The sequence below is a fragment of the Methylopila jiangsuensis genome (assembly GCF_027922305.1).
GTDB classification, from domain to species: Bacteria; Pseudomonadota; Alphaproteobacteria; order Rhizobiales; family Methylopilaceae; genus Methylopila; species Methylopila jiangsuensis.
The window spans coordinates 56,298-98,126 of sequence record NZ_BSFK01000004.1 but is presented as its reverse complement, the minus strand read 5'-3'; the positions used below and the strand labels follow the sequence as shown (position 1 = coordinate 98,126).

Annotated in this window: 36 protein-coding genes, 1 tRNA gene and 3 pseudogenes (1 of these 40 cut by a window edge); 23 read left to right on the top strand and 17 right to left on the bottom strand. The window is 67.9% G+C overall.

Going from position 1 to position 41,829, the window contains the following annotated elements; all coding sequences use genetic code 11:
• Both PKE85_RS01575 and PKE85_RS01570 read left to right on the top strand, forming a co-directional pair.
• A pseudogene (locus PKE85_RS01575) lies at nt 1-180 on the top strand (IS5/IS1182 family transposase); the annotation flags it as partial.
• 169 nt (nt 181-349) lie between these two features.
• Nucleotides 350-426, top strand: a tRNA-Arg gene (locus PKE85_RS01570).
• A gap of 502 nt (nt 427-928) precedes the next feature.
• Here the strand turns inward: PKE85_RS01570 and PKE85_RS01565 are convergent.
• The 3 genes and pseudogenes from PKE85_RS01565 to PKE85_RS01555 all read right to left on the bottom strand — a co-directional run.
• Nucleotides 929-1,129: pseudogene (locus tag PKE85_RS01565) on the bottom strand (recombinase zinc ribbon domain-containing protein); the annotation flags it as partial.
• Nucleotides 1,130-1,177: 48 nt separating this feature from the next.
• The gene (locus PKE85_RS01560) at nt 1,178-1,933 is read right to left on the bottom strand and encodes a recombinase family protein (RefSeq protein WP_271203038.1); all 756 of its coding nucleotides are present in this window, start codon (nt 1,931-1,933) and stop codon (nt 1,178-1,180) included.
• Nucleotides 1,930-2,274, bottom strand: coding sequence for a hypothetical protein (locus PKE85_RS01555; protein ID WP_271203037.1), 345 nt, complete (start codon nt 2,272-2,274; stop codon nt 1,930-1,932). The genes PKE85_RS01560 and PKE85_RS01555 overlap by 4 nt, the downstream gene beginning before the upstream one ends.
• 221 nt (nt 2,275-2,495) lie before the next feature.
• On the opposite strand from PKE85_RS01555, the gene PKE85_RS01550 reads away from it, so the two are divergent.
• Nucleotides 2,496-2,855 (top strand): hypothetical protein, encoded by a 360-nt coding sequence (locus tag PKE85_RS01550; protein ID WP_271203036.1) that lies wholly within the window; start codon nt 2,496-2,498, stop codon nt 2,853-2,855.
• Here the strand turns inward: PKE85_RS01550 and PKE85_RS01545 are convergent.
• From PKE85_RS01545 to urtA, 9 genes and pseudogenes are all read right to left on the bottom strand, one after another.
• Nucleotides 2,840-3,786, bottom strand: a pseudogene (locus PKE85_RS01545) (IS630 family transposase). The gene PKE85_RS01550 and the pseudogene PKE85_RS01545 sit on opposite strands and share 16 nt — an antisense overlap.
• 643 nt (nt 3,787-4,429) lie before the next feature.
• On the bottom strand, nt 4,430-5,248 hold the full coding sequence (locus tag PKE85_RS01540) for a TorF family putative porin (protein WP_271203035.1): 819 nt from the start codon (nt 5,246-5,248) through the stop codon (nt 4,430-4,432).
• A 217-nt stretch (nt 5,249-5,465) separates the two neighbouring features.
• Complete coding sequence (locus PKE85_RS01535) at nt 5,466-5,819, bottom strand: FmdB family zinc ribbon protein (protein WP_271203034.1); 354 nt, start codon at nt 5,817-5,819, stop codon at nt 5,466-5,468.
• 72 nt (nt 5,820-5,891) lie between these two features.
• Complete coding sequence (gene fmdA / locus PKE85_RS01530) at nt 5,892-7,130, bottom strand: formamidase (RefSeq protein WP_271203033.1); 1,239 nt, start codon at nt 7,128-7,130, stop codon at nt 5,892-5,894.
• Between the two features lie 86 nt (nt 7,131-7,216).
• The gene (gene urtE / locus PKE85_RS01525; protein WP_271203032.1) at nt 7,217-7,906 is read right to left on the bottom strand and encodes an urea ABC transporter ATP-binding subunit UrtE; all 690 of its coding nucleotides are present in this window, start codon (nt 7,904-7,906) and stop codon (nt 7,217-7,219) included.
• Between the two features lie 213 nt (nt 7,907-8,119).
• Nucleotides 8,120-8,878, bottom strand: a complete 759-nt coding sequence (gene urtD / locus PKE85_RS01520) for an urea ABC transporter ATP-binding protein UrtD (protein ID WP_271203031.1) — start codon at nt 8,876-8,878, stop codon at nt 8,120-8,122.
• A 7-nt stretch (nt 8,879-8,885) separates the two neighbouring features.
• A complete protein-coding gene (gene urtC, locus PKE85_RS01515; RefSeq protein ID WP_271203030.1) occupies nt 8,886-10,037 on the bottom strand; it encodes an urea ABC transporter permease subunit UrtC in 1,152 nt (383 codons plus the stop codon).
• A 12-nt stretch (nt 10,038-10,049) separates the two neighbouring features.
• Nucleotides 10,050-10,976: an urea ABC transporter permease subunit UrtB gene (urtB, locus tag PKE85_RS01510; protein ID WP_271203029.1), complete on the bottom strand. Its 927-nt coding sequence runs from the start codon at nt 10,974-10,976 to the stop codon at nt 10,050-10,052.
• 94 nt (nt 10,977-11,070) lie between these two features.
• A complete protein-coding gene (gene urtA / locus PKE85_RS01505) occupies nt 11,071-12,330 on the bottom strand; it encodes an urea ABC transporter substrate-binding protein (protein WP_271203028.1) in 1,260 nt (419 codons plus the stop codon).
• Between the two features lie 281 nt (nt 12,331-12,611).
• Here urtA and PKE85_RS01500 point away from each other — a divergent pair, with 281 nt between their 5' ends.
• The 12 genes from PKE85_RS01500 (at nt 12,612) to PKE85_RS01445 (ending at nt 26,152) form a co-directional block, all read left to right on the top strand.
• Nucleotides 12,612-15,989, top strand: coding sequence for a hybrid sensor histidine kinase/response regulator (locus PKE85_RS01500; RefSeq protein WP_271203027.1), 3,378 nt, complete (start codon nt 12,612-12,614; stop codon nt 15,987-15,989).
• Nucleotides 15,982-16,896: a response regulator transcription factor gene (locus PKE85_RS01495; protein ID WP_271203026.1), complete on the top strand. Its 915-nt coding sequence runs from the start codon at nt 15,982-15,984 to the stop codon at nt 16,894-16,896. The genes PKE85_RS01500 and PKE85_RS01495 overlap by 8 nt, the downstream gene beginning before the upstream one ends.
• A gap of 26 nt (nt 16,897-16,922) precedes the next feature.
• A complete protein-coding gene (locus PKE85_RS01490) occupies nt 16,923-17,765 on the top strand; it encodes an MOSC domain-containing protein (RefSeq protein WP_271203025.1) in 843 nt (280 codons plus the stop codon).
• Nucleotides 17,766-17,852: 87 nt separating this feature from the next.
• Nucleotides 17,853-19,019, top strand: coding sequence for a transporter substrate-binding domain-containing protein (locus tag PKE85_RS01485; protein ID WP_271203024.1), 1,167 nt, complete (start codon nt 17,853-17,855; stop codon nt 19,017-19,019).
• Nucleotides 19,020-19,032: 13 nt separating this feature from the next.
• Entirely contained in the window at nt 19,033-19,641 is a 609-nt protein-coding gene (locus PKE85_RS01480; RefSeq protein WP_271203023.1) for an ANTAR domain-containing response regulator, read from the top strand.
• A gap of 312 nt (nt 19,642-19,953) precedes the next feature.
• Complete coding sequence (locus PKE85_RS01475; protein WP_271203022.1) at nt 19,954-20,991, top strand: aliphatic amidase; 1,038 nt, start codon at nt 19,954-19,956, stop codon at nt 20,989-20,991.
• Between the two features lie 56 nt (nt 20,992-21,047).
• A complete protein-coding gene (ureE, locus tag PKE85_RS01470) occupies nt 21,048-21,512 on the top strand; it encodes an urease accessory protein UreE (RefSeq protein ID WP_271203021.1) in 465 nt (154 codons plus the stop codon).
• Nucleotides 21,509-22,174, top strand: coding sequence for an urease accessory protein UreF (locus PKE85_RS01465; protein WP_271203020.1), 666 nt, complete (start codon nt 21,509-21,511; stop codon nt 22,172-22,174). Before ureE ends, PKE85_RS01465 begins: the two co-directional genes overlap by 4 nt.
• A 16-nt stretch (nt 22,175-22,190) precedes the next feature.
• Nucleotides 22,191-22,883: an urease subunit gamma gene (locus PKE85_RS01460; RefSeq protein ID WP_271203019.1), complete on the top strand. Its 693-nt coding sequence runs from the start codon at nt 22,191-22,193 to the stop codon at nt 22,881-22,883.
• Between the two features lie 13 nt (nt 22,884-22,896).
• On the top strand, nt 22,897-24,609 hold the full coding sequence (ureC, locus tag PKE85_RS01455) for an urease subunit alpha (protein ID WP_271203018.1): 1,713 nt from the start codon (nt 22,897-22,899) through the stop codon (nt 24,607-24,609).
• Between the two features lie 11 nt (nt 24,610-24,620).
• Entirely contained in the window at nt 24,621-25,298 is a 678-nt protein-coding gene (gene ureG / locus PKE85_RS01450) for an urease accessory protein UreG (protein ID WP_271203017.1), read from the top strand.
• Nucleotides 25,295-26,152 carry an urease accessory protein UreD gene (locus PKE85_RS01445; protein ID WP_271203016.1) on the top strand — a complete coding sequence of 286 codons (858 nt, stop codon included), beginning with the start codon at nt 25,295-25,297 and terminating at the stop codon, nt 26,150-26,152. Before ureG ends, PKE85_RS01445 begins: the two co-directional genes overlap by 4 nt.
• A 176-nt stretch (nt 26,153-26,328) precedes the next feature.
• On the opposite strand, the gene PKE85_RS01440 is transcribed toward PKE85_RS01445, so the two are convergent.
• The 5 genes from PKE85_RS01440 to PKE85_RS01420 all read right to left on the bottom strand — a co-directional run bounded on the left by PKE85_RS01440 (nt 26,329) and on the right by PKE85_RS01420 (nt 33,151).
• Entirely contained in the window at nt 26,329-28,611 is a 2,283-nt protein-coding gene (locus tag PKE85_RS01440) for a nitric oxide reductase activation protein NorD (RefSeq protein ID WP_271203015.1), read from the bottom strand.
• A complete protein-coding gene (locus PKE85_RS01435) occupies nt 28,608-29,441 on the bottom strand; it encodes a CbbQ/NirQ/NorQ/GpvN family protein (RefSeq protein ID WP_271203014.1) in 834 nt (277 codons plus the stop codon). The genes PKE85_RS01440 and PKE85_RS01435 overlap by 4 nt, the downstream gene beginning before the upstream one ends.
• A gap of 186 nt (nt 29,442-29,627) precedes the next feature.
• Nucleotides 29,628-30,893, bottom strand: a complete 1,266-nt coding sequence (locus PKE85_RS01430) for an ABC transporter substrate-binding protein (RefSeq protein WP_271203013.1) — start codon at nt 30,891-30,893, stop codon at nt 29,628-29,630.
• Nucleotides 30,894-30,921: 28 nt separating this feature from the next.
• Nucleotides 30,922-32,460, bottom strand: coding sequence for a hybrid sensor histidine kinase/response regulator (locus tag PKE85_RS01425; RefSeq protein ID WP_271203012.1), 1,539 nt, complete (start codon nt 32,458-32,460; stop codon nt 30,922-30,924).
• Nucleotides 32,453-33,151: a LuxR C-terminal-related transcriptional regulator gene (locus tag PKE85_RS01420; protein ID WP_271203011.1), complete on the bottom strand. Its 699-nt coding sequence runs from the start codon at nt 33,149-33,151 to the stop codon at nt 32,453-32,455. Before PKE85_RS01420 ends, PKE85_RS01425 begins: the two co-directional genes overlap by 8 nt.
• A gap of 513 nt (nt 33,152-33,664) precedes the next feature.
• Between PKE85_RS01420 and PKE85_RS01415 the strand changes: the two genes are divergently transcribed.
• The 8 genes from PKE85_RS01415 to PKE85_RS01380 form a co-directional block, all read left to right on the top strand.
• Complete coding sequence (locus tag PKE85_RS01415; protein WP_271203010.1) at nt 33,665-34,969, top strand: transporter substrate-binding domain-containing protein; 1,305 nt, start codon at nt 33,665-33,667, stop codon at nt 34,967-34,969.
• A gap of 114 nt (nt 34,970-35,083) precedes the next feature.
• Nucleotides 35,084-35,959 (top strand): urea ABC transporter permease subunit UrtB, encoded by an 876-nt coding sequence (gene urtB, locus PKE85_RS01410; protein WP_271203009.1) that lies wholly within the window; start codon nt 35,084-35,086, stop codon nt 35,957-35,959.
• Nucleotides 35,960-36,005: 46 nt separating this feature from the next.
• Nucleotides 36,006-37,109 carry an urea ABC transporter permease subunit UrtC gene (urtC, locus tag PKE85_RS01405; protein ID WP_271203008.1) on the top strand — a complete coding sequence of 368 codons (1,104 nt, stop codon included), beginning with the start codon at nt 36,006-36,008 and terminating at the stop codon, nt 37,107-37,109.
• 10 nt (nt 37,110-37,119) lie between these two features.
• Nucleotides 37,120-37,866 carry an urea ABC transporter ATP-binding protein UrtD gene (gene urtD, locus PKE85_RS01400; RefSeq protein ID WP_271203007.1) on the top strand — a complete coding sequence of 249 codons (747 nt, stop codon included), beginning with the start codon at nt 37,120-37,122 and terminating at the stop codon, nt 37,864-37,866.
• Nucleotides 37,863-38,567, top strand: a complete 705-nt coding sequence (gene urtE / locus PKE85_RS01395; RefSeq protein ID WP_271203006.1) for an urea ABC transporter ATP-binding subunit UrtE — start codon at nt 37,863-37,865, stop codon at nt 38,565-38,567. The genes urtD (PKE85_RS01400) and urtE (PKE85_RS01395) overlap by 4 nt, the downstream gene beginning before the upstream one ends.
• Before the next feature lie 187 nt (nt 38,568-38,754).
• Nucleotides 38,755-39,195: a N,N-dimethylformamidase alpha subunit family protein gene (locus PKE85_RS01390; protein ID WP_271203005.1), complete on the top strand. Its 441-nt coding sequence runs from the start codon at nt 38,755-38,757 to the stop codon at nt 39,193-39,195.
• A 137-nt stretch (nt 39,196-39,332) separates the two neighbouring features.
• Nucleotides 39,333-41,723, top strand: coding sequence for a N,N-dimethylformamidase beta subunit family domain-containing protein (locus PKE85_RS01385; RefSeq protein ID WP_271203004.1), 2,391 nt, complete (start codon nt 39,333-39,335; stop codon nt 41,721-41,723).
• Between the two features lie 74 nt (nt 41,724-41,797).
• On the top strand, nt 41,798-41,829 hold the beginning of the coding sequence (locus PKE85_RS01380; RefSeq protein ID WP_271203003.1) for a Rieske (2Fe-2S) protein. It continues 1,063 nt past the right edge of the window; only the first 32 of its 1,095 coding nucleotides appear in the window; it begins with the start codon at nt 41,798-41,800; the stop codon falls past the right edge of the window.

Here is a 41,829-nt window from a genome sequence, read left to right as displayed (position 1 = left end):
AGCCGCAAACAGCCGCTCGACTATGACAAGGCGCTCCATCGGACGCGCCACAAGATCGAGAACCTATTCGCCAAGCTCAAAGACTGGCGGCGCATCGCAACCCGTGACGACAGATCCGCCCACACGTTCTTCTCTGCAATCTGCATCGCGGCAGCCGTCGTGTTCTATCTCAATCAATGAGTCCTGAGCCTAATATTTCTGTTCCTGAAAGGAGAGTGACGCGCCTGACACGATTCGAACGTGTGACCTTCGCTGCTCTGGGCCAGGGCTTCGAAGCGTGCTCAAAGCCGCCGCATCCGATTGCGTCCGCCGCCGCGATCGGCTAGGTTCCGCCCGCTCAAGCGCGCAGGCACCCGTAGCTCAGCTGGATAGAGCGTCGCCCTCCGAAGGCGAAGGTCACACGTTCGAATCGTGTCGGGTGCGCCATCTCTAAATCAGCACCGGAAAGCTGGGTTAAGACCTTGAACGGCAAGGTCAAATCCGTCGTTCGAAATCCTTCGCCGCGCCGATAGGCCAGACGCCGCGCAAAGGCGAGCCGGAGCACCAGCCGCTTGTCCTCCAGTCGCTCGGAATTCCAGAGATTCCAAGGGCTTGCGAGGAAGCCGAGCGCCGTTCGAACTGTCTGCTCGTAGGGACGGGCCGGACGCCCACCGGAAGCGATCTTTTCACGGATCGCCACTTTCTCTTCCTCAAGGCTGCGCACGCGATCCTCATAGGCTGCGATGACGCTGGGAACGCTCGCTTCAACGATGCGGTCCAGAAGCGCCGCCACCTGCCGCTCGACGGTAATCAGCTTCGCCGACAGCGCTTTGGCCTGCGCCTGACCGTTGGCCATCTGGTGGTCCCAGATCGTCCTGAGCATCTTCGTCGCGACCGTGAACAGCGCCTCGCTCGGCGTCAGCCTGCGCAGGATCGATTCGAACTCGCCCTCGATCGTCTCGCGGCGGATCGATTTGCGGTAGCTCGCGCATCCGCGTTTCGGACAGAGATAGTATGGGAACCGGCTGTGCGAGCCCTTCGACCAGCAGGCGGTCAGTGGCGATCCGCAATCCGCGCAAATCACATGCCCGCGAAGTGGAAAGTCCTCATTGAGGTTCGGACGGCGCGGCGCGTAGAAACCGCCGCGCAATCTGTCCTGTATGCGCTGATAGGTCTGGAAGCTGATCAGCGGCTGATGCTAGCCGGGGCGTAGATCGACGCCCCATTTTGGCGCTTCCACGTAGCCTGCATAGACAGGCTGATTCAGCAGAACGGCGACGCGCTGATGGCGGACGACGCCCGTGCTGTCCTTCGGGAACAGCGGACTGTCCTGAAGGAAACGCATCACCGCCGCCTGATTGTCGAACCGTCCGGAGGCGAAGCCTTCCAGAGCGTCCCGCACGATGGACGCGGCAGGCTCGTCCGGCACGAGGATTTTGCCGCGGCCTGACGCCTTCTCGTAGCGATACCCGACCGGAGGCTGGAACACCCAGAACCCGTTCTGGATGCGCGCCTTCATCCGGCTCTTGGTCTGTTCGGCGTTGTGCTGGCGCTGGTACTGCGAGACGGAAGCGACGACGTTCTCGACCAGCAGCGACGAGGAGTCCGATTTGAACTCCATGACGGGCGAGAGCATCACAGCGCCCATCTTCACGATCTCGGCGCGCAGCAGCAGATAGCCCAGAAGATCGCGGCCAAGGCGGTTGGCGTGATCGACGATCAGCACCGCGCCACGGTGCTTGCGCAGATACGCTTTCGCCTTTTCAAGGCCGGGACGGTCGGAGCGCTCGCCGGTCAGGACGTCGGTGAACACCTCGTCGATTTCCAGCCCCTTCATGCGCGCGAACTCGCGGCAGGTGCGTTCCTGACTCTGAAGGCCGTCCCCGCGCTGAATCTGCTTGGGGTCGGACACCCTGCAATACGCAATTACCTTCTGTGTTCGGTCTTTCGTCATGCGGGGCGCTCCTTCCGTCTGTCGTGGCCGTTCGTCTCCGTCGCTCTTGAGAACGATAATTTTACATCATCGACGCTGTTGTTTTCGTGCGGATCAACACCTTCGAAAATCCGCCCACAGATATCCGCGCGGGCCACGTCGAAGCCCATCTCGACGAAGGCTTTCATGATGTCCCAGAGGGTCTGGAGCAGCGCGATCTTCTCGCCTTCCGACAGATCGAGCTTTTCGAGGTCCGGCAGATATGCGTCCGCATCCATCTCCAGCGACGGAAGCGTGGCGCTGCCGCCCCATTCAGCATCGTGCCCGCACTTCGGGAGGCTGTATTGATCGTTGTGTTTCACGCCGAACCTCCTTGTCTTATCGTGGCGGGAAAAGAGCCGCCATCTTACAGAACGTTTATAGAACAGTAAAGGAATTTCGTCCTATTATACCGTGATCCAAATGGTTGCTCTACGTCCGGCGGCAACGGTTTATACAAGCAGAATGACCGCTGGCTCGTGCCGCACGGCAGCCAAGCCATTGTAGATTCAGATGTTTTATAAACGCGGGAGCACTCGTAAAAATGCCAGAGCGCGCGCCCGCGAACCGCTTCTACCACTCGGCCAAAATCAGTGAGGCGCAGTTCAGACGCGTGCTGTGGAGCTTCGTGATTGATGAGCCGCTGGCGCAGGCGTCACGGCGCACGGGGCTCAGCGCCAACAGCCTCAGCGGTATCTATGCCAAGCTCCGCGTGTTTTTCACGGAGCTAGGCGTTTTCCGTGACATCTACGAAGGCGGCGATCCCAGGGATGGAACGCCCAAGGGCGAGGACTTCGAAGGGTTTGAATACCGCCTGATCCCGTTCCACTTCGCCCGAGTCAACGCCAAGCGCCGGACCAAATCGACGTCGATTAGAGCGGAATCCGCTCATTCTGGATCATAGCCGGCGGCTCTGAAGAAGCCGTGGGCGTCTTTCGGCGTGACGAGGTGTGCGATGCTGGCGATGGCGGCCCAGAGGCCGTCGACGGATCGCTAGGCCGCCTTTCGGAGCAGCGCCTTGAGCTTCGAGAACGCGTTCTCGATCGGATTGAAGTCGGGGCTGTAAGGCGGGAGGTAGAGCAGTTCCGCCCCGGCGGCCTTGATCGCCGCCCGGACGCCTGCTCCCTTATGGCTGCCGAGATTGTCCATGACCACGACGTCGCCGGGCTTCAGTTCGGGAACGAGGACCTGGTCGACATAGGCCTGGAAGCTGCGGCCGTTGATCGGGCCGTCGAGAGCCATCGGGGCGACCATCCCGGAGAGCCGCAGTCCTGCGACGAAGGTCGTCGTCTTCCAGTGACCATGCGGGACCGCGGCGCGCAGGCGCTCGCCCCGCGGCGCCCGGCCGCGCGTCCTCGCCATGTTGGTCGACGCCCATGTCTCGTCGATGAAGACGAGCCGTTCCGGATCAAGATCGGGCTGAGCTCCGAACCATTCCCGCCGCCGCCTCAGGACGTCCGGCCGCTCCTGCTCTTCAGCGTGCGCGGTCTTTTTTTGACAGTGATCCCGCGCCGATCGAGGAACCGCCACAACCCGCCATAACCGACGATCGCCCCGCGCTTGGCGAGCGCAGCCCGCAGTTCCTGGAGGGTGGCGTCGGGCGAGGCTTCGAGCAGCGACAGGATCAGCGGCCCATGCGCCTCGATCGCCCGCGAGCGCTGGTCGCCGCCCATCGCCTTCGGGCTCGGATCGCCATGCTCCCGCTCAAGCGTACGCCAGCGGCTGACGCTGGCCGCGCTCACCCCGAAGCGCTCGGCCGCCTGACGATGACTGAGACCGCCCTCGACCGAGGCGAGAACACGGACACGTAGATCCATCGACAACGGTGTCGCCATGCCTGCCGGCCTCCGCCCGGTCGACAGGCTGAATCACAAACCGACGCTCTCGGGAATCCCAATCCGATTCAAACCGCTCGAATAACGCTCTAGCTGTTGCGCGACAGATCGTATCGCTTCGCACGCCCGTGAGGCGTCTCGCCGGAAATGAACTCCTGAGCGGCCCGGCGCTTGAACGCGACGCCGTGGGATCTGTGGCGGGTCATGGGCCCTCATCCTCTGAAAGCCCGGCTCATGGTCAATTCCCGCAGCACAATCCGTCCGCCACAGGAGATCCACTCCAACAACGGGGCAGACCTCCCCGCCGATTGACAGGGCGAGAGCATCATCGCGCCGCGTCTTCATGATCTCGCCACGTCGAAGCCGCGCGGTCGTCTTCAAGCCTGCGCGCAGCCACCCGGACCTGACCCTTGATCCGGCTCGGAGGTCTTCCGCGCGGGGCTTTTTCGCAGCGGCTTATGCGCCGAACAATATCGCCGTAGGGGCGTCCCGCGCGAAATCCTGCTTGCGGGGCGCCGACATCAGATTCCCCCGGAACGAACGAAAACGGCCGGGGCGGCGTGCGCCCCGGCCGTTTCGCCGTGCGGAGGTCTCCGCCGGCCCGATGGTCCCGCCCGTCTCGCCGGAGACGGGCGGACGTCGATCACTTCAGCTTGTTGAGCGAGGTGTCGAAGGACAGGCTGACCACATAGCTGTCGCCGCACCAGTTGCGGTTGCCCATGTAGCCGAAGCACTGGCTCTTCGACAGGTTGCTGTCGCTGTAGCGGAAGTCGAGCGTCATCGCCTTGTAGGTGAATCCGGCGCCGGCGTCCCAGTACAGGTAGTCCTTGACGAAGTTCTCGCTGGTCCACTGCTTCGAGAACGAACCCGAGACGTAGGCGCCGATCTCCGGCATGCTCGCCAGCGGCGTGAAGGCGTATTTCGCGAACGCGGTCGAATGGACGATGTCCACGCCGCGGTTGATGAAGTCGTTGCCGTAATAGATGTTGGCGCCGACCGTGAAGCTGTCGGTCACGGCGTATTTGGCGACGCCGTAGACCTTGCCGTAGTCGAGGCCCGGAGCCGATCCGTTCTCGCCGGAGAAGTAGACCCAGACATAGCCGACGTCGAGGGTCACCGGACCCCAGCTGTGGCGCAGGCCGCCGTAGAAGTCGATCTCGGCGGAGGGATCGGTGCCCCCGAAGTTCACGTTCGACGCCCAGATGCCCGCATAGACCCAGTCATAGGCCTGGAACTCGGCGTAGCCCTGGACCGCCGGCTTCTTGGAGGTCTGGGTGATGCCGCGCAGCACCCACTGGCTCAGGCCCTTCACGCCGAAGGCGATGTCGAAGGGCGGAGGCGTGACGGTGGCGTCGATGACGTCCGCCGGCAGATCGGCCGCGACGGCGGGCGTCAGCGGCGCGACAGAACCGATGGCGGCCGCAACGACGGCGACTCCCGCGGCCCGTGCAAAGAAAGTCATGGTGGAGTTCCCCGATGAAGTTAGACGACTAATCGAAGCTGACTCGCTTCATTTTTTCAATTTCAATCAGCGACTTACCGCGACGCAAACATGATCTGTGGGCTTCCTGCAACACTGCTTGCGCGGCGCATGAAAAAGCATCGCCAAGCCCATTCCTGAGGCGGTGGCCGGATCTGTTTTCTCGAAGTTGCGCCTGAATTTTAGGCGGCGAACCGGTTCAGTGGCTGATCATCCACGGCCGCGCGGACGGGAAGCTCTTCGCTCCGTTCGGAGCCTTGGCGGTGCGGCTCTTGGTCCGGCTCTTCATGCCGCCGGAGCAGCAGGAGCAGTTCGCGCCATGGCTTCTGGCTTTGTACTCGTCGGTGGACATCGGCGCATGACTTGAGCGCTCGTTGGTGGCGTGCGCCGTCATCCGCTCGCGCGACATGGAGGCGAAATGCGGCGCCGTCAGCATCACCCGCGGGGCGGGCTCGCCGCAGTCCGGGCAGTCGCAGGGCTCCGCATAGGCGCTCATGGGCCGCAAGGAGGTGAAGTCGCCGCAGCTGTCGCAGAGATACTCGTAGACGGGCATAATCCTGATCCCCCGCACCGTTTGTCGTCGAACGCGCCGGGAGCGGACGGGCCGCTCCCGGCGCTGAAGGATTCAGAGATCCTGCGCGATCGGCATGTCGATGGAGCCGTCGAGGAACTTCGTCGGGCCCGCCGAGGAGGGCTTGATGTCGAAGTCGAAGATCTCGGTCGGCAGCCACAGGGTGGCGCAGGAGTTCGGGATGTCGACCACGCCCGACAGATGGCCCTGCACCGGGGCGACGCCGAGGATCGAGTGCGCCTGCGCGCCCGAATAACCGAACTTCTTCAGGTATTCGATGGCGTTGAGGCAGGCCTGGCGGTAGGCGACGTTGGCGTCGAGGTAATGCTGCGTGCCGCTCTCGTCGACCGAGATGCCCTCAAAGATCAGGTAGTCCTTGTAGTTCGGGGTGATCGGCGACGGCTTGAAGATCGGGTTCTTGATCCCGTACTTGGCCATGCCGCCCTTGATCAGGTCGACCTTGATGTGCAGCCACGCGCCGAACATCTCGATCGCGCCGCAGAAGGTGATCTCGCCGTCGCCCTGGCTGAAGTGCATGTCGCCCATGGAGAGGCCGGCGCCGTCCACATAGACGGGGAAGTAGATCTTGGAGCCGCGCGACAGATCCTTGATGTCGCAGTTGCCGCCGTGCTCGCGCGGGGGAACCGTGCGGGCGCCCTCGGCCGCCACCTTGTCGAAGGCGTCGGTGCCCTTTGCGAGCTTGCCGAGGTGGGCGGTCTTCGGGAACGGCGGGTTGGCCAGCGGCGGCACCCGGGTCGGGTTGGTGTCGATCAGCGCCTGCTCGCGGGCGTTCCACTTGTCGAGCAGGTCTTGGCTCGGCAGCGTGCCGATCAGGCCCGGATGGATCAGGCCGGCGAAGCCCACGCCCGGAACGTGGCGGGAGCGGGTGAACATGCCCTCGTAATGCCACACCGACTTCTGCGCGAGCGGGAAGTGATCGGTGAGGAAGCCGCCGCCGTTCTTCTTCGAGAAGAAGCCGTTGAAGCCCCACTCGTGGCCCTTGAGCGTGCCAGCGTCGAGGATGTCGACCACCAGCAGGTCGCCCGGCTCCGCGCCTTTCACGCCGATCGGGCCCGAGAGGTAGTGCACGGTGGACAGGTCGACGTCGCGGATGTCTTCCGCGGAGTCGTCGTTCTTGATGGCGCCGCCGGTCCAGTCGACGGTCTCCACCAGGAAGTCCGCGCCCGGCTCGACCCAGGTGGCGATCGGAATGTCCGGATGCCACCGGTTGTGCAGGAACTCGTTCTCCGTCGCCGGCTTCGACAGATCGACCGAGATCAGGGTTTCAGGCATGGCGTCCTCCGCTCCCCTTGAGGGATGCTGTTACGGAACTTGACCGACAGGCGTCCGGACCGAGCACGGCTCAGACCGGAAAAAACTTAGACGGACAGGTACTTGGAGACCTTGGCCTCATCGACGGCGGCGCGCGGCTCGTCATGGACGATCTCGCCGTTCTCGACCACGAGGATGCGGTCGGCCACGTCGAGCGCGAAGCTCAGCACCTGTTCGGAGACGATGATGGAGAGGCCGCGCTCGTCGCGGATGCGGCGGAGCGTGCGCGCCATCTCCCGGATGATGGAGGGCTGGATGCCTTCGGTGGGCTCGTCCAGCAGCAGCACCTTGGGCTTGGTGGCGAGCGCGCGGGCGATGGCGAGCTGCTGCTGCTGGCCGCCGGAGAGGTTGCCGGCGCGCCGGCCCTTCATCTCCAGCAGCACCGGGAACATCTCGTAGATGTCCGCCGGCACCTCGCGGTCGCCGGAGGCGGTGAGCCCGGTCTCGATGTTCTCCTTCACCGTCATGGTGGAGAACACCATGCGCCCCTGGGGCACGTAGGCCACGCCCTTCTTCACGCGCTGGTGGCTCTTCAGCGCGCCGATGTCCTCGCCGCCCAGCCGGATGGCGCCGGCGGTGGAGGGCAGGATGCCCATCATGGACTTCATGAGCGTGGTCTTGCCCATGCCGTTGCGGCCCATGATGGCCACGATCTCGTTGGTCGCGACGCCGAAGCTCATCCCATGCAGGACTTCCGACTGGCCGTAGGCGACGTGCAGGTTCTCGACGTCCAGCATCAGGCGTCTCCGTAAGGCGCGGGAAGCGCAGTCGCCCACCTCTCCCCGGCGGGGAGAGGTCGCGAGGCGAAGCCGAGCGGGTGAAGGGGAGCAAGGTGTTCCGGATGACGCGAAGCCCCCTCACCCGGCCCTCCGGGCCGACCTCTCCCCGCCGGGGAGAGGTGAAGGGCGGCGTCTCGTTCTCGAGACGGAAGCTGAGCCATCGTCCGCTCCTCAGTGCCCGAGATAGACTTCGACGACCTTGGGGTCGGACTTCACCTTCTCCATCGAGCCCTCGGACAGGATCTTGCCCTGGTGCAGGACGGTGACCTTGTGCGCGATGTCCTCGACGAACTTCATGTCGTGCTCGATCACCAGCACCGAACGGTTCTTGATGATGGTGTTGAGCAGCTCGGCGGTCTTGATGCGCTCGCTCACGCTCATGCCCGCCACCGGCTCGTCGAGCATCAGCAGCTCCGGGTCCTGGATCAGCAGCATGCCGATCTCCAGCCACTGCTTCTGGCCGTGGCTGAGGAAGGCGGCGTTGTCGTGCAGCCGGTCTTTGAGGAAGATGATCTCCGCCACCTCCTCCACCCGGTCGCGCACCGCCTGGTCGCGCTTGAAGGTGAGCGCGCCCCAGACCGAGCGGCCCTTGGGATAGGAGATCTCGAGGTTCTCGAAGATCGTCAGGTCGTCGTAGATCGACGGCGTCTGGAACTTGCGGCCGACGCCGGCGAGCACGATCTGGCTTTCGCTCATCTTGGTCAGCTCCGAGCCGCGGAAGCGGATGGAGCCGGCGGTGGAGCGGGTCTTGCCGCAGATCAGGTCGAGCACCGTGGTCTTGCCGGCGCCGTTCGGGCCGATGATCACGCGGATCTCGTTCTCGTCCACGTAGAAGGACAGGTCGTTGACCGCCTTGAACCCGTCGAAGGACACCGTGAGGCCTTCGACCGAGAGCAGGAAGTCCTTGGGTTGCGTGCCGATGGGGGTCATGACGTCCTCACTCCGCCGGCATGGAGGCCGCCTGCTTGGCGACGTTCTGTCCGGGATCGGTCGGGTCCTTGGAGCGCAGCCTGAACACGCGGTCGATCGAGGGCTGGACGTAGTCCCGCCAGATGCCCGCGAGGCCGTTGGGGAAGAACAGCACCACCGCGATGAACAGGCCGCCGAGGCCGAGCAGCCACAGTTCGGGGAAGCTCTCCGACAGGCTGGTCTTGGCGAAGTTCACCAGCAGCGTGCCGTAGACCGCGCCGAAGATCGACAGCCGGCCGCCGACCGCGGTGAAGATCACCATCTCGATCGAGGGCACGATGCCCACCAGCGACGGCGACATGAAGCCCACCTGCAGCGTGAACATGGCGCCGCCGATGGCCGCGAACACCGCGCCGAGGCAGAACACGAAGATCTGGAAGTTCGCCACCGAGTAGCCGGAGAACCGCACCCGGTCCTCCTTCTCGCGCATGGCCACCAGAATGCGGCCGAGCTTGGAGCTGCGCACGAACAGGGCGCAGCAGATCACGCCCATGAGCAGGATCGCGTTGACGAAGTAGAGGATGAACTTGGCGCTGTCGGTGCGGATGTCCCAGCCCATCAGCGTGCGCAGGTCGGTGATGCCGTTGACGCCGCCGGTGTAGCCCTGCTGGCCGATGATCAGGATGGTGGCGATGGCCGCCAGCGCCTGGGTGATGATGGCGAAGTACACGCCCGACACGCGGCGCTTGAACATGGCCGAGCCGATCAGCAGCGCGAAGGCCGCGGGAACGAGCACGATCAGGATCAGCGTCAGCGGGAACGAGTGGAACGGGTGCCAGAACCAGGGCAGCTCGGTGAGCTGGTTCCAGTCCATGAAGTCCGGGATGCCGGGCGTGGACTGGATCTTGGTGTTCTCGACCGACGACGCCTCGAGCTTGAGGTACATGGCCATGCCGTAGCCGCCGAGGCCGAAGAACAGGCCCTGGCCGAGCGACAGGATGCCGCCGTAGCCCCAGCACATCACCAGCCCGACCGCCACGAAGGCGTAGGTCAGGTACTTGCCGACGAGGTTGAGGCGGAAGCCGTCCAGCGCCAGCGGGAACACGATCAGCAGCAGGGCTGCGACCGCCGCCAGGGCGAGCAGGTCCTTGCGGTCCATGAAGGAGGGAGCGCGGGTCATATTCAGGGCTCCTCAGCGCCGGACCTTGAGGGTGAACAGTCCCTGCGGCCGGACCATCAGGATGGCGACCACGGTGAGCAGGGTGATGACCTTGGCCATCGAGCCCGAGAGGAAGAACTCCAGCGTCGACTGGGTCTGGGAGATCGAGAAGGCCGAGGCGATGGTGCCGAACAGGCTGGCCGCGCCGCCGAACACGACGATCAGGAAGGTGTCGACGATGTAGAGCTGGCCGGCGGTCGGGCCGGTGGAGCCGATCATGGTGAAGGCCGAGCCCGCGACGCCGGCGATGCCGCAGCCGAGGCCGAAGGTCAGGCGGTCGACCTTTTCGGTGTCGATGCCGACGGCGCCCGCCATCTGGCGGTTCTGCACCACGGCGCGGATCTGCTGGCCGAAACGCGAGCGGAAGATCATGAAGAACACGGCGACGGTGATCAGCGTGGTGAGGCCGATCACGAACAGGCCGTTGATCTGCACCTCGATGATGTCGGTCACCGGGAGCGAGCCCATCATCCAGTCCGGCAGGGTGACGCCGACCTCACGCGGGCCGAACACCGAGCGGTAGACCTGCTGCAGGATGAGGCTGAGGCCCCAGGTGGCGAGCAGGGTGTCGAGCGGCCGCTTGTAGAGCCGTCGTATCAACGCCCATTCCACCAGCATGCCCAACAGGCCTGAGGCGCAGAAGGCGAGCGCCATGGCGACGAAGAAGTAGATTCCGAACAGCGCCGGCAGATGCTCGGCGAAGAACACCGAGGTCAGCCAGGTGACGTAGGCCCCGAGAATCATGAACTCGCCGTGGGCCATGTTGATCACGCCCATCTGGCCGAAGATGATCGCAAGGCCGAGCGCCATCAGCAGATAGACGGAAAACAGGATCAGACCCGCGAAGCCCTGCATCGCGAAGATCGACCCGAGATCGCCGAGCGAATATTCCCCGAACATTGTTCGAACCCCACTTTGCGGCGTCCCGCGCGCGCGCCGGCAAAAAACAGAACAGGCGGCGCCGCAGGACGCGGCGCCGCCTTCAGCCGTCAGATCACTGATAGCCCTTGGGGAAGGGGTTCGGCTCGATGAGCTCGGGGCTCTCGTAGACCACCTTGAACTGGCCGTCCTTCTGGGCGAGGCCGACGCGGGTCTTGGACCAGAGGTGATGGTTCTCGTGGACCTTGACGTAGCCTTCCGGCGCCTTGGTGAACTCGATGCCCGGCGAGGCCGCCGCGATCTTGTCCACGTCGAACGAGCCGGCCTTCTCGGCGGCGAGTTTCCACAGCCAGGGCCCGAGATAGGCCGCCTGCGTCACGTCGCCGATGACGGTCTTCTCGCCCCACATCTTCTTGAACGCGGCGACGAACTCCTTGTTGTTCTCGTTTTCGAGAGACTGGAAGTACTTCATGCAGGAGTAGGCGCCCGCGATGTTCTCGCCGCCGATGCCGTCGATCTCGTCCTCGGTGACGGAGATCGTCATCAGGGTCTGCTTCTCGAGATTGATGCCGGCCGCCTTGAGCTGCTTGTAGAACGCCACGTTCGAGCCGCCGACCACGTCCGTGAAGATCACGTCCGGCTTGGTCAGCTTCAGCTTGTTGATCACGGAGTTGAACTGGGTGTGGCCGAGCGGGAAATACTCCTCGCCGACGACCTTCGTCCCCTTCATGAAGTTTTCGATGTGCTTGCGCGCGATCTTGTTGGACGTGCGCGGCCAGATGTAGTCCGAGCCGATGAAGTAGAAGGTCTTGGCGCCCTTCTCGCGCACGACCCAGTTCAGCGACTCCAGGATCTGCTGGGTGGCTTCCTGGCCGGTGTAGATCACGTTCTTGGACTGCTCCAGACCTTCATAGAAGGTCGGATAGTAGAGCATGCCGTTGTACTGCTCGATGACCGGCAGAGCCGCCTTGCGGGACGCGGACGTCCAGCAGCCCATGATGGCCGCGACCTTGTCCTGCACCAGCAGCTTCTTCGCCTTCTCGGCGAAGGTCGGCCAGTCGGACGCGCCGTCTTCCTGGATGTACTTGATCTTGCGCCCGAGCACGCCGCCCGCGGCGTTGATCTGCTCGATCGCGAGCTTCTCGGCCTGAATCGAGCCGGTTTCCGAAATCGCCATCGTGCCGGTGGCGGAATGCAGGATGCCGACCGTCACTTCGGTGTCGGTCACCGCAAGGCCGGTGGTGTTCACCGCCGAGGTCGCGGGCGCCTGGGCGAACGCCACCTTCGGCAGCAGGCCCGCCAGCGGCGCTGCCGCCATGCCCATGAGAAGCTGCCGGCGCAGCCGCGAATGGCGCGCGTCGTCTTGATCCGCCATCAAACCCTCCGTCGGCCAATCCCCGCGATTGGCTTGCCGGAGGTCAGGCTCGCGCGATTTTTGCGTCGCAGCATATACGTTGGTTGACGTATATGGCGTCCCAGAGGAACCCGCTTAGGGTCATGCGTCACGCGCGGGCACGCTGACGCGTCGCCGCGAACCGCGCTCCACCTCCGGGCGTGGCGGCGATCTTGCATGGGTCGGCGAGACGATCGAGGAGGTGGCTTCTTGCACTGCTGCGCGGCGGGGCGTGACACGACAGTCGACGAGAGCGGGCGGCCGTGACGGACCGTCTCCGCATCGTGCCCGTGCGCCGGCGCTACAACCAGTTCGTGGCGAACGAGACGCTCGAGGACTACGCGCTGCGCTTCACCGCGAAGCAGGCCCGGCGCTGGTCCGCCGTGCGCGTGGGCAACACGGCGCTCGGCGCGGTGTCCTTTCTCGCGCTGGAGGCGATCGGCGGCGCCATCACCCTGAACTACGGCTTCGAGAACGCGGCTGCGGCCATCCTGGTGGTCTCGGCGCTGATCTTCCTCACCGGCCTGCCCATCGCCTACTACGCCGCGCGGGACGGGCTCGACATCGACCTGCTCACCCGCGGGGCGGGCTTCGGCTACATCGGCTCCACGATCACCTCGCTGATCTACGCCTCCTTCACCTTCATCTTCTTCGCGATCGAGGCCGCGATCATGGCGCTGGCGCTGGAGCTCTGCTTCGGGGTCCCGCTCGCGATCGGCTACGTGGTCTCGGCGGTGGTGGTGATTCCGATCGTCACCCACGGCATCGCCTGGATCAGCCGCTTCCAGGTCTGGACCCAGCCGCTCTGGATCGCGCTGCATCTGACGCCGCTGGTCTTCATCGCCGCCAAGGGCGACGCGAGCTTAGCGCACTGGATCGGGTACGAGGGCGCAAGCGCCCATGGCGGCGCGCTCAACCTGCTGGGCGCGGGCGCGGCCGGCGCGGTGGTGTTCGCGCTGGTGGCGCAGATCGGCGAGCAGGTGGACATCCTGCGCTTCATGCCGGAGCGGAAGAAAAGCGGCCGCGCGGCGTGGTGGTCGGCGCTGATCGCCGCCGGTCCCGGCTGGATCGTGCCCGGCGCGGTCAAGATGATGATCGGCTCGTTCCTCGCCGTGCTGGCGCTGTCCCACGGCGTGCCCGCGAGCCATGCGGGCGAGCCCACGCAGATGTACCTGATCGCCTTCAGCTACGTGACCTCGTGGCCGGCGGCGGCGCTCGGGCTCACCGCCGCCTTCGTGGTGATCTCCCAGCTGAAGATCAACGTCACGAACGCCTACGCCGGCTCCATCGCCTGGTCGAACTTCTTCTCCCGGCTGACCCACTCCCATCCGGGGCGCATCGTCTGGCTGTTCTTCAACGTCGGCATCGCCGTGCTGCTGATGGAGGCCGGCATCTACAAGACGCTGGAGCACACGCTCGGGCTCTACTCCATCGTGGCGGTGGCCTGGCTCGGGGCGCTGGTGGCGGACCTCACCGTCAACAAGCCGCTCGGCCTCAGCCCCAAGCGCATCGAGTTCAAGCGGGCCCATCTCTACGACGTCAACCCGGTCGGCGTCGGCGCCATGGTGGTGGCGACCGCCGTCGCCATGATCTCCTACGCCGGGGCCTTCGGCGCTTACGCCCAGGCGCTCGCGCCCTTCGTGGCGCTGGCGGTGGCGATGGCGACCGCGCCGCTGATCGCGATCGCCACCGGCGGGCGCTACTATCTCGCCCGCAAGCCCCGCGCGGAGTGGCGGCTGCGCACCTCCATCACCTGCAAGGTCTGCGAGAACGCGTTCGAGCCCGAGGACATGGCCCATTGCCCGGTCTATTCCGGGGCGATCTGCTCGCTGTGCTGCTCCATCGACGCCCGCTGCCGCGACGGCTGCAAGCCCCACGCCCGCTACCAGACCCAGGTCGTGGACCTGCTGAAGGCCCTGCTGCCCCAGCGCTGGATCGCGCGGCTCAACACCCGCACCGCGCATTTCTCCGGCGTGTTCGCGACCCTGCTCGGCATCCTCAGTCTGGTGCTGCTGCTGGTGCATTTCATCGCGGCCAAGACCGCGCCGGAGGAGGCCGCGGCGGTCGCGGGCACGCTGTGGGCGGTGTTCCTGATCCTCGCCATCATCGCGGGCGTCGCGGCCTGGCTGTTCGTGCTGGCGCATGAGAGCCGCGAGATCGCGCAGGAGGAGTCGAGCCGCCAGACGGCGCTGCTGATGCGCGAGATCGAGGCCCACAAGCGCACCGACGCCGCCCTGCAGCGGGCGAAGGAGGTGGCGGAGGCCGCGAACCTCGCCAAGAGCCGCTATGTGGTCGGCATCAACCACGAGCTCCGCACCCCGCTCAACGCCGTGCTCGGCTACGCCCAGCTGCTCGACGCGGAGAGCGGGCTGTCGTCCAAGGCCCAGACCGGCGTGCGCGTCATCCGCCGCAGCGCCGAGCACCTCGCCGGACTGCTCGACGGCCTGCTCGACATCGCCAAGGTGGAGGCCGGGCGGCTCAAGCTCGCCCGCGAGGACATCTGGACCCGGGAGTTCCTCGGCCAGCTCGCGGACATGTTCCGGCTTCAGGCCGCGGCGAAGGGGGTGGCGTTCGTGTTCGAGGGCGAGACCGCCCTGCCCCCGGTGGTGCGCGGCGACGGCAAGCGGCTGCGGCAGGTGCTGATCAATCTGCTGTCGAACGCGGTCAAGTTCACCGCTGCGGGTCGGGTCACGCTGCGCGTCACCTACCGCAGCCAGGTCGCCACCTTCGAGATCGTCGACACCGGGCCGGGCATCCCGCCGGAGGACCGCGACCGCATCTTCGAGCCGTTCGAGCGCGGCGGCTCGCCGCTGTCGCCGGCCCAGCCGGGCATGGGCCTCGGCCTGACCATCACCAAGCTGCTGGTGGAGGTGATGGGCGGCGAAATCGCGCTGGAGACCGAATCGGGCCGCGGCAGCGCCTTCCGCGTGAAGCTGATGCTGCCGCACGTTCCGAACGCCCGCCCGCCGATCGCGCCGTCGGACCGGATCATCGGCTATGTGGGCCGCCGCCGGCTGGTGCTGGTGGCCGACGACGACGCCGACCAGCGCAACCTGATGCGCGCGGCGCTGGAGCCGCTCGGCTTCACGGTGATCGCGGCGACCCACGGCGCGGCGGCGCTGGAGATGGCGGCGGAGCGGACGCCGGACCTCGTGCTGCTCGACGTCTCCATGCCCGGCCCCTCCGGCTGGGAGGTGGCGCGGCGGCTGCGCGCGGCGCTGCCCGAGACGCGCATCATCATGATGTCGGCCAACATCAGCGACGCCCCGCTCGACGGCCATCCGGCCCACCACGACGGCGCCATGCCGAAGCCCATCGACCTGCAGGCGCTGCTGGGCGAGATCGAGCGCCTGCTGCGGCTGAACTTCGTCACCGAGCGGCCGGCGCCCGATCCGGGCCCCGCGCCGGCCGCGGACGCGCCGATGCGGCGGCCGTCGAACCGGCATGTGGAGGAGCTGACCCGGCTCGGCGAGATGGGCTACATCGCCGGCATCGAGGCCAAGCTCGTGGAGCTGGAGAGCGCGGACCTCGGCTCGGGCCCCTTCGTCAGCGCGGCGCGGGACCGCATCCGCGCCTTCGACCTGCGCGGCTACATGGCCATGCTGGAGCGGAGCGAACCCCTGGAGCGCGGCGATGTCTGAGCGCGGCGGCCGCAGCGTCGTCCTGGTGGTGGACGACAGCCCCGAAACGCTCGCCATGCTGACGGCGGCGCTGGAGAGCGCCGACATGCTGGTGCTGGTGGCGACCGACGGCGAGCGCGCCCTGTCCGCCGTGCGCCACGCCGCGCCCGATCTGGTGCTGCTCGACGCGGTGATGCCCGGCATCGACGGGTTCGAGACCTGCCGCCGTCTGAAGCTCCGGCCGGAGCTCGCGGACGTGCCGATCGTGTTCATGACCGGGCTCAAGGAGACCGACCACATCGTCAAGGGCCTCGAGGCCGGCGGCGTCGACTACGTGACCAAGCCGATCGTGCTGGACGAACTGCTGGCGCGCATCCGCGTCCACATCGGCAACGCCCGCAAGTCCCGCAGCGCCCGCGCCGCCCTCGACACCACCGGGCGCTACCTGTTCGCCGTCAACGCCGCGGGGCGGCTGGTCTGGTCGACCCCCCAGGCCAACCGCCTGCTCGGGCTGGCGGAGACCGGCGACAACGCCGGCCCGAAGCTGCCGGACGCCATCTCCCGCTGGGTGGCGGCCCGGCAGGACGGGCGGCCGGACCCGTCCACGCTCGGGATCAAGCTGGAATCCACCGGCGCCACGCTGTCCATCGCCTTCGTGGGCCGCGCCGACCGGGACGAGATCCTGCTCCGCGTCACGGAGGAGAGCGGCGCCGACCAGGCCGCGATCTTCCGGGAGCGGCTCGGCGTCACCGCGCGCGAATCCGAGGTGCTGCTCTGGATCGCCCGCGGCAAGTCCAACAAGGACATCGGCGACATTCTGGGCATGAGCCCGCGCACTGTGAACAAGCATCTCGAGCAGATCTACGTGAAGCTCGGCGTCGAGAACCGCGCCGCGGCCGCCGCCGTCGCCGTGCGGCACATGCCGTGAGCGCCCTCCCCTCCAAGGATCGTGACATGACCGTCGGCTCCGTCTCCGCCCTGTGGCGCTATCCGGTGAAGTCCGTGCTGGGCGAGCCGCTGCTCGAGGCGCCCCTCACCGCCGCCGGCGTCGACGGCGACCGGGCCTTCGCCATCGTCGACGTGGAGAGCGGCAAGGTGGCGAGCGCCAAACGGCCCCAGCTCTGGCGGCGGATGCTGGAGCTTGCGGTCGAGAGCGCCGAGGACGGCGCGCTCGCGATCCGGTTTCCGGACGGCGCGGCCGTGCGCCTCGACGACGGGGCGCTGGACGGGCGGCTGAGCGCCTTTCTCGGGCGCCCCGTGCGGCTGTCGGCGCAGGCGGCCGACGACGACGCGCTCGACCGGGCGATTCCCGACGAGGTGCTGGCGCTGGGCGAGGACGGCGCCGCCGGCTCGACCCATCTGACGCTGGCGCAGGGCTCGCCCGAGGGCGGCTTCTTCGATTTCGCGCCGTACCACGTGGTGCTGCGCGCGAGCCTCGACGCGGTGCGCGACGCGCTTGGCGACGACAGCGTGCTGGTGGAGCGCTACCGCGCCAACATGGTGGTGGACCTTCCGGGCCTTCCCCCCTTCGCGGAGAACGGCTGGGCCGGAGCGGAGCTTCGGATCGGCCCGGACGCGACGCTCTCGATCATCGGCGCGACGCCCCGCTGCGCCGTGCCCATGCTGGCCCATGGCGCGCTGCCGCCCGCGCCCGGCGCGCTCACGTGGCTGGTCAAGGCCAACCGCATCGAACTGCCGGAGTTCGGCCCCGGAACCTACCCCTGCCTCGGCGCCTTCGCGGTGCTGAAGACGCCCGGCGTCGCCGCCGTGGGCGCGCGGGCGGAGCTCGCCGCCTGACGGCGTAACCGACTGCCCCTCTTGTCCCCACGCGTCGGCCTGGGCCAAAGATGCGCGCGACGATGGCGCGCGGTGGAGTGTTGAGACGTGTCGGAAGAGCCCTGGCGGATCGGCGTGCTGTTTTCGACCACGGGGGTCACGGCGGACATCGAGACCGCCCAGCTCAAGGCCACGCTGCTCGCGATCGAGGAGATCAACGCCGCGGGCGGCGTGCTGGGCCGGCCGATCGCGCCACTGGCGCGTGACGGCGCATCCGACCCCAAGCGCTTCCGGCAGGAGGCGGAACGGCTCATCGGGCAGGACGGCGTGAAGCTGCTGCTCGGCTGCTACATGTCGAACTGCCGCAAGGCGGTGCTGCCGGCGATCGACGACCATCGCGGCCTGCTGTTCTACCCCACCTTCTATGAGGGCTTCGAGTTCTCGCCGCAGGTCATCTACACCGGCGCGGTGGTGAACCAGAACGCGTTCCAGCTCGCCAAGTACATGCTGGCGCGGCACGGCCAGCGGGTGCTGATCGTGGGCTCGAACTACATCTACCCCTATGAGACCAACCGCGTGATGAGCGACTTCGTGGTCCAGTCGCGCGGCAAGGTGGTGGACGAGATCTACCTGCCGTTGGAGGCGGACGCGGAGAGCCCGGAGATGGTCCGGCTGATCAAGCGAATCCGCAAGCACGAGCCCGACTTCATCTTCTCCACCATCGTCGGCCGCTCCACCGCGAGCTTCTATGAGGCCTATGCGGACGCGGGCTTCTCCGCCGCCGCCATGCCGATCGCCAGCCTCACCACCTCGGAGGTGGACGTGGCGCGCATGCGGCCCGGCGTCGCGGAAGGCCACATCGCGGCCGCCACCTTCTTCTCCACCCTCGGCACGCCGGCCGCGCGCCGTTTCACCGCGGCCTACCGCGCCCGCTACGGCCAGCACGCGCCGATCCCCTCCGCGGCCGAGGCGGCCTATTTCCAGACCCACATCGCAGCGGCGGCGCTGGCGCGCGCCGGAACCGACGATCCCCGCCGGGTGCTCGACGAGATCACGGAGATCGAGTTCGACGCGCCCCAGGGCCGGGTGCGCATCGACGCCGAGAATCACCACGCCTACCTCTGGCCGCGGGTGGCGCGGATCGACGCCGACGGCGCGTTCCAGATCGTGTGGAATCCGGGCATGCGGGTGAAGCCCGACCCCTACGGCGTCGACCAGCGGCTGGACGACTGGTCGGCGGACTTCGTCGAGGCCCCGGCCTCGGGCGGACGCTGAGGGCGGCCCGGCCATGGCGATCCAGATCCTGCGCGACATCAAGGGCCTGCGCGTCCACGCCATCCATCCGAGCGACGCGGAGGGCCGACAGCTCGTGGAGCACCTGCGGCGCATCGGCTGCTTCGTGGAGACCGCGTGGCCGATCCCGGACAGCTTTCCGAGCGCGGCCGACGTGGTGCTGCTGGCGATCGAGCAGGAGGACCGCGACGCGCTGCAGAAGCTGCTGAAGACCCGGCAGGAGACCTCGCCCACCCTGATCGCCATCGTCGGCTACGAGAACCCGGCGACCCTGGCGCTGGTGCTGGAGAGCGGGGCGCTGGCGGTGGTGGAGCGGCCGATCAAGCCCTTCGGCCTGCTGACCCAGATCGCGCTCGCCCGCTCGCTCTGGTTCGAGCGCCGCGATCAGGCCCGGCGCCTGCGCAAGCTGGAGCAGAAGCTCACCGGCATCCAGCAGATCCAGAAGGCCAAGACCATCCTGATGGCGAGCCAGAACATCACGGAAGACGAGGCGTTCCAGTCGATACGCAAACAGGCCATGGCCAAGCGCGTGCCCATGGGCGAGCTCGCCGCCGCGATCATAAACGCGAACGCGCTCTTGAACTTCAAATCCAATGATGATTAGCTGACTCCATCGGCGAGCCGCGAAGCGGCGGCGCGCCGATTTCACCCGGTCCACAGGGTTGTCGGACCGGTTTGGCGATGTAGCCCGTCAGATCCTCATGCGAGGAACTGTCGGGCTTTTTTGTTTTCATCCGCAGACGACAGCGATGTCGCCCGCGGAAACCTATGAGCGCGCCTGTCCGACGGATCGGATGCGGCGGGCCGAAAGAACACATCGAAAAACCATTTGCTCCGCGGGCGAACGGCGTCCGCGGCGACGGAGCGCTGCGCCCCCGCGCACGGGCCGCTTCAACGGGATCTGGGAGACAGGAACATGCTTCACGGCGATATCGGCTCGAGCAAGGACACCGTCGGCGTGGCGGTGGTGAACTACAAGATGCCGCGGCTGCACACCAAGGCCGAGGTTCTGGCCAACGCGAAGAACATCGCCGACATGGTGGTGGGCATGAAGGCCGGCTTTCCGGGCATGGATCTGGTGATCTTCCCGGAATATTCGACCCACGGCATCATGTACGACTCCAAGGAGATGTACGACACCGCCTCGGCCATCCCGGGCGAGGAGACCGAGATCTTCGCCGACGCCTGCCGCAGGGCCAAATGCTGGGGCGTGTTCTCGCTCACCGGCGAGCGCCACGAGGAGCACCCCAACAAGGCGCCCTACAACACGCTCATCCTGATGAACGACAAGGGCGAGATCGTCCAGAAGTACCGCAAGATCATGCCCTGGGTGCCGATCGAGGGCTGGTACCCGGGCGACTGCACCTATGTCTCCGAAGGCCCCAAGGGCCTGAAGATCAGCCTGATCATCTGCGACGACGGCAACTATCCCGAGATCTGGCGCGACTGCGCCATGCGCGGCGCGGAGCTGATCGTGCGCTGCCAGGGCTACATGTATCCGGCGAAGGAGCAGCAGATCATCATGGCCAAGGCCATGGCCTGGGCCAACAACACCTATGTGGCGGTCGCGAACGCCACCGGCTTCGACGGCGTCTACTCCTATTTCGGCCATTCGGCGATCGTGGGCTTCGACGGCCGCACGCTGGGCGAATGCGGCACCGAGGAGAACGGCGTCAACTACGCCCAACTCTCAGTGTCGCTGATCCGGGACGCGCGCCGCACGGGGCAGTCCAACAACCATCTGTTCAAGCTGCTGCACCGCGGCTACACCGGCATGATCAACTCCGGGGACGGCGACAAGGGCGCGGCCGCCTGCCCTTACGACTTCTACAAGCGCTGGATCACCGATCCGGAGGGCACCCGTGAAATGGTCGAAGCCATGACGCGGCCGACGGTGGGCGTTGACGAGTGTCCGATCGAAGGCATTCCGAACGCCGCCTCCACGCACCGCTGATCCCGGCGCGGCGGCGCCCTCCCCCGCGCGCCGCCGCGCCTCTTCAGGGACCACTCATGCTCCACATCGAAAGCGTCGTCGGCGACCGCGCGGATCCCGCGCTCCATCGCCGCCTGCACCATCTCGAACACCGCCATGCGGTGGACGAGATCGTCATCCCCCGCGCCGACATGGACCGCCGCCGCCTCCGGGTGACGACGCCCAAGGGCGAGGACGTGGCCATCGCCCTGCCCCGCGACCAGAAGCTGTTCGACGGCGCGGTGCTCTACATCGACGACGAGCGCGCCATCGTGGTCCGGGCCGAGGTTGAGCGCTGGCTGCGCCTGCAGCCGAGCTCCATCGCGGAAGGGATCGAACTCGGCTACCACGCCGGCAACCTGCACTGGCGCGTGCGCTTCGAGGGCGAGAGCCTGCTGATCGCGCTGGAGGGTCCGGCCGAGGCCTATTACGCCCGGCTCGACAACCTGTTCGCCGGCCGCCGCATCCGCAGCACGCTCCTGACCGGCTCGGCGGCGGCGTGATCGGCGACCTGCTCGCGATCTGGCAGGCGGACACGGCGTTCCCGAGCGGGGCCTTCGCGTTCTCGAACGGGCTCGAAGGGCTCGCCGCCCTGGAGCGCGGCCTGCCCGCGGACCGGCTCGAAGTGGTGATCGAGGGCGCGCTGCGCCGCCGCTGGGCCACCGCCGACCGGGTGGCGCTGCTCGGCGCCTACGCCCGCGCGGGCGACATGGACGCCGTCGCCGTCATCGACCGCGAGGTGGAGGCGACGACCCTGTGCGAAGCGTTCCGCACGGGCTCCCGCCGCAACGGCGCCGGGCTGCTCGCGGCCCATGCCCGCATCGGAACGCCGGGCGCCGCGGCGCTGCAGGCGCTCGTGCGCTCCGGCGACACGCCGGGCCATCTCGCGGTGGCGCAAGGGGTGGTCTGGCGCGGCGCCGGGCTGGAGCGCGACGGCGCCGTCCTTGCGTCCGGCTACATCGTGGCGTCGGGCTTCGCCACCGCCGCCGTCCGGCTCGGCCTCGTGGGCGCGGTCGCGGCCCAGGCGGTGGTGCGCCGGCTGCTGCCGGTGGTGGCGGAGCTCGCCGCCACCGACCCGCCGGAGCGGATCGAAAGCTTCGCGCCCCTGCTCGACATCGCTGCGGCGCGCCACGCCCGCGGCGAGCTTCGCCTGTTCTCAAACTGACGCGCCCGGGACCCCCATGCTGCTGACCCCGACCGAGCTCGAACGCCTCACCATCTTCACCGCGGCCTCGCTCGCCCGCAGACGCCGCGACCGCGGCCTCAAGCTCAACTACCCGGAAGCGGTCGCCATCATCACCGACGACATCCTGGAGGGCGCCCGCGACGGCCGCACCGTGGCCGACCTGATCGGCTTCGGCGCCACCGTGCTGACCAGCGACGACGTCATGCCCGGCGTGCCGGCCATGCTGCACATCCTGCAGGTGGAGTGCGTGTTCCCGGACGGCACCAAGCTCGTCACCGTGCATGAGCCGATCCGCCCGGCGGAGGGCTCCGCGCCCGATCCGGTCCAGCCCGGCGAGACGCTGGCGCTCGACGGCGAGATCGAACTGAACGAGGGCCGGCCGCGCGTCACGCTCTCCGCCACCAACACTGGCGACCGGCCGGTGCAGATCGGCTCGCACTTCCACTTCTTCGAGATCAACCGCGCCATGGCGTTCGACCGGGCGGCCGCCTACGGCATGCGGCTCGACATTCCGGCGGGCACCGCCGTGCGCTTCGAGCCCGGCCAGACCAAGGAGGTCACGCTGACCGCCTTCGGCGGCAAGCGCTTCGTGGGCGGGCTGAACGGGCTTGGCGGCGACACCACCAGCGAAGAGGCCAAGGCGGTCGCGCTGGACAAGGCGCGCGCCGGCGGCTTCCGCGGCGCCTGAGGGGACAACGGACATGGTCAAGATCGCCCGCAAGGACTACGCCGCCATGTACGGGCCGACGGTCGGCGACGGCCTTCGGCTCGGCGACACCTCGCTGATCGCCGTGGTGGAGAAGGACCACGCCGCCTATGGCGACGAGTGCCTCCACGGCGGCGGCAAGACGCTGCGCGACGGGCTGGGGCTCGCGGCCGGGATCACCAACGCCGAGGGCGCGCTCGACTTCCTGCTCTGCAACGTCACGGTGATCGACGCCGTGCTCGGGATCGTCAAAGGCGATCTCGGCATCAAGGACGGCCGCATCGTGGGCGTCGGCAAGGCCGGCAACCCGGCGGTGATGGACGGCGTCGACCCGCGCCTGATCGTCGGCGCCGGCACCACGGTGCGCGACTGCGAGGGCCTGATCGCCACCGCCGGCGGCATCGACGTGCATGTGCACTTCGACTCCGCGGGGCTGGTGGAGCACGCGCTGGCGAGCGGCCTCACCACCATGCTCGGCGGCTCGCTCGGCCCCATCACGGTGGGCATCGATTCCGGCGGCCCGTTCAACACGGGGAAGATGCTGCAGGCCTCCGAGGCCTGGCCCATGAACTTCGGCTTCCTCGGCCGCGGCAACAGCCACATCCATGAATCGCTGACGGAGCAGCTCGAGACCGGGTGCCTCGGCCTCAAGATCCACGAGGACTGGGGGGCGATGCCCGCCACCATCGACGCCTGCCTGCGCTCGGCGGACGCGCTGGACTACCAGGTGCAGCTGCACACCGACACGCTGAACGAGAGCGGCTTCCTGGAGGACACGCTGGCCGCCATCGGCGGGCGCACCATCCACATGTACCACACGGAAGGCGCGGGCGGCGGCCATGCGCCGGACGTGATCCGCGTGGCGGGCGAGAGCTACTGCCTGCCGTCGTCGACGAACCCGACCAACCCCTACACGGTCAACACGTTCGACGAACATCTCGACATGACCATGACGTGCCACCACCTCAATCCGGCGATCCCGGAGGACGTGGCCTTCGCGGAAAGCCGCATCCGCGCCCAGACCATCGCGGCGGAGGACGTGCTGCACGACATCGGCGCCATCTCCATGCTCGGCTCCGACAGCCAGGGCATGGGCCGCATCCACGAGGTGGTGTGCCGCACCTGGCAGCTCGCCTCCAAGATGAAGGACCAGCGCGGAACCCTGCCTGAGGAGCGGACCGGCTTCGGCGACAACGAGCGCATCAAGCGCTACATCGCCAAATACACCATCAACGCCGCGAAGACCTTCGGCATCGCCGAGCATGTGGGCTCGCTGGAGGACGGCAAGCTCGCCGACATCGTGATCTGGCGGCCGGCCTTCTTCGGGGTGAAGCCGGAGCTGGTGATCAAGTCCGGCTTCATCGCCTGGGGCGCCATGGGCGACTCCGCCGCCTCGCTGATGACCTGCGAGCCCATGCTTCTCCGCCCGCAATGGGGCGCCTTCGGCAAGGCGGCGCCGGCGCTCTCCGCCTGCTTCGTGCATCCGCTGGCGATCAAGCGCGGCCTCCGGGAGGAGCTCGGCCTGACCAAGCTGCTGCTGCCGGCCTCGGGCACGCGCGGCCTGAAGAAGTCGGACATGCTGCACAACGACGCCCTGCCCAACATCCGCGTCGATCCGCAGACCTTCGACGTGTTCGTTGACGGCGAACTCGCCACCTGCGCGCCCGCCACCGAGCTGCCGCTCGCCCAGCGCTACATGCTGCGGTGACGGAGGCGCGCATGACCCAGTCCCGACACGACTGGCCGTCGCTGGTGGCGAGCCGCTCCGACGCCCCCGCCCCGCCCAGGGCCTCCGCCGCGCGCATCGGCGTCGGCGGGCCGGTGGGCTCGGGCAAGACCGCGCTGATCGAGGCGCTGATCCCGGCCCTGCACAGGCGCGGGGTCGATCTGGCGGTCGTCACCAACGACCTGGTCACCAAGGAGGACGCGGAGAGGCTGCGCCGCTCGGGCCTGATCGCGCCCGAGCGGGTGCTGGCGGTGGAGGCGGGCGCCTGCCCGCACACGGTGATCCGCGAGGACCCCACCCTCAACATGGCGGCGGGCGACGATCTGGAGGCCGCCTTTCCGGGGCTCGAGCTGGTGATCTTCGAGTCCGGCGGCGACAACCTCGCCTCCACCTTCTCGCTCGACCTCGTGGACTGGTGGATCTTCGTCATCGACGTGGCCGGCGGCGACGACATTCCGCGCAAGAAGGGGCCGGGCGTGCTGAAGAGCGACCTTCTGGTGGTGAACAAGACCGACCTCGCGCCCCATGTGGGCGTGGACCTCCCCCGCATGCTGGCCGAGGCGGACGCGGTGCGCGGCGGCCGCCCGGTCGTCGCCACCAACGCCCGCTCCGGCGCGGGCGTGGAGGACGTGGCCGACGCCATCGCCCACGCCGTGCTGTTCAGGGAATGACGCGGCCGCTCGATCTCTCGGGCGAGACCGCGAGCGGCCGCCACCGCCGCGCGGAACTGACCTTCGCGCTGGGCGGCGGCCGCTCCGCGCTGGTCCATCAGGTCACGCCCTACCCGTTCCATGTGACGAGGCCGTTCGCGCTGGACCGGGCGCGGCCGGACCTCGCCACGCTTTATCTTCAGTCCGCCTCGGGCGGAATCTACCGCGCCGACCAGCTCGACCTGTCGCTCACCGTGAAGGTGGGGGCGGCGGCGCACCTCACCAGCCAGGCCGCGACCGTGGTGCACGACACCGGCGCCCTGCCCGCGCGCCAGAGCGCCACGATCACGGTGGGCGAAAACGCCTTCGCCGCCCTCACCCTCGACCCGCTGGTGCTGTTTCCCGGCGCGGAGCTTTCGAGCGTCACCGAGATCCGCCTCGGCGCGGGCGCGCTCGCCATCGTCGCGGACGGGGTGGCGTGGCACGACTTTTCCGGCGAGGATCGTCCGTTCGGGCGGCTGACGGCGGAGACCGCCGTGTACGGCCCCGACGGCCGGCTGCTGCTGCGGGACCGCTCCGAGGTGCGCGGCGCGGAGCTGATCGGCGAACGCTCGCTGCTTGGCCCCGACGCAGGCGCCTATGGCGCGGTCTGGCTGCTGGGGCCGCCGGAGAAGCTGCCCGATCCGGAGACGCTTGAAGCCGCGCTGGACGCGGTCGGGGTCCGCGCCGGCGCCAGCCCGCTGCCCAACGGCGCCGGGCTCGGCCTGCGCCTGATCGCGGCCAATGGCGGGCGGATCACGCGCGCCGTCGAGGCCGCCTTCACGCTCGGCGTGGAGGCCATGCTGGGCTTCGCCCCCGCCCGCCGGCGCAAGTGACATGGAGCCCGTCCGGGACATCCGGTTCAGGCGAGCGCCAAAGTTCGTCATGCCCGCCTTCGCGGGCATCCACGACTTTTGTGATCATAGAGCCCTACGATCCAAATCGTGGATGCCCGAGACAAGCTCGGGCATGACGGCCTTGATCGCGGAGAGGCGGACTTTCCGGATGGCGTTCACAGCCGCGCCAGCCGGAAATAGAGCTCCGACACCCGCGCCGGCAGCTCCTCCAGCTTCTTGACCGGAATGGTGTTGGCGCGGCCGAACACGGCGCCGGACGGCGCCCCGCCGAGCGTCACGCCGAACACGTCCACGCCCCGGCGCCGGAGCGACAGCGTCGCCCGCCGGGCGTCCTCCACCAGATCGAGCGGGTCGGCCACGTCGATGTCGGACGGCTCGCCGTCGGTGAGCGCGATCACCAGCTTGCGGTGGGCGCGCACCGCCTCCACCTCCGCCCCCGCATGGCGCAGCGCCGCCCCGAGCCGGGTCGACAGGCCGGAGCGGAGGCCCGCGAGCCGCGCCATGGCGTCCCGGTCGAAGCGGTCGGCGAAGTCCTTGAGGCGGAACAGGCGCACGTCGTCCCGGCCGCAGGAGGCGAAGGCGCGGACCGCGAAGGCGTCGCCCGCCGCCTCCATGGCCCGCGCCAGCGCCGCCACCGCCAGCGTCTCGATCTCCAGCACGGTCGCGCCGCCGACCCGGTCGCGGGTGGACTCGGAGATGTCGAGCAGGATCACGGTCGCCACGTCCCGGGCGCGCTTGCCCGAGGCGCGGTGGATGCGCTCGTCCGGCAGGTCGCCGGTCCGGAGCGCGATGGCGGCGTCCACGGCGGCGTCGAGGTCGAGGTCGAAGCCTTCCGGCTGCCGCCTCAGCCGCGCCGCCTTGCCGATGCGCGCGCCCTTCACCAGCCGGGCGATGCGCTCCGAAAAACCATGCCGCCGCTGGAGCGCCGCCTCCAGCGCCGCGGCGTCGCCGTGGGGAGCCGGCGCGTCGCGCACCGTGGTCCAGCCGGGCCGCTCCGCGCCCGCCGCCCGGTCCCATTCGGGGTAGACGGCGACCACAGGCCCCCGTTCGTCGGCGGAGACGGGACGCGCGCGGCCCGCCTCCGGCTCCGGCGCCTCGTCGGAAGGGCGGCCGTCGTCGCGCTCCTCCGGCGTGGGGCGGGCGGCGTCCACCGCCTGCTCGATCTCGTCCGCGCGCTCGTCCGGCGGCTCGTCGAACTCCCACAGCGCCAGATTGTCGTCCCGGTAGAGCGGCTCCACCACATAGGCCTTGAGATCGAACCTGAGCCGCATCTGGCCGATGTCGTTGCCGAGCAGCCCGCCGATGGCGCGCGACAGCAGCGGATCGTCCAGCCGGCCGTCCGCCTCCGCGAACAGCCGCCGGCCCTTTTCGACGAACCCGTCCGGGTCTTCGTAGTCGGGGTCGAGCAGCGCGCGGGCGAGCCGGGCCATCAGCATGGGCGCGGTCATGGCGTCGCCGGGACGGGCCTCGTGCCAGGGCGTCCACAGCGCTCTGAGGCCGGGGAAGCGGCGGATGGCCAGCGCCTCCACGCGGGCGTCCTCGATCAGCCCGGTCATGGCGATCTGCAGCGGCCTGATCTTGCCGACCTTCTGGCGGCGGCCGAAGACGAGATGGGCCTGCGCATGGGCCAGCGCCGCCCGGTAGAGCGGCGGGACGCGGGCGGGCGGCACGCCCCGATAGACATGGGGCAGCCGGATCAGTTCGCCCGCGATCGACGCCCGCTGCGGCGCCGGCGCCAGCCCCGCGCCTTCCAGTCCCGCGAGCCGCGGGGCCACGCCCCAGAGCGCCCGGCCGAACAGCTTGAGCCGGCGCTCCAGATCCTCGAACCCCAGCGCGCCGCCCGCCCGCTCCAGAAGGCGCCGGGCGGCCGGATCCTCCAGCGCGAAGAAGGCCGTCCGCCGCGCCCGGCTCCCGCCCGTGGCCCGGAGGCCTGCGGCCACGAAGCTCTCGAAGGCGGGGCCGCCGCCGGCGGCGAGAACGGCGTGAGCGTGCGCCGCAAGCGGCGCCACGCCGTCGGACGCCTCGCGGGCGAGACGGACGAGGCCGCGCCACCAGAAGGCGCGCGCCCCGGCGTCGGGCAGCCGCAGCAGGGCGGCGGGCATGGCCTCCAGGACGGCGAGGGCCGCCGCCGATCCGGCGTGGCGCGCCACCTCCGCCGCGCCGCGGGCGTCGGCGGCCAGCGCCGCCGCCTCCTGCTCCCGGGCCGACGCGGACAGGCGAAAGTAAGCGGCGAGGCAGCGGCCCCCGGCGTTGGCGTGGACGAGCCCGAGCGCGCCGGAGGCCCAGACCTCTGTCTCCTCCGCGCTCCAGCGCGCGTCGAGCCGGGCGAGCGCCGCGGACAGCGCCTCGCCCACGTCGGCCCGGCCGGCAAGCAGCCGCGTCAGCGCGGCGCGATGCGCGCCGACGGGCGCCTCGAGGGTCGGGGCGTCCGCGATCACAGCCGCGCCGCCTCCGGCAGGCTGGCGGCGATGGCGGCGGCGAGCGCCTCCCGCAGGTCCGGCTCGTCGGTGATGGGCAGCAGGATGGCGGAGCGCAGCGCGGCGTCGAGCGGCGCGCCGCCCCGCACCAGCTTGGCGGCATGGATCAGCATGCGGGTGGAGGCGCCCTCGGCGAGGCCGTCGCCGCGCAGGTTGCGGGAGCGCAGCCCCACATCCACCAGCCCGCCGGCGAGCGCCGCCGCGACGCCCGCCTCGCGCATGACGATCTCCGCCTCGATGGCGGGCTCGGGATAGTCGAACTCGATCGCCACGAAGCGCTGCTTGGTGGACTCCTTCAGGTCCTTCACCGCGCTCTGGTAGCCGGGGTTGTAGGAGATGGTGAGCTGGAAGTCCGGATGGGCCGGAACCAGCTCGCCCTTCTTGTCGAGCGGCAGCGCGCGGCGGGCGTCGGTCAGCGGATGGATCACCACGGTGGTGTCCTGCCGGGCCTCCACGATCTCGTCCAGGTAGCAGATCGCGCCGAGCCGGACGGCGGCGGTGAGCGGCCCGTCGTGCCAGACGGTGCCTTCGGGCGCGAGCAGGAAACGGCCGGCGAGGTCCGCGGCCGTCAGGTCCTCATGGGCCGCGACGGTGACGAGCGGCCGCTTCAGCCGCCACGCCATGTGCTCCACGAAGCGGGTCTTGCCGCAGCCCGTCGGGCCCTTGAGCATCACCGGCAGCCGGCCGGCGTAGGCCGCGGCGAAGAGGTCGATCTCGTCGCCGACCGGCCGGTAATAGGGCTCGTCGCGGATCAGTTCGGCGGCGAGATGGGCGGACGCGTCAACGGTCATCGCGGGGGCTCCCGGCGGAGAGGCGGTGTGGGGAAATGGCGAAACGAGCCTCGAGGCTCGCGATCGGCCGGCGTCCCTGCCGGGATGTCCCGCGACGGCCCTGTCGGCGGGACGGGGCGGCGCATGCGCGCCGCTCGAACTCCAATTAACGCCGGACTGGCTCCCGGCTTCAAGCGCCTTCGCGCGTCAGAGGTTCGTGAGCCCCCGCGGATTGGCGGCGGGGCGCGCGACGGTCCGGCCGCTCATCCAGGGCGGCAGGATGAAGCGCTCGGTGTTGTAGGGCTCCGGCGCGATCATGGCGAGCGGCTGCCGGTGGTCGTGGATCTGGTAGAAGATGTGCGGCATGCCGAGCGAGGGGTCGTGCGTCACCACCGGATAGGGCGCGACCGCCTGCCAGTCGGGATGGTAGCGGATGGTGCCCTGCACGCTGCGGTAGATCATTCCTTTCAGCGCATAGGCCACCTTGCGGTTCTGCTCGAAGTCGCCGGGGGCGCCGGAGCCGCCCGCCATGGCGGCCGCGACCGCGTAATGGTGCATGTTGGAGTAGGACTGGCAGCCGATGGTGGCGGTCGACCCTTCGCCGAAGCGGGCGTTGTACCGCGCTTCGAACCGCTTCCCCAGATCGTCCCGCAGCAGCCCCACCACCGACGACACGATGACGCCCACCGCCGCCTCCTGGGCGATGTCCGAGAACGAGCGGTGGGTCGCGCCGTATTGCAGATAGACGATGCAGTCGAGCGGCTTCTCCACGAACTGGCGCTGGAAGTGGGCCAGATCGCCCGCGTAGAAATGGGTGTTGGCCAGCACCGCCGGGTTGGCGGCGCGCACCTCCTCCAGCACCTCGCGCCAGCGGGTTGTGGGCGTCTGCACGATCTTCGGGCCGAAGCACACCCGCCAGCCGTATTCGGCGGCCGAGGCCGCCATCGCGTTGGCGATGACGATGCTGTAGGGCTTCGAGCCCGACACGATGGCGAGCCGGTCGGAACTCGGCGTCCACTGCCCGGTGTCGCGCAGCCACGAGATGAACTTGATGAAGCCCGGCCCGTACCAGTAGTCGGCGGGATCGGCCATGAAGCACCCGAAGTAGCGCTCGGGATCGCTCATCACCGTGTCGTGGTGCTGCAGCAGCGTGTTGGCGTGGACGTAGATGATGCCGGCGTCGGCGATCGGCTCGTATTCGGAGTTCTGCGGCCCGATGTTGTAGCCGTTGACGATGGCGTGGACCTGATGCTTCTCGATCAGCCAGCGGGCGGCCGCCACCACTTCCTCAGCCGTCTGGCGGCAGGTGTCGGCGAAGATCGGCTCGAACCTCCGGCCGAGCAGCCCGCCGCGGGCGTTCAGCTCCTCCACGGCGAGGATCATGCCCTTGCGGAACTCGGCGCCGTCCGCGGCGGACGGCCCGGTGAGCGGAATCATGCTCCCGATGGGAACAGGGGGCAGGTCGGCGGCCAAGATTTACGCCCTCCGGACGAAACGCGCGTCAGTTCGGACCGGCCGCATGGCCGGGCTCGAACAGCAGATTGTGCATGAGAACCCGCAATCGCGGCGGGCTTACGGGCTTGATGAGGACCGGCAGGCCCGCCTCGCGGATGCTGGCGAGCACCCGCGGCTCCGCATCGGCGGTCACGATCATGGCCGGAGTCTCGGCGCCGAACACGGCCCTGAGCGCGCGCACCACCTCGACGCCGGTGCGGCTCTTGAGATTGAAGTCGGCGACGATCATGCGCACCGAGACGCCTTCGGCGGCGAGCCGCACCGCCTCCGCCTCGTCGGCCGCGGCGTGGACCTCGATGCCCCAGCGCTGCAGCAGCTGGGTCATGCTCCGGCGCAGGATGTCGTCGTCCTCCACCAGCAGCACCGGCACGCCGGCGAACTCGCCCGCCACCGTTTCGCTGATCTCGATCTCGCCGCCTTCGCTGTGCCAGACGTTGCCGAGCGGCACCGAGACCGAGAAGATCGAGCCGCGACCGACGCGGGAGCGCAGGCGCACCGGATGCTCCAGCAGCTCCGCGAGGCGGCGAACGATGTTGAGCCCGAGCCCGAGCCCGCTCTTCTGCACCCGCCGCTCCTCGGTCGCGCGGTAGAACTCGTCGAACACCCGCTCCCGGTCCTCGTCCTTCACGCCCCGGCCGGTGTCCACCACCTCGATGCGCAGCATCCGGCCCTCCTTGCGGCAGCCGACCAGCACGGTTCCGACCTCCGTGAAGCGGATGGCGTTGGCGACGAAGTTGGAGAGGATGCGCTCCAGCAGCGCCCGGTCGGTCGCCACCGTGCCCCGAGGCGTGACGAAGCGCAGCTTCAGCCCCTTCTCCTCGGCCTGATGCCGGAACTGGATCGCCAGCCGCTCGAACAGCTGGGACAGCTGGAAGCTCGTCACCCGCGGCTGGATGCGGCCGGCGTCGAGCTGGCCGATCTGCAGCAGCGCGCCGAGCAGGTCCTCCATGATCAGCGCCGAAACGCTCATGGCGTGCAGCATCTCGGCGCGGACGCGCTCGTCCTCCTCGCGCATGCAGCTGTAGATCAGGATCTTGAGCGAGGCCAACGGCTGGCGCAGATCGTGGTTCGCCGCGCGCAGGAAGCGGGACTTGGCCTCGTCGGTCGCCTCCGCCGCCTCCTTGGCGGCGCGCAGCGCCTGCTCGTTGCGCTTGATCGCGGTGACGTCGGAATAGGCGACCGTCATGCCGCCGTCGCGAGTCGGCCGCTGGGTGACCTGCATCACCGCGCCGTGGGCGAGCACGTAGTCGACCGACTTCTCCTTGCCGAAGTCCGCGATCTCGGTCGCGACCCAATCGTCCGGCTCCATCAGCGCCAGCTCGTGGGACTGGGCGACGCGGCGCGCGAAATCGTCGAACGCCTCGCCGACCGCAGGCGGCGCGTCCAGGCTGCGCCGCAGCGCGCCGTTGCCGTAGGCGAGCCGGCGGTCCGGGCCCCAGATCGCGACGCCGTCGGGCAGCATGTCGAGACCGGCGAGCACGGTCGCGTCGAGCGTCAGGGCCCTGGCCTGCGGATCGTCAGCCACGCTCGGCGAGCGCCTCATAGTTGCTGATGGCGTAATGCACCGCCTCGGAGCGGTCCCGCATGTTCAGCTTCTTCATCACGTTGCCGAGGTGGACCCGCACCGTCTGGCTGCTGAGGTCGAGCTCGGAGGCGATGCGCTTGACCGAATAGCCCTGCCCCAGCAGCGCCAGCACGTCCCGCTCGCGCGCGGTGAGCAGATCGGCGTCGCGCTCAGGGCCGGCCGCGGGCGCAGCGGGCGCCGGCGGCGCAGGACGCGCCGGCGCCCCGATGGCCTTGGGCGCGACCGGCGCGTTCGAGCGCTCGATGATCCGGCGCGGGAACGACACCTCGCCCTCGAGCACCCGCTCCAGCGCGCGCTCGATCTCCTGTCCGCCGGACGATTTGGGGATGTAGCCGATCACGCCCTGCTCCAGCGAGCGCATGACATGGTCCACGTCCTCATGGACGGAGATCACCACAACGGGAGTGTCGGGGAAGGTGGCGCGCAGGCGCCGCAAGCCGTCGAACTCTTCGAAGCCGGGCATCACCAGGTCCACCAGCATCAGGTCGATGTCCGGATGGACGGCGAGCGTCTCCTCCGCTTCCGCGAAGGTCTCGGCCTCGAAAACGTCTAGCGTCTGCTGCAGACGCCGCATCACCTGCTTGAGCGATTCACGCACCACCCAGTGATCGTCGGCGATCAGTATCTTCATGTGAGCCTAACAAGCATCGTGACCGCACGTGGAGCGGATCGCCAGAATCGCATGCGTTTTTCTTTCTACAACTCCCATAGCCTTCAAAGCAGGCCTATTCCAAGTGGCCGTAAGGCTCATTGCGCCGCCGCGCGGCGCCCGCGCCCATCGCCTAGCAAAAACATCTAGATCACAATTTGAGGGCGCAAGCCACATTCTTTCCGGGCCTTCCACGCCCTCTCAGGCCCGCGGGCGCGGCGCATCTCCGACCGGCCCGCCCCCGTAAACACATAAGCTCCAAGGCCGAATTGCTTAAACTAAGTGCGATTCCAGGCCAGGAACGCCCCTGATGCATCTCTGTGAGGCGCCAGAAACGCCCCTCTGAGGAAACATCCGTCACCGGCCGGAAAGGCATTGACGCGGCTGCGCATCCAATCATAGCATCTAGACATAACGGCAAAGGCGCCTTGTTTTTCCCGACCGGATCACCGATCCGGCCGCACCCTTTCTCGCTGCCTCAAGGGACCACAGACGATGGACTTCACGCGCCGCAGACTGCTTACGACCGCCGCCGCCGCATCGGCCGCCGCGATCGCGATGCCGAACATCATGACCTCGGACAAGGCCTACGCGGCCCCGCTCAAGAAGGGCGAGCCCATCAAGGTCGGCCTTCTGTTCTCGCTGACCGGCGCGCTCGCCGTTCCGGAAGAGGACAGCACGCTGGCGCTGCAGTACGCCTTCGAGGAGATCAACAAGAACGGCGGCGTCGGCGGCGTGCCGGTCGAGCCCGTGATCGTGGACGCCAAGTCGGACTTCGGCGTCTATTCCGAGAAGACCAAGGAGCTGATCCTGCGCGAGAAGGTGACGGCCCTGTTCGGCTGCTACACCTCGGCGAGCCGCAAGGCGATCCTTCCGACCGTCATGCAGCGCAACCACCTGCTCTACTACCCGACCTGCTACGAAGGCGCGGAGTGCACGCAGAACACCATCTGCACCGGCCCGCTGGCCAACCAGCACTCCCAGGACCTCATCCCCTTCATGGTCGAAAAGTTCGGCAAGAAGGTCTTCTTCGTCGGCTCCAACTACGTGTGGCCGAAAGAGTCCAACAAGAACGCCAAGATCTGGCTTGAGAAGGCCGGCGGAGAGCTGCTCGGCGAGGAGTACATTCCGCTCGGCTCGTCCGAGTTCGGCCCCGTGCTCAACAAGATCCGCGACGCCAAGCCGGACTTCATCTTCTCGACCGTGGTCGGCGCCTCCGACATCGCCTTCCACAAGCAGTTCAAGCAGGAAGGCTTCAAGGTCGACACCATGCCGATCGCCTCGCTGACCACCGGCGAGATCGAGACCCGCGCCATGGGCGCCGAGTTCGGCGCCGGCCACTTCCTGTCCGCGCCGTACTTCCAGTCGCTCGACAACCCGACCAACCAGAAGTTCGTCGAGAACTTCCTGAAGTCGAAGTACGGCAAGAACGGCGTGACCCACTACAACATGGAGGAGACGTACCTCACCGCCTACGTGTTCAAGGCCGGCTTTGAAAAGGCCGCCGCCGCCGTCGGCTTCGAGAACGTCACCCCCCGCGCCATCCGCGACCATTCGGGCGGCGTCCGGGTCGAGGACGCGGTCTCGCCGGAAGGCCTGGTCTGGATCGACGAGAACAACTTCAACACCTGGCTCAAGCCGAAGATCGGCCAGTGCCAGGCGGACGGCACGTTCAAGATCGTCAAGGCCGCCGAGAAGCACGTGGCTCCGGACCCGTACTCGATCTACCCGGACGCCGGCGTCTGCACCAAGGACGGCCTGAAGGCCCCGGACGGCAAGGTCCGCACCAACGTCATCTGACGCCTGACGATGGCGGGCCCGGCGGACAGACGTCCGACGGGCCCGCCATCCCGCTTTTTCCAACGGGCGCCGTCGCGCCCGACGTCCTGCTTCTAGAAACCACGGATCGGCACGATGGACCTTGGCTCGCTCCTCAACGCGCTCATCCTCGGGCTCAGCATCGCCAGCATCTGGCTGATCGCCGCGCTCGGGCTCACGATCATCTACGGCGCGGCCGGGGTCATCAACATGGCGCACGGCGAGTTCATCATGCTCGGCGCCTACTCCTCCTACATGCTGCAGTATTACCTAGGACTGCCCTACCTGCTGTGCATCCCGGCGTCCTTCGTCATCGTGGGCGCGGTGGGCCTCGCGCTCGAACGGGGGCTGATCCGCTACCTCTACAACCGGCCGCTGGACACGCTGCTCGCCACCTACGGCGTCTCGCTGGTGCTGATGCAGGGCGTGCGGCTGATCTTCGGCAGCGACCCGAAATATCTCGCGGCGCCCGAAATCTTCTCCAGCAACATCTCGCTCGGCTTCGCCTCCATCTCCAGCTTCCGCGTGGTCATCCTGCTGGTGACGGCGCTGTGCGTGCTCGGCGTCTGGCTGCTGTTCTACAAGACCCGCTTCGGCGTCCAGGTGCGCGCGGTGATGCAGAACAAGGAGATGGCGGCCTCCTTCGGCATCAATTCGAGCCGCGTCTACATGATGACCTTCGCGCTGGGCGCAGGCCTCGCCGGCGTCGCGGGCTCCCTGTTCGGCGTGCTGGCGATCGTCCTGCCGACCATGGGCGCGAGCTACGTGGTGCAGGCCTTCCTGATGGTGGTCACGGGCGGCGGCTCGCTCGCCGGCACGGTGGTCGCGAGCGGGGTGACGGGCGAACTTCAGTCCATCTTCGCCTTCTTCACCAACGACACCTTCGCGCGCTTCGTCATCTTCGTGCTGATCGTGGTGTTCCTGCGCTTCCGGCCGCAGGGCCTGTTCGCCCAGGCGGGAGCGCGCCGGTGACGCGCGCCCTCGTCCTCAACAGCAACCGCATGGGTGAGTGAGAACCATGGGCAACCTCTACCACAACAAGACCGCCCAGTGGCTCGTCTACACGGCGTTCTTCCTCGGACTGGCGGTGATCCCGAGCTTCGTGAGCGACGACTTCCTGCTCAACCAGCTCGCCACCTACGGCGTCTACGGCATGCTGGCGCTGTCCATCAGCCTGTGCTGGGGCTTCGGCGGCATCCTCAACCTCGGCCAGGGCATCGCCTTCGGCCTCGGCGCCTACGGCATGGCCATGACCATGCAGATGCAGAGCCAGACGGAATCGAACCCGATCCCGCCGTTCATGCTGAACAACAGCCTCGACCAGCTGCCCTGGTTCTGGGAGCCGTTCTCGAACACCGCCGCCGGCCTGATCCTGTCGATCGCGGTCCCGACGCTGTTCTGCGCCATCTTCGGCGGCGTCATGTTCCGGGCGCGCGTGTCCGGCCCGTTCTTCGCGATCATGACGCTCGCGATGCTGTCGGCCTTCTACACCATCATTCTCGACCGCCAGCCCTACACCGGCGGCGTCAACGGCATCACGCCGCCCTCCCCGCTGCAGCTCGGCGGCTTCGAGATCGACCCCTACAGCTCGACCGCCTACTGGATCGTGCTCGCGATCCTCGTCACCGCGACGGTGGTGGCGAAGCTCATCACCCAGAGCTCGTTCGGACTGGTGACCCAGGCGATCCGCGACGACGCCGAGCGCGTGCGCTTCCTTGGCTACAGCGTCGCCGGCTACGAGACCGCGATCTACACCATCTCCGGCGCGATCGCGGCCTTCGCCGGCTGCTGCCTGGTGATGCTGGTGCAGTACGTCTCGCCGGCGCAGCTCGACGTGGGCTTCAGCCTGTCGATGGTGATCTGGGCCGCGATCGGCGGCCGGCTGTCGCTGCTCGGCGCCATGTGCGGCGCGTTCCTGATCCAGGGCGCGCAGAGCTATCTCGGCGACGCCTTCCTCGCCACCTGGCTCCTGATCCTCGGCGGCTTCTTCATCGTCGTGGTCCGCTTCCTGCCGAACGGCCTCGCGAGCCTGCTCGAATCCGCGCTCGGCCTGCTCGCGACCAAGCCGAAGACCCCCGCCGCCGAAACCAACGGCGACGCCAAGCCCCTGCCGGCCGAGTGAGGGAGCCGAGATGCCCGGACTTCTCGAAATCAAGAACCTGTCCAAGAGCTTCGACGCCACCAAGGTGATCAACGACTTCAGCATGGAGGTCACCGAGGGGACGCTGTGCTGCCTCGTCGGTCCCAACGGGGCCGGCAAGACCACAACGATGGATCTCGTCACCGGCCGCATCAAGCCGACCTCGGGCGCGATCCTGTTCGCGGGCGAGGACATCACCGCCAAACACGAGCACGTCATCGCCCGCGCCGGCATCGGGCGGAAGTTCCAGGTGCCGGCGGTTCTGAAGAACCTCACCGTGCGCCAGAACCTCGAAGTGGCCTACAGCCGCCAGACCAACCCGTTCTGGAACCTGTTCAAGTTCCACAAGGCGGGGCTGAAGGAGAAGCTGGACGAGATCGCGACGCTCGCGGGCCTCACGACCCGGCTCGGCGAGCAGGCCGGCATCCTGTCCCATGGCGAGACCCAGTGGCTGGAGATCGGCATGGTGCTGATGCAGGAGCCGCGCCTCCTGCTGATGGACGAGCCCATCGCCGGCATGACCGAGGGCGAGATCGAAAAAACCGCCCGCATCTTCAAGGACCTGCAGAAGACCGCGACCCTGATCGTGGTCGAGCACGACATGGGCTTCGTGCGCGAGATCGCGGACGTGGTCACGGTCATGCACATGGGTTCGATGCTGGCCCAGGGCTCGCTCCAGGAGATCGAGGCCAATCCCCGCGTGCGCGACGTTTATCTCGGCGAGAAGGAGGCGGCATGAGCGCGCTGCTCAACTTCGACAACGTCACGTCCTATTACGGCGCGACGCGAATCCTCAAGGACGTGTCCTTCGATCTGGAGGAAGGCCAGTGCCTGTGCGTGCTGGGCCGCAACGGCGTGGGCAAGACCACGCTGATGCGCACCATCATGGGGCTGACCGACCGCTCCACCGGCGCGATCCGCATCAACGGCGCCGACATCGGCGCCAAGCCGCCGCACCAGCGCGCGCCCTACGGCATCGGCTACGTGCCGCAGGGGCGCGGCATCCTCTCGGACTTCACCGTGCGCGAGAACATCCTGCTCGGCACCTTCGCCCGCGCCGACAAGGCGCCCGAGATCCCCGAGATCTGCCTCAGGATCTTCCCCTATCTGAAGGACAACCTGGAGCGCCGCGCCGGCCTGCTCTCGGGCGGCCAGAAGCAGCAGCTCGCCATCGCCCGCGCGCTCGCGGTCGGGCCGAAGATCCTGCTGCTGGACGAGCCGACCGAGGGCATCCAGCCCAACATCGTCCACGAGATCGGCGAGATCCTGAAGATGCTCAACAAGGAGCTGGGCATCAGCCTGATCCTGACCGAGCAGCACATCAAGGTGGCCCGCAAGCTCGGCGACGCCTTCCTGATGGTGGACAACGGCCGGGTCGTCGCCCGGGGCCCCATCGGGGAGATGACCGACGAGCTGGTCGAGCGCCACATGACGATCTAACTAGCTAGATTTTTCATCTAGAAAAATATCTAGTCGCCATTGACGCAACGTCCGGATTGGGAATAGATTAGAACTCGCAAAAACAAAGAAGAGGAATCGCCTCTTCTCCTTTTTGACGGTCGCTCATCTTGCGATCGAACACTCTCCGCGCCTTCGAGAAGGCCGCGATGCTTCAGAGAGGTCTGCGATGATTCCAATCCCCAAGAAGGGCACGCCCGAACGCGAGGCCATGATCAAGGAGCACCGGGAGTGCGTCGACTCCATGAAAGGGGTCGCGGGCTTCTCGGTGCTGAAGTGCGAAACGCCCGGCGACACCACCGTCGTCACCGGCGGCGTGCATGAGAACCCCGATCTGCGCCGCGTGCTGCTGCGCATGCGCGGCGAGTCCCCCAAGGGCAAGCTGGTGGTCATCTGCACCAAGATCGACGCCGAGTGGCGGATCGGCCGCCTGTCGGGCGTCCGCGGCGTGCCGCCGGAGTTCGTCAACGACAAGGTCTACACCTGCGAGCAGGAGATCCAGCACGACATCTTCCTGATGCGTCTGGACGAGCTGCCCGAAACGGCCGGCATGCCCGAGCACTTCACCGAAGGGTGGAAGCATCGGGACGACAACTGGCCCGTCACCTGAACCACCCCTTCGATCGGGACTGAGGGCCGCTCGGTCCTCAGTCCCCCCCAAGCCTTGATGCGCTGGCGATCCCGTCGGCGCAAACGCCCGGCCTTTGCCTCGCGCAAGCGAATAACTGGAGAAATCCGATGTGCGCCATGCGGTTGACTGGATACGCTGACAAATTCAGCGTCCACCCCGGCGACGAAATCAAGTTCTACGTCAATTGCGACGGCCCGGCCGAGTTCAAGGCCGAGATCGTCCAGATGATCCACGGCGACACCAACCCGCGCGGCCCCGGCTTCATCGAGAAGCCCGTCGAGGCGGCCGCCAACGGGACCTACAAGGGCCGCAAGCAGATCATCCACGGCGGCTCCTACGGCTATGTGGAGGACGCGCCGCAGTTCCACGTCGAAAGCTTCACGCTGCAGTGCTACATCTGGCCGACGACGCCGAAGACGCATCCGCGGTACTGGAAGCACGGCGCCCAGGGCCTCGTGACCAAGTGGATGGACGGCAAGGGCTACGGCCTGTTCATCAACGAGGAGGGCTGCCTCGAGCTCCGGATCAACGGCCACAAGATCACCACCGGCGCCCCGATCCGCGACCACGCCTGGCACTTCGTCGCCGCCACCTTCGACGCCGCCACCGGCGACGTCACGCTCTATCATGAGCCGCAGGTGGTCTACGCCCTCGATCCGGTGATCGAGCCGGTCAAGACCAGGATCAAGACCACGATCGAGCACACCGAAGCGCCGGTCGCGCTGGCGGCCTACGTGGAGAAGATCAGCGACGATCCGCTCGGCGCCTCCTCGCTCCCGGTCGGCGTCTGGTTCACCGGCAAGTACAACGGCAAGATCGACAGCCCGCGCATCCTGAAGAAGGCGCTGAGCCGCTTCGAGATCGAGCAGATGAAGCTCGGCGCGCAGCCCGGCCTGACCGAGCGCCGCAACTCCGGCCCCACCGGCGAGCTGTCCGGCCTGATCGTCGCCGCCTGGGACTTCTGGGACGGCATCAGCACCCTCAAGGCCAAGGACAACGGCCCCTACCGCTTCGACGCGCAGCTGGTGAACTGCCCGACCCGCGCGCTCACCGGCTACAACTGGTCCGGCCAGAACTTCGACTGGAAATACGCCAAGAAGGAGTACGGCGGCATCCACTTCCACGACGACGACGTGGACAACGCCCGCTGGTCGGAAGACGTCGTCTGGACCGTGCCGGAAGACATCAAGAGCCGCTTCTACGCGCTCAAGGTCACGACCACGGACGGCGACGAGGACTACCTACCGTTCTGGGTCGTGCCGAAGATCGGCAAGGAGCAGTCCAAGATCGCGGTGATGGTCCCGACCATCTCCTACATGGCCTACGCCAACGAGCACGTGGCCTGCAACGCCGGCGGCGCGGAGCTGTTCGTGTACCGCGTGCCGATCATGCAGCACCAGAACATGTTCCTGGCCGAGCACCGCGAATACGGCGGCTCGATCTACGACACGCACACCGACGGTTCGGGCATCTGCATGTCGTCGCGCCTGCGGCCGATCCTGTCGATCCGTCCGAAGTACGACCACTTCCTGGCCCAGGCCCCGTGGCAGTACCCGGCCGACCTCCATCTGATCTACTGGCTGGAGCAGATGGGCTACGAGTACGACGTCATCACCGACGAGGACGTCACCTATGACGGCCTCGCCCGGCTCGAGAACTACAACGTCGTCATCACCGGCTCGCATCCGGAGCACAACTCGGGCACGCAGCTCGACGCGCTGCACAACTACACCCAGCGCGGCGGCCGCCTGATGTATATGGGCGCCGACGCCTGGTACTGGGTGCACTCGTACCACCCGGCCTATGACGACATCGGCCGCGGCGTCATCACCGAGATGCGGCGCTGCGAGAGCGGCATCCGCACCTGGCGCGCGGAGCCCGGCGAGTACTACCACCAGGGCACGGGCGAGCTCGGCGGCATGTGGCGCTTCCGCGGCCGGTCGCTCTACTCGGTCGCCGGCGTCGGCATGACGAACGAAGGCTTCGACATCTCGACCTACTACTCGCGCACCCCGGACAGCAACGATCCCCGCGTGGCCTTCGCCTTCGAGGGCATCTCCTACGACGAGCCGCTCGGCAACTTCGGCCTCGTGGGCGGCGGCTGCGCCGGTCTGGAGCTCGACATCGTCGACGTCACGCTCGGCTCGCCCCCGCACACCCTGGCGGTGGCCACCTCGGCCGGCCGGCACACCGAAGCCTACCTGCTCGTCATGGAGGACTTCGGCTTCAACCAGCAGGGCCTCGACGGCACGGTGCATCCCCGCGTCCGCGGCGACGTGGCCTTCCACGAGACCCCGAACGGCGGCGCCTGCTTCTCGTTCTCGTCGATCGCGTTCTGCGGCTCGCTGCCCTGGAACAACGGCGACAACAACATCTCGAAGCTGGTGGGCAACGTCCTGAACCACTTCATGCAGGACGGCCCGCTGCCGCAGCCCCCGGCCGACGCGATCAAGCATCGCGGCCGCGCGGACTACGAGTCCCCGGCGCTGGCCTCCACGGCCTCCTGAGCCCCTCCCCTCCGCCCGCGGTTTCGCGCCGCGGGCGGAGGGCCCCTTCCCCGCATTCGATGAGGCGCAGCCCCATGGAGCACCGCCCGGACCTCGGTTACTTCGA

What these genes read in the sequence shown, in the direction of transcription:
- urtD (WP_271203031.1), bottom strand. Translation starts at nt 8,878, where the DNA reads ATGACCCCCATCGGCACGCAACCCAAGGACTTCCTGCTCTCGGTCGAA.
- urtC (WP_271203030.1), bottom strand. Translation starts at nt 10,037, where the DNA reads ATGACCCGCGCTCCCTCCTTCATGGACCGCAAGGACCTGCTCGCCCTG.
- urtA (WP_271203028.1), bottom strand. Translation starts at nt 12,330, where the DNA reads ATGGCGGATCAAGACGACGCGCGCCATTCGCGGCTGCGCCGGCAGCTT.
- urtB (WP_271203009.1), top strand. Translation starts at nt 35,084, where the DNA reads ATGGACCTTGGCTCGCTCCTCAACGCGCTCATCCTCGGGCTCAGCATC.
- ureE (WP_271203021.1), top strand. Translation starts at nt 21,048, where the DNA reads ATGCTCCACATCGAAAGCGTCGTCGGCGACCGCGCGGATCCCGCGCTC.
- PKE85_RS01385 (WP_271203004.1), top strand. Translation starts at nt 39,333, where the DNA reads ATGCGGTTGACTGGATACGCTGACAAATTCAGCGTCCACCCCGGCGAC.
- PKE85_RS01540 (WP_271203035.1), bottom strand. Translation starts at nt 5,248, where the DNA reads ATGACTTTCTTTGCACGGGCCGCGGGAGTCGCCGTCGTTGCGGCCGCC.
- PKE85_RS01415 (WP_271203010.1), top strand. Translation starts at nt 33,665, where the DNA reads ATGGACTTCACGCGCCGCAGACTGCTTACGACCGCCGCCGCCGCATCG.
- PKE85_RS01460 (WP_271203019.1), top strand. Translation starts at nt 22,191, where the DNA reads ATGCTGCTGACCCCGACCGAGCTCGAACGCCTCACCATCTTCACCGCG.
- PKE85_RS01420 (WP_271203011.1), bottom strand. Translation starts at nt 33,151, where the DNA reads ATGAAGATACTGATCGCCGACGATCACTGGGTGGTGCGTGAATCGCTC.
- PKE85_RS01495 (WP_271203026.1), top strand. Translation starts at nt 15,982, where the DNA reads ATGTCTGAGCGCGGCGGCCGCAGCGTCGTCCTGGTGGTGGACGACAGC.
- fmdA (WP_271203033.1), bottom strand. Translation starts at nt 7,130, where the DNA reads ATGCCTGAAACCCTGATCTCGGTCGATCTGTCGAAGCCGGCGACGGAG.
- PKE85_RS01480 (WP_271203023.1), top strand. Translation starts at nt 19,033, where the DNA reads ATGGCGATCCAGATCCTGCGCGACATCAAGGGCCTGCGCGTCCACGCC.
- PKE85_RS01475 (WP_271203022.1), top strand. Translation starts at nt 19,954, where the DNA reads ATGCTTCACGGCGATATCGGCTCGAGCAAGGACACCGTCGGCGTGGCG.
- PKE85_RS01550 (WP_271203036.1), top strand. Translation starts at nt 2,496, where the DNA reads ATGCCAGAGCGCGCGCCCGCGAACCGCTTCTACCACTCGGCCAAAATC.
- ureG (WP_271203017.1), top strand. Translation starts at nt 24,621, where the DNA reads ATGACCCAGTCCCGACACGACTGGCCGTCGCTGGTGGCGAGCCGCTCC.
- ureC (WP_271203018.1), top strand. Translation starts at nt 22,897, where the DNA reads ATGGTCAAGATCGCCCGCAAGGACTACGCCGCCATGTACGGGCCGACG.
- urtB (WP_271203029.1), bottom strand. Translation starts at nt 10,976, where the DNA reads ATGTTCGGGGAATATTCGCTCGGCGATCTCGGGTCGATCTTCGCGATG.
- urtC (WP_271203008.1), top strand. Translation starts at nt 36,006, where the DNA reads ATGGGCAACCTCTACCACAACAAGACCGCCCAGTGGCTCGTCTACACG.
- urtE (WP_271203032.1), bottom strand. Translation starts at nt 7,906, where the DNA reads ATGCTGGACGTCGAGAACCTGCACGTCGCCTACGGCCAGTCGGAAGTC.
- urtE (WP_271203006.1), top strand. Translation starts at nt 37,863, where the DNA reads ATGAGCGCGCTGCTCAACTTCGACAACGTCACGTCCTATTACGGCGCG.
- PKE85_RS01445 (WP_271203016.1), top strand. Translation starts at nt 25,295, where the DNA reads ATGACGCGGCCGCTCGATCTCTCGGGCGAGACCGCGAGCGGCCGCCAC.
- urtD (WP_271203007.1), top strand. Translation starts at nt 37,120, where the DNA reads ATGCCCGGACTTCTCGAAATCAAGAACCTGTCCAAGAGCTTCGACGCC.
- PKE85_RS01390 (WP_271203005.1), top strand. Translation starts at nt 38,755, where the DNA reads ATGATTCCAATCCCCAAGAAGGGCACGCCCGAACGCGAGGCCATGATC.
- PKE85_RS01490 (WP_271203025.1), top strand. Translation starts at nt 16,923, where the DNA reads ATGACCGTCGGCTCCGTCTCCGCCCTGTGGCGCTATCCGGTGAAGTCC.
- PKE85_RS01560 (WP_271203038.1), bottom strand. Translation starts at nt 1,933, where the DNA reads ATGACGAAAGACCGAACACAGAAGGTAATTGCGTATTGCAGGGTGTCC.
- PKE85_RS01535 (WP_271203034.1), bottom strand. Translation starts at nt 5,819, where the DNA reads ATGCCCGTCTACGAGTATCTCTGCGACAGCTGCGGCGACTTCACCTCC.
- PKE85_RS01435 (WP_271203014.1), bottom strand. Translation starts at nt 29,441, where the DNA reads ATGACCGTTGACGCGTCCGCCCATCTCGCCGCCGAACTGATCCGCGAC.